Annotated in this window: 36 protein-coding genes and 5 pseudogenes; 16 read left to right on the top strand and 25 right to left on the bottom strand. The window is 46.5% G+C overall.

Features of this window, described 5'->3' with window-relative positions:
- Window positions 1–127 (top strand): annotated as a pseudogene (locus H6F63_RS27615) (ISKra4 family transposase); the annotation flags it as partial.
- Here H6F63_RS27615 and H6F63_RS27620 read toward each other — a convergent pair.
- Window positions 105–281, bottom strand: coding sequence for a hypothetical protein (locus tag H6F63_RS27620; protein WP_190640521.1), 177 nt, complete (start codon window positions 279–281; stop codon window positions 105–107). The pseudogene H6F63_RS27615 and the gene H6F63_RS27620 overlap by 23 nt on opposite strands.
- 407 nt (window positions 282–688) lie before the next feature.
- Here H6F63_RS27620 and H6F63_RS27625 point away from each other — a divergent pair, with 407 nt between their 5' ends.
- On the top strand, window positions 689–928 hold the full coding sequence (locus H6F63_RS27625) for a hypothetical protein (RefSeq protein WP_190640486.1): 240 nt from the start codon (window positions 689–691) through the stop codon (window positions 926–928).
- A gap of 99 nt (window positions 929–1,027) precedes the next feature.
- On the opposite strand, the gene H6F63_RS27630 is transcribed toward H6F63_RS27625, so the two are convergent.
- Both H6F63_RS27630 and H6F63_RS31225 read right to left on the bottom strand, forming a co-directional pair.
- Window positions 1,028–1,660 (bottom strand): Vat family streptogramin A O-acetyltransferase, encoded by a 633-nt coding sequence (locus H6F63_RS27630; protein WP_190640487.1) that lies wholly within the window; start codon window positions 1,658–1,660, stop codon window positions 1,028–1,030.
- A 455-nt stretch (window positions 1,661–2,115) separates the two neighbouring features.
- On the bottom strand, window positions 2,116–2,292 hold the full coding sequence (locus tag H6F63_RS31225) for a GFA family protein (RefSeq protein ID WP_347276843.1): 177 nt from the start codon (window positions 2,290–2,292) through the stop codon (window positions 2,116–2,118).
- A gap of 73 nt (window positions 2,293–2,365) precedes the next feature.
- Between H6F63_RS31225 and H6F63_RS27640 the strand changes: the two are divergent.
- From H6F63_RS27640 to H6F63_RS27650, 3 genes and pseudogenes are all read left to right on the top strand, one after another.
- A pseudogene (locus tag H6F63_RS27640) lies at window positions 2,366–2,848 on the top strand (helicase); the annotation flags it as partial.
- 690 nt (window positions 2,849–3,538) lie between these two features.
- Window positions 3,539–4,474 carry an AraC family transcriptional regulator gene (locus H6F63_RS27645; protein WP_190640488.1) on the top strand — a complete coding sequence of 312 codons (936 nt, stop codon included), beginning with the start codon at window positions 3,539–3,541 and terminating at the stop codon, window positions 4,472–4,474.
- 95 nt (window positions 4,475–4,569) lie between these two features.
- Complete coding sequence (locus H6F63_RS27650; RefSeq protein ID WP_190640489.1) at window positions 4,570–5,343, top strand: dienelactone hydrolase family protein; 774 nt, start codon at window positions 4,570–4,572, stop codon at window positions 5,341–5,343.
- Window positions 5,344–5,581: 238 nt separating this feature from the next.
- Here H6F63_RS27650 and H6F63_RS27655 read toward each other — a convergent pair whose 3' ends face one another.
- From H6F63_RS27655 to H6F63_RS27680, 6 genes are all read right to left on the bottom strand, one after another.
- Window positions 5,582–5,884, bottom strand: coding sequence for a hypothetical protein (locus H6F63_RS27655; RefSeq protein WP_190640490.1), 303 nt, complete (start codon window positions 5,882–5,884; stop codon window positions 5,582–5,584).
- A 257-nt stretch (window positions 5,885–6,141) separates the two neighbouring features.
- Window positions 6,142–7,008: a site-specific integrase gene (locus H6F63_RS27660; RefSeq protein WP_190640491.1), complete on the bottom strand. Its 867-nt coding sequence runs from the start codon at window positions 7,006–7,008 to the stop codon at window positions 6,142–6,144.
- 184 nt (window positions 7,009–7,192) lie between these two features.
- Window positions 7,193–8,044, bottom strand: a complete 852-nt coding sequence (locus H6F63_RS27665; protein WP_190640492.1) for a site-specific integrase — start codon at window positions 8,042–8,044, stop codon at window positions 7,193–7,195.
- A 334-nt stretch (window positions 8,045–8,378) separates the two neighbouring features.
- Window positions 8,379–10,193 (bottom strand): tyrosine-type recombinase/integrase, encoded by a 1,815-nt coding sequence (locus tag H6F63_RS27670; RefSeq protein ID WP_190640493.1) that lies wholly within the window; start codon window positions 10,191–10,193, stop codon window positions 8,379–8,381.
- A gap of 241 nt (window positions 10,194–10,434) precedes the next feature.
- Window positions 10,435–12,540 carry a hypothetical protein gene (locus H6F63_RS27675; RefSeq protein WP_190640494.1) on the bottom strand — a complete coding sequence of 702 codons (2,106 nt, stop codon included), beginning with the start codon at window positions 12,538–12,540 and terminating at the stop codon, window positions 10,435–10,437.
- A 303-nt stretch (window positions 12,541–12,843) separates the two neighbouring features.
- Window positions 12,844–13,053, bottom strand: coding sequence for a ribbon-helix-helix domain-containing protein (locus H6F63_RS27680; protein WP_190414244.1), 210 nt, complete (start codon window positions 13,051–13,053; stop codon window positions 12,844–12,846).
- 334 nt (window positions 13,054–13,387) lie between these two features.
- Here H6F63_RS27680 and H6F63_RS27685 point away from each other — a divergent pair, with 334 nt between their 5' ends.
- From H6F63_RS27685 to H6F63_RS27695, 3 genes are all read left to right on the top strand, one after another.
- Window positions 13,388–14,356 (top strand): tyrosine-type recombinase/integrase, encoded by a 969-nt coding sequence (locus tag H6F63_RS27685; RefSeq protein ID WP_190640495.1) that lies wholly within the window; start codon window positions 13,388–13,390, stop codon window positions 14,354–14,356.
- 83 nt (window positions 14,357–14,439) lie between these two features.
- On the top strand, window positions 14,440–15,216 hold the full coding sequence (locus tag H6F63_RS27690) for an AAA family ATPase (protein ID WP_190640496.1): 777 nt from the start codon (window positions 14,440–14,442) through the stop codon (window positions 15,214–15,216).
- Window positions 15,213–16,133 (top strand): ParB/RepB/Spo0J family partition protein, encoded by a 921-nt coding sequence (locus H6F63_RS27695; RefSeq protein ID WP_190640497.1) that lies wholly within the window; start codon window positions 15,213–15,215, stop codon window positions 16,131–16,133. The genes H6F63_RS27690 and H6F63_RS27695 overlap by 4 nt, the downstream gene beginning before the upstream one ends.
- Before the next feature lie 158 nt (window positions 16,134–16,291).
- Here the strand turns inward: H6F63_RS27695 and H6F63_RS30265 are convergent, their stop codons facing one another.
- The 3 genes and pseudogenes from H6F63_RS30265 to H6F63_RS27710 all read right to left on the bottom strand — a co-directional run bounded on the left by H6F63_RS30265 (window position 16,292) and on the right by H6F63_RS27710 (window position 17,613).
- Window positions 16,292–17,017, bottom strand: coding sequence for a DUF3883 domain-containing protein (locus tag H6F63_RS30265; RefSeq protein ID WP_199298321.1), 726 nt, complete (start codon window positions 17,015–17,017; stop codon window positions 16,292–16,294).
- 48 nt (window positions 17,018–17,065) lie between these two features.
- A pseudogene (locus H6F63_RS27705) lies at window positions 17,066–17,152 on the bottom strand (cytochrome P450); the annotation flags it as partial.
- Between the two features lie 98 nt (window positions 17,153–17,250).
- The gene (locus H6F63_RS27710; protein ID WP_190640499.1) at window positions 17,251–17,613 is read right to left on the bottom strand and encodes a SnoaL-like domain-containing protein; all 363 of its coding nucleotides are present in this window, start codon (window positions 17,611–17,613) and stop codon (window positions 17,251–17,253) included.
- 140 nt (window positions 17,614–17,753) lie between these two features.
- On the opposite strand from H6F63_RS27710, the gene H6F63_RS27715 reads away from it, so the two are divergent.
- A complete protein-coding gene (locus H6F63_RS27715) occupies window positions 17,754–18,635 on the top strand; it encodes a LysR family transcriptional regulator (RefSeq protein ID WP_190640500.1) in 882 nt (293 codons plus the stop codon).
- A gap of 177 nt (window positions 18,636–18,812) precedes the next feature.
- Here H6F63_RS27715 and H6F63_RS27720 read toward each other — a convergent pair whose 3' ends face one another.
- On the bottom strand, window positions 18,813–19,346 hold the full coding sequence (locus tag H6F63_RS27720) for a DUF1349 domain-containing protein (RefSeq protein WP_190640518.1): 534 nt from the start codon (window positions 19,344–19,346) through the stop codon (window positions 18,813–18,815).
- On the bottom strand, window positions 19,346–19,846 hold the full coding sequence (locus tag H6F63_RS27725; RefSeq protein WP_190640519.1) for a MarR family transcriptional regulator: 501 nt from the start codon (window positions 19,844–19,846) through the stop codon (window positions 19,346–19,348). The genes H6F63_RS27720 and H6F63_RS27725 overlap by 1 nt, the downstream gene beginning before the upstream one ends.
- A gap of 107 nt (window positions 19,847–19,953) precedes the next feature.
- On the opposite strand from H6F63_RS27725, the gene H6F63_RS27730 reads away from it, so the two are divergent.
- From H6F63_RS27730 to H6F63_RS27755, 6 genes are all read left to right on the top strand, one after another.
- A complete protein-coding gene (locus H6F63_RS27730; protein WP_190640501.1) occupies window positions 19,954–20,856 on the top strand; it encodes an NAD-dependent epimerase/dehydratase family protein in 903 nt (300 codons plus the stop codon).
- Between the two features lie 36 nt (window positions 20,857–20,892).
- Window positions 20,893–21,288, top strand: coding sequence for a RidA family protein (locus H6F63_RS27735; protein ID WP_190640502.1), 396 nt, complete (start codon window positions 20,893–20,895; stop codon window positions 21,286–21,288).
- A gap of 39 nt (window positions 21,289–21,327) precedes the next feature.
- Window positions 21,328–21,747, top strand: a complete 420-nt coding sequence (locus tag H6F63_RS27740; protein WP_190640503.1) for a VOC family protein — start codon at window positions 21,328–21,330, stop codon at window positions 21,745–21,747.
- 227 nt (window positions 21,748–21,974) lie between these two features.
- Entirely contained in the window at window positions 21,975–22,469 is a 495-nt protein-coding gene (locus H6F63_RS27745; RefSeq protein WP_190640504.1) for a DMT family transporter, read from the top strand.
- 18 nt (window positions 22,470–22,487) lie between these two features.
- Window positions 22,488–22,991, top strand: a complete 504-nt coding sequence (locus H6F63_RS27750; RefSeq protein WP_190640505.1) for a DMT family transporter — start codon at window positions 22,488–22,490, stop codon at window positions 22,989–22,991.
- Window positions 22,988–24,187: an MFS transporter gene (locus H6F63_RS27755; RefSeq protein WP_199298323.1), complete on the top strand. Its 1,200-nt coding sequence runs from the start codon at window positions 22,988–22,990 to the stop codon at window positions 24,185–24,187. The genes H6F63_RS27750 and H6F63_RS27755 overlap by 4 nt, the downstream gene beginning before the upstream one ends.
- Window positions 24,188–24,577: 390 nt before the next feature.
- Here the strand turns inward: H6F63_RS27755 and H6F63_RS27760 are convergent, their stop codons facing one another.
- The 10 genes and pseudogenes from H6F63_RS27760 to H6F63_RS27805 all read right to left on the bottom strand — a co-directional run bounded on the left by H6F63_RS27760 (window position 24,578) and on the right by H6F63_RS27805 (window position 37,155).
- Window positions 24,578–26,152 carry an amidase gene (locus H6F63_RS27760; protein ID WP_190640506.1) on the bottom strand — a complete coding sequence of 525 codons (1,575 nt, stop codon included), beginning with the start codon at window positions 26,150–26,152 and terminating at the stop codon, window positions 24,578–24,580.
- A gap of 91 nt (window positions 26,153–26,243) precedes the next feature.
- The gene (locus H6F63_RS27765) at window positions 26,244–27,140 is read right to left on the bottom strand and encodes an AraC family transcriptional regulator (protein ID WP_190640507.1); all 897 of its coding nucleotides are present in this window, start codon (window positions 27,138–27,140) and stop codon (window positions 26,244–26,246) included.
- A gap of 96 nt (window positions 27,141–27,236) precedes the next feature.
- Window positions 27,237–27,404: a hypothetical protein gene (locus tag H6F63_RS27770; RefSeq protein ID WP_190640508.1), complete on the bottom strand. Its 168-nt coding sequence runs from the start codon at window positions 27,402–27,404 to the stop codon at window positions 27,237–27,239.
- Between the two features lie 23 nt (window positions 27,405–27,427).
- The gene (locus H6F63_RS27775; RefSeq protein WP_190640509.1) at window positions 27,428–27,568 is read right to left on the bottom strand and encodes a hypothetical protein; all 141 of its coding nucleotides are present in this window, start codon (window positions 27,566–27,568) and stop codon (window positions 27,428–27,430) included.
- Between the two features lie 72 nt (window positions 27,569–27,640).
- Window positions 27,641–28,489: an alpha/beta hydrolase gene (locus H6F63_RS27780; RefSeq protein ID WP_190640510.1), complete on the bottom strand. Its 849-nt coding sequence runs from the start codon at window positions 28,487–28,489 to the stop codon at window positions 27,641–27,643.
- A 16-nt stretch (window positions 28,490–28,505) separates the two neighbouring features.
- A complete protein-coding gene (locus tag H6F63_RS27785; RefSeq protein WP_190640511.1) occupies window positions 28,506–28,856 on the bottom strand; it encodes a hypothetical protein in 351 nt (116 codons plus the stop codon).
- A 423-nt stretch (window positions 28,857–29,279) separates the two neighbouring features.
- Window positions 29,280–29,971, bottom strand: a pseudogene (locus tag H6F63_RS27790) (IS1 family transposase).
- Window positions 29,972–29,978: 7 nt separating this feature from the next.
- Window positions 29,979–30,176, bottom strand: coding sequence for a hypothetical protein (locus tag H6F63_RS27795; protein ID WP_190640512.1), 198 nt, complete (start codon window positions 30,174–30,176; stop codon window positions 29,979–29,981).
- 247 nt (window positions 30,177–30,423) lie between these two features.
- Window positions 30,424–32,157 carry a ShlB/FhaC/HecB family hemolysin secretion/activation protein gene (locus tag H6F63_RS27800; protein ID WP_190640513.1) on the bottom strand — a complete coding sequence of 578 codons (1,734 nt, stop codon included), beginning with the start codon at window positions 32,155–32,157 and terminating at the stop codon, window positions 30,424–30,426.
- A gap of 15 nt (window positions 32,158–32,172) precedes the next feature.
- The gene (locus H6F63_RS27805; protein ID WP_190640514.1) at window positions 32,173–37,155 is read right to left on the bottom strand and encodes a filamentous hemagglutinin N-terminal domain-containing protein; all 4,983 of its coding nucleotides are present in this window, start codon (window positions 37,153–37,155) and stop codon (window positions 32,173–32,175) included.
- 246 nt (window positions 37,156–37,401) lie between these two features.
- Here H6F63_RS27805 and H6F63_RS27810 point away from each other — a divergent pair, with 246 nt between their 5' ends.
- On the top strand, window positions 37,402–40,107 hold the full coding sequence (locus tag H6F63_RS27810) for a CHAT domain-containing protein (RefSeq protein ID WP_190640515.1): 2,706 nt from the start codon (window positions 37,402–37,404) through the stop codon (window positions 40,105–40,107).
- Window positions 40,108–40,208: 101 nt separating this feature from the next.
- Here the strand turns inward: H6F63_RS27810 and H6F63_RS29585 are convergent.
- Window positions 40,209–40,477 (bottom strand): annotated as a pseudogene (locus tag H6F63_RS29585) (ISAs1 family transposase); the annotation flags it as partial.

Below are 40,477 nucleotides of genomic sequence, written 5' to 3' on the forward strand. Positions count from 1 at the left end.
TGTAGAGTCGGCAGTAAAACAAATTGATAGAAGGTTAAAAATTTCAGGAGCGCAGTGGTTGATGAAAAATGTTAATCAAATGCTTAAGCTTCGGTGCGCCTACCTTAACGGATCAATATCCGTTTGATGCTCAAAAGCGCAAAACCGGGATGCTCCCCTTTTTCAATTGGCTCAAGCTGTAAAATTATCCCAATCCCTTTATGCTGACGCTGTGAAATTACTTTTATTCCCTTTATATTCAGAAGCTCCGTTAGAAGTTTGATTTCCTTTTTTCTGCTCATAACTGTAAATGTATCTCACCAGCTCTTTTTTTCTGTCTATAGTCAATAATAAATGCGCCCCATGTGTCAATCACCATCGGGCTTTACTCCCTATTACATACAATAAAGTTATCTCTATTTTTCTTTTTCCGCTATGTATTTAGCATACTAAGTACTGAAGAGCCTGACTTTTTAATTGTCGTGGAGACATATTAGTGTCGTTAAAGCAGCAAAGCCAGACTTAGCTGCTTTTGGGCATGGAGCCAGGGCACGCAATCTTTTGGAGTTGATAATAGGTCGCTCGCGCAAACTTTCTCTGTAATCTTGCAGTAGAGCGGCTTTGCGCGAGCGACACGAATTTGTCTCGATGTCATTTAATTTGGCACTATACAGAATTACTGGCGACTCTCGGAATCAGTAAACAGTCTTTGAACAGCCCATTACGGCAACTGGGCCACTTAGGGTTAGTCGAATTTAATATTGAAACCAGCGCTCGCCGGATCAAACGCCTAACCCTTACACCATCAGGTTTATTTTTAGAGAGTCAATTATCCGGCAATCAACGACAACGTTTTGCGCGGGTATTTGAAGTTGTCGGACTAGAAGGGGAGGCTGCATGGCGTAAGGTTATGTATCTACTAGCAGAGGATACATTCGCCGGGGAATAAACTAAGCAGCCTAACGGATCTGTTGAGGGGCGAGCGCAACACTAAAACGAAGCGAAAAACCGTTGCTCGCCGCTCCAACAGAGTTGTTCTACGGCGCTGCTACTCACAATTCATCAGCGCTTCAATGTCTGCCGCTACAATCTTCTCCAAATTGCGTGTAATCTTTTCAATGTCCCAATTCCACCAAGCAATTTCAAGTAATGCTTGGATGACTTCATCACTAAAGCGCTGGCGGATCAACTTGGCTGGATTTCCGCCGACGATTGTATAAGGTGCAACATCACCTACGACTACTGATTTTGCAGCAATGATAGCTCCATCTCCCACCTGTACTCCTGGCATAATGACCGCTTCATAGCCAATCCATACGTCATTACCCACAACCGTATCGCCTTTATAGGGCAGTTCCCCTGGTTGAGGGAATACTTTTTCCCAACCATTTTTGAAACCAAAAAATGGATAGGTCGAAAACCCATCCAACTTGTGATTTGCACCGTTCATGACGAATTTTATGCCCCTCGCTAAAGCACAAAATTTTCCAATGATTAAGCGATCGCCATCAAATGGAAAATGGTACAAGACATTCCGCTCAAAATCTTCGGAATTTTCTGGATCGTCGTAGTATGTGTAATCTCCAATGATGACATTAGGATTTGACACCGTGTTCTGAATGAAGCAAACTTGCGGAAAACCCTGCATTGGATGTTTATTTTTTGGATCTGGTCCGTACAAAGTTGACAGCTCCCAACTCTCAAAAATGCATTATCTCTGCATCTTAGCCAAAAGCTCAAAATCCTTTGTGACAAATCTTTTGGAGCCTCTGTGTTTTCCAATGACTCTGATCTTTTCATGTGTTTTGCCGCTCGCTGGAGGCAGAGCCACATCGGAGCATGCACGGCAAAGCAGGAACGGAACGAGTGCGATCGCCTCTCGCTGTAGGTTGGTTGAGTCTGTCAAGCCCTTGCTTATGAATCAGTCGGTAACGTGAAACCAAACATGACTCGATTGAGCGATCGCATTAAGTTGAAGCATAGAATGCGATCGCTCAATTAGATTTCAAACTGTGAATCTAGCAGTCACACTTCGCTCTCCAAGCGCTGACGGCTGGAGCACCTTGTTAGGCGTTCTTGTTCTACCTATGACTCTGGATACTCGGCGTGAGTTGGAAGCCCTCCGCTAGCACAACCCTACGACGCTCTGGATGCCCAGAAGATGTGATCCATCGGAGTGATAGGCGGTGCTGTATCCAACGAGCCTGCCGGAATAACCATGATCTTGCCGTTGCGCGTTAGAAGCGGGATCGGGCACACACAATGGCTGCAAAACCATTTCCACAGGATTGCGTGCCCTGGCTCCAAGCCCAAAAGCAGCTAAATTTAGCTTTGCTGCTTTAATGACACTAATATGTCTCCACGACAATTAAAAAGTCACTGTACAAAATTACGCGATCGCATCAATGCCTTTGCCACCGTTGTCGGAAACCTGCAACCGATTCTGGCTCAAGTTCCTACGTTTATCGAACAAGCGGCGATGAGTGCCGACCCTGAAGAAGAAGACGTTCTAATGTCAGAATTTGACCAGGTACTCAGCACTCCACCCCTACGTCCGGCTTTAGAAGAGATGGTGGCAATGGACGTGGAGGCTGACTTGGAGGACATCCGCAAGCCAATTTCCCCGGCTCCTGTTACACCAGAGACGATTGAGCAGCTATTTACAACTTCAGCAATTCTCAGGTCTTGTGGTGCATTGTTGGAAAGCAAGAGTAATCGCACTTGGCAACTCACTTACAAAGGGCGGAACTACAGCGTTACTTTTTATCCAGAGGTATTTGATGAAATGCCTTCGCTGCGGTTGATGAGTTTTGGAGAGCCGTTATTTGAGGAGTTGTTGAGTAGGTTCAACTCCTGGGTTGGGTCGTAGCCAGGACTATTGAAGGGAGAGTAGTCAGCACGAGAGGGAATTTTTTAACTGTAAATACTCCATGAGCGCGGTATACCGCGCTCATCAAACTCCCTTGATCTCCCTGTAGTTTGTTGCTCTTTAGACAATGCACGAGTCGTCTTACAACTTGCTTTGGCAACGCGATCGCCCAGAGCTAATAGCCTGGAGTCAGCACGAGAGGAAATTTTTCAAGTGGAAATACTCCATGAGCGCGGTATACCGCGCTCATCAAACTCCCTGTAGTTTGTTAAGTCCTTATCCTATCCTTAGACAATGCAAGAGTCGTAAGACGACTTGCCAACACAAGAGCTGTCTCTAGGATTTCTCTGTCAATCTGATATTGCTCGATAATTAGCCCGTCACTTTCTTCGTAACGGACTTCACTTTAATAACCACGCCTGTTACATTCCTTTAAGTGCAGTCACTGCACATTTACTAATTAGTTGAGCGATCGCTTATAACTTGGATTTTCTCTTGCCACTCTAGTGGGCACCATGCTCCCAGTATGGGTAATTCTGTTGAGGGGGTGACGCTGCTATCAGTTACCAATCAAAGGTAGCCGATTTGACTTGATGACGGTGATAGCAGCGCCGACATAAGCAAAAATCGTTAACCTACGTCAGGAGGGCAAAATAAAAGAGTTTTCAAGCGATCGCAGTGAGGGATGAGATGTCAGTGCAAAAAGTGCCGGTCATTGATTATCGCCAAGCGAATGCAGCCAATTCACTATTGCCCAAACCCTCTATCCTCTCAAGCTCTGGCTGGAGTAACCTGCATCTAGAAGTTTACCAGCAGCCAAAATTTGAAATCGCAGAGCATCAACATACGATGCATGCGATCGCGCTAGCCGCGCACGCTTGTGGGCTTCCTGAATCACCTAAACAACCAGAATTGGATAGCCTGATTGCGTCAGGAGAACGGTGGTTGGATGGAAAGCTGGTGCAGGAAAGGCGGAGAGTGGGAGATATTGCCATAATTCCTGCGGGCATTTTCCATCGCTGTAACTGGGCTACCTCAGTTGAGTTTATGATTTTGGCAATTGAGCCTGCCCTCCTCCAACAGGTCGGCCAAGATTTCGTGAATCCAGATCGCATTGAACTTACGCCCCGATTTATGAATGACGCAGATCCTTTGATTCAAGGAATTTTTTCAAGCTTGAGAGAGGAATTAGAGTCTGGCAAAATCGGTGGTGATTTGCTGATTGATAGCCTCAAAACCACATTAGCGATTCACCTGTTACGGAACTATTGCACCATCCAACCGAAGCTTTCCAGTTATCGGGATGGATTATCTCAATCAACGCTGCAACAGGTAACAGAGTATATTCATGAGCATCTCCATCAGGATTTGAAGCTGGTTGAGTTGTGCGCGATCGCTCAACTTAGCCCCTATCATTTTCTACGTCTGTTCAAGCAACGGACAGGAACCACGCCGCATCAATACATCCTGCAACGTCGAATTGAAAAAGCAAAACATCTGTTAAAACACAGCGAACTGAGCATTGCCGATATTGCAGCGCTAACAGGTTTCTGCGATCAAAGCCATTTGACGAGATGCTTCAAACGCATCGTTGGTATAACACCAAAACAGCTCCTGCAAACCTGACCGCAAGAATTTACTAAAATCGAGCAACTTTCTTCTAGAGTCCTAGATTGCCAACTTTCTAAGCTATTTACAGCAGGTTCTCTTGGAGAAAGAAGATGAAAATTGAACAAACCGAGGTATTAATTTCTACATCGGATGGAGAAATGCCCGCCTGCCTATTTACACCAACAGGATCTGATTACCTGGAAGTAGGCAGTGCTTCGCATTATAAGCCCGCCATCCTGCTGCTGATGGAGGCATTTGGCTTAACCTCACATATCCGAGATGTGGCAGCCCGGATTGCGAACGAAGGTTATGTAGTGCTGGCTCCAGATTTATACTACCGCGAGTTGCCCAACAACAAATTTGGTTATGACAAGGTTGAGCAAGCGATGGCAATGATGTGGCGCTTGGATTTCGGCAAGCCAATGGAGAACGACATTCGAGCCGCATTAGCCTATATAAAGTCACACTCAGAAGTGAACCCCCATCGTGTCGGCGTAACCGGGTTTTGTCTGGGCGGCGGCTTAACCTTTTTTACGGCTTGCAAGTTATCAAACGAAATTGCGGTCGCGGCTCCCTTCTACGGCATGGTTTCCGATGACTGGGTTAATGCAGTCAAAGACATCACGGTGCCTATCTACCTATTTTTCGGCGGTCAAGATCCCTTTATTCCAGGCGAGCGGATTCGGCAAATTGAGTCGCAATTTCAAGAACTTGGTAAAGACTACACCTTGAAGGTTTACCCCAATGCAGGTCATGGTTTTTTCTGCCACGAACGATCTGACTACAACCATCTGGCGGCGGAAGATGCCTGGGGCGAGGTGACTCGATTCTTCCATCAGCATCTACAGGTTTTCTCTTCCCAACCATTGACAGAACTTGTTTGATAGATAGCACTCTAAATTATCTTGGTTAAAGGTGTTTCTGATTCCACAGTTATTCTTGAACTTTTCTTGGCTCATTGCTCTAATAGATGTATGTTCAGAAGCAGCTTCAACCACTGCGTTAAGAAATAACTTTCGATTTTCTTCTGCCTAAAATATAGATGTATGTTCAGGAGCAGTTCCAACCACTACGTTAAGAAATAACTTTCAATTTTCTTCTGTCTAGATTAATGCTGGCTCATTAATCTAGACAGCTCTGTAATACACTAATTAATTCCTCCAATCGTATGACTTTGTGTCCAGAATGTTTATAAACACGGAGTTGTGATAAAGCTAGCTGTTCTTTTTTTGTTTGCTTACTAACATTCATTGACTTCCGGTCAATTACAAGCGTATCCTCAATTCCCTGGTCTAGATTTTCAGCAATTTCCAACAACGTTTCAGCAAACTCTTCCGGCACTCGGATTGTAGTTGTCGGCTTGTTTTTCCAGCGCGAAGGACGACCCCCACCCGCTCTCGCACCACCTCGATCAGAATTACCCATAATTAAAACCTTCAACTTTTGTTACTAAATTGACGAAGTATTAAGCTATGTAGCCGCTGTCACAAAACCCGTTGTTTTTATTCAAAAGCTTTCTTAACTCTGAAATATGCTTTTCTGGATTTGACACAGAATTGTTAAAAAATATTTAAAAATTACTCTAGGATTGAAATCCTTACACCGTAAGCGTTTCAGCCTCGTGTTCCTAGAAATCGCCTTAGAGCTACTCATTGACAATTATCATTACTTGTGATATCGATTCATCCCAAAACATTAATGGCGGCCCGTGTTTGGTCAGGAGAAACTTCTAGGTATTTCTGCAAAGCTCCTAAGTCCTTATGTCCGCTGATTTCTTGCAGCACCCGAAGGATAACTCCTTCGCGGTGCATGATGGTGAGCGATGTCCGCCGACAGCTGTGAGAGGAAGCTCCAGAAATCCCAAGTTTGTCAAAAGTTATCTCAAAAATGTTGATAGCATTTCTGAGGCTAAGACATCCCTGACCTTGTTTTCCTGGAAACAGGAATGGATTGTTGGGTTCGGCGAATAAAAATCCGTAATTTGATGAATCGGTTACTCCTAAAGTGTCATATTTTATCGTTGGCGAAGTATTGGCATCAAGTTGAGATTTGATGAGTTTTGATTCATGAAAATAACTATGGCAATTTTTACAGAGGCGAACTTGTTCTTTATCTCTGTACCACCCTTGCTTACTAAAATGCTTAGAATCGCAAAGAGGACATTGGAACATATTGTTCCAAACCAGTTTTCCTTCTGAATTTAAGTTCTTATGGCTCCACCCGCCAAATAGTTCTCGCAGCCGGAGTAATTCTAAAGAATCTTGGCGATACTGCTGGAGAATTTTTTTAAGATGAGGGTGAGTGGGAATCGTCCGAGTCGCTTGTTGTCCTTTGGTATTGGCTTTACGAATGATAATGTCATCTCGCACTGTTTCCTCATGAAAAGCGTCAACGAAATGCATTTGACGGGCTTCAGAAACTCGACAAGCTGTATAAAAGCAGGTAGCAAATAGAGCTTTATCCCTAGCAAATCTAAACCCTTGCTCAAATAGCTGTTCAATTTCTCTATCGCTGAGGACTTTGGCTCGACCATTTCTGTCAATCAACATGAGTTTATGGCTCCTAAATTCCTAAATAAATTATGATGACAATTTTACATAACTTTCAATGGCAGAATTATCGACTTCAGCACAAATATAGGAATCCTAAATGAGATTAAAACGCCAACCCGTTGTCACCACTTTTCTGCCAGGCTTGGGGGTTCGTAAATCAAATAGGATTGCTATATTCAGGTTAAGGTAAAAGAAACACAGCCTCTTCAACTTCTTCTCTAGAAACTTCTAGATATTTTTGGAGATTGGAGACCCGGCTATGTCCAGAAATATTTTGAGTGACTCTGATGGGCACCCCAGCTTTATGCATCTCTGTTAGTGCTGTCCGTCGCCAACTATGAGTAGAAGCTCCAACTAAATTCACTCGCCTACAACCCTTCATGAAGATGCCAATAGCTGTGTTCAAAGCGAGACACCCTTTTCCTTCTGCGCCAGGAAATAAATAAGGGTTGTTGGGATACATGAAAAGAAAACCGTAACTCATTGAGTTATAAACTCCCAGACGAATTACAGTGTCTCTCAGTTCAGGATAATCCACGAAAGCTGTTTTTATTTGAAAGCGATACAAACAGCTTTTACATTTATACATTTGTTTATCCCGACCCATCCCAGCAGTTGTAATATCGTAGCTGGCACATTTAGGGCAAATAATTCTCTGCTCGTTGTCAAAAACTTGACCACAATACAAGCTCTTGTAATCCCATTGTCCAATAATTGGTTTAATCTTTAGAAGTTTCCTAGAGTCTTGGATGTATTTTTCTAAAGATTGGGCTAGATTTGGATGAGTGGGAATGCAGCGAGTAGCTTGTTGACCTTTAGTAATGCATTTCCTAATGACGATAGTATCTCGAACTTTATCCCCATCAAAGATATCTGTGTACCGAGCTTGTCGCGCTTCTGAAATCCGACAGGCTGTGTAGTAACAGAGTTCATTCAAGGCGCGGTCTCTTTGACAGAGAAAACCTTGATTCAACAAAAGTTGTCTTTCTTGTGGGGTTAAGATTTTGGCCTGACCGTTTCTATTGACTTTCATCGTTCTTATTTCAACTGTAAATTGAATGGAGTTGTGAATTAAGGAGTAAACCTTTAACTACAACGTTCTGAAACACAGCTTTTTGTTCAACACGCACCAGAAAATTAATGACCAGCAATGACGGTAGTCACTCAGGAACGTCTTCCCTAGTCGCGGTAAAATCCTAAAAAGTCTCACTCAAATAGTATAAGACAAAATCCTAAAAACTTACACTAAAATTTTAGATAGAGGAATGACAGATTTTTAAACCGAGAGAGTGAGGTAGTTAGACTTGAGCTAAAAACGTGTCTGTGCAAGAAGTTCCTGCATTCAATCAGGGAATGACTTGCACAGTTTAAGGCTCTGAAAAATCTTCAGGGGAGTCTTCTGGCTCCAACTGTTCAGCAAGCTGAAACTGTTCAATGATGTGTTTAGTGGAGCCGATATTAGTATCAGTCTGTTCTGGGGATGTCAACGCTCCCAGTAACAGGTCAGGCTGATTAATTGGCTTATTGGGCGGCGGTGTCAACGCTCCCAGTAACGGGTCAGGCTGATTAATTGGGTTATTGGGCGGTGGTGTCAACGCTCCCAGTAATGGGTCAGGCTGATTAATTGGACGCTTGGGAGATCGCATCTGTTGAGCAATCTGTGCTGCCGGAGTGTCATACCTCTGGGGAGGTGGCGACCATTGAGGAATTTGTCCCTGGCTGACCCTAGTCGCGTAATCTGGTGTTGAACATCCGATTTGTTCTAAGTAAGCGAAAGCAGTGTGTCGAAAAGCTCGCGGTGTGACTTGCTTGGGAGTACCAAACAACACTGAGGTAGCTTTGTAGATGGCTGTGGAAACCAGCTCAGAAATGTCGCGGGTACTAAGGGGTTGGCCTATGGTTTCGGGTGTGCGATTAGAACCAAGCCGTACAAAGACTAAATTATGATCCGTGGGAATCTTGGAACGCCACTGCTCCCTCCAGGTGTCCAAGTCTTGAGCGAGATGCTTAGGCAATCGAAACTCGCGGGAGGCTAAAGTTTTTCTCCCCCTTTCCGACTTCAGGCCAGATTGAACCCGGTAGCCGTTTTTTTCACGAAATAGCGTGCGCTGCCACTCCAACTGAGAAATTTCTTTTTGGCGAATCGGCAAGTAAACTAGAAGAGCGGTAATCAGGTAACGTTGCCAGGATTTCAAGATTGCCGCTTCTGAGCGTGGCGCTCCTGACTGATCCCGTGGTGCACAGCACTGCCGTAAATACTCGACAATCTGCTCCCCTTCTTCCAAGGTTAGCTCTGCTTTGCCCTGGCTCTGTTGTGAGGACTCGTGTTCGTAATTAGTTCTAAGGGTATGTAAATAATCCTGTAGCGCTTTAACGGCAGAAATTTCTGAGTTGGGCTGCTTCTGGGAGTCCAGCCATTTAGCAACAGATAGAGATGCCTGAACCATATTGAGCGCCCAGCCGTAGCTGTTGCCCTTTTGCTTAAAACCCCAGTCGATGAAAACTTGGAGTTGCTCTAGCGAAGCCACTTGCTCAATTGCGAGCTGTTCGGAAGAGTATCCCTGAATATTGTGCAACCATCCCAAAATGCAGAGAATATTACTTCTATAAGTTTCAAAGGTGTCGAGCGCGATCGCTTTTCCTTTTCTTCCCCGTACTTGAGATTTAGTCCAAAAATCGCCCAGTTGTTCGAGCTGCTGCTCTAGCTTATGGGTAAGCTCTTCCTGTTTGAGGGCATAGGGTTCTGCCTGATGCGGTCTTGCCTTCTGTTGTGTTTTGGACAACATTTGACCGATGTACATCTGAGGTGCATACTCCCCACTCCGACTGCTTGGGGTAGGGTCATCCCAAGCTTGGGTATACATCCAGCTCAAAAATCTCTGCAAAGCTGAGTGGTAGTTGTTGAGGGTTCCACGGGAAACTTTTCGCGCTTTTGAATGCAGATTTGAGCCAGTATCCAGGGTTTCTAGGAGTTGTCTTGCGTTTCCTAAAAACTGTGACAACGGAATTTTTGCCAGACATTCATCTAGATGACTTCGTAGTTCAGCTTCCGCAAACCCATAGTTTGGCAAAATATACCGTCTTAAAGCTGTCTGAAGATTACTGACGAGTCGGGGGTTAGCCTGAGCTGCCTTAGTCTTGGTAAATTGCTCTAATGCTTCACTGACTGTCTTTGGTTGCATGGTTGCTTAATTCCAGCTACTGCCCCAACGGCTTGCATATCGCTTCTGTGTTGAGCTTACCGCCATTATGTGTGGCAGCAGTCAGCTCGCGGCTTTCTGCTCCTCTGGAAAGGGTAGTTACTGCCCTCTTATACTATCTCAGGAGCAATTGGTGAGCCGCTACTGACACAAAGCAATTGGAGCAGCTCCAATTGCTAGTTGGAACAAGAAAGGGATCGTACTTCTTAAAATGTGCCAATCATCAGAGCAGCCGCCACTGTGACTCACCAAATATCGGTACCCATTCCCCAGATTCCAACTTAAAAGCCCAGTACCCCTGCCGTGGGGGATTAGGAATTGAAACCATCACCGCCTCTACCCATTCAATTGTTTGGTCTAAATGCGTACCCGGAATTTGCTGAATCAGGCATTTTTTGCCAATAGGTGCAGCGCCATTTTGTCCAGGGGATATTTGCGATAAATCAGGGTTGTCAAGATTATCGCCAACAGGTATTAAGCAAGGATTTTCACTCATGAGAGAGCAAGATGCGATCGCATCCTCCTCTAAAACAGGTTGCGGCTGCACAACTTCAGTTTGCACAACTTCAGTTTCTAGCACGGGACCGTTAGAGGTTATTACCACGCCTGGGGTTTCTCTAACCCATCTCTCGATATTGACCCGATTCTTCGGTATTCGCCGCCACTCAAGACGCTTCACCTGCACCTGGATAAAGAGCGGTACCTCAGAAGACGGCTCAAGGGCCTTTTCCTCCCCGTACCCCTCTTTGAAGTCAGATACGGCTGCCTCTGGATGCCTTTGAGGGGCATCCGAGGCAGACAGCGCATGTAATACCTTCATATATGGGGGGGGTGTAGGAATTTCTGGCGAATCCAGTGCAGGTAAGGGTTCCGGCTCTTCTATCAGGTTTTCTAATGGCTCTACTAGAGCTATTTCGGCCTCAGTAGAAGTGTTTGAAACTGTCTCTGGTTGGTTTATTTCACACCTTTGGTTGTGGCGTTTTGGATGCCACAAGTCTAAATAGGATTGCTTATATAAAGTTTTGTGGCTAATCGTTACTCCAAACAATTGCTTGGTTGTGGCAATCAGGGCTTTAGCTCTTGCTGTGGCAGCCGTGGGCAGGGTCTTAGTCGCTTCTAGGTGGGATAGGGCGTTTTTTACCCGCTCTTGGGCTTGGGCGCTGCGTTGCTCGTTAATGCGATCGCTCAACGGTACTATGTTGTTGGCTGCTCCGGAGCTGGTGTCTTTATTGAATGTGTCGGAGTATGTACGAGACCGCTTTGGATAGCCGCAATAAGGAACATAGAAGCTTTCTGCTGCATGCGCCCATTCTCTTGCTCTTTTTCCAATTTCATGTTGATGGGAGCAGTATTGCTGATAACCTGGGGCGTTGATTGCGGTCTTTTCAATGTAGTTTATTAGTTGTTGACCGCTGAGGGCTAGCCATACAACACCATAAGTGGCAAAGTCTTTCAAGAGTTCGTTGGTCTGCCCTGGCGCTGTCCAACCTTCGCTAATCCGAGTTTCTAAGTGTTGTTTCCAAACTTCGGCTTTAGACGTTGTGTTGGGGAGGTAGGAGAGTTTTTGACGTTGTAGGGCGGCGGCTAGTGCTTCTCTCAATTGGGACATATCCTGCTTTGTGGCGTGCATAGAAGCTACTTCCAGGAAGCGGGAGATGTCGTTGGTGAGGGGTTGGAGGTCAGTGTCCAGCAGGTAGGAGCCTACTTGGAGGGGCAAGCGATGTCCGTTGTAATTGGTGGGTTTTTCTTTGTTGTAGGGTTTGACGTTGGGGAAGATTTCTAGTTGTCCGGCGCTTAGTTGCAATCCTTGATCTTGGAGGGCGAATTTAATGGCACTGGCTAACGCTAGGGTGGGTACTGGCTCTGATAAGAAGAAGTAAATATGTAACCCGCCGCTACTGCTGGACTGGACGGGTAGGTGGCGACATAGCCCAATTTTCTCGGCTGCTTGAAGGATTAATTGAAATTTCTCTGGGTCATTGTTGGGGTGGTAGTCGCTGCCTCTATCGATATCTATGAGTGCGTAGCGAGTCTCCCTGTCAAATCGCAACCCTAGGATGATGTTCGGGTCTTTGTACATTTCCCAGAGATTGCGGGGTTCGAGGGGGTAGCTGTTCTGTGTTGTCCACTGGGGTTTACTCCCTGGCTCTGGTACGGGAGCTGATAGAAAATTCCACGGGTGATTAAAATATTCGCAAAATCTTGCTCCCACTGGGTCGGCTGGTTTCAACCCTATAGTTTTTCCGGCTGCTGCTGCAACCATAATAGATGCCTCCATCGCTTGTGTGTCGCGTAGAAACGGATAGAGGCGATCTATTTTCGGCTTCAACTTGTTGTAACAAAGTTATAATTCTTGCTACGATAAAGCCAGCGCGGGTTAGCTATAAGCCGCCCAGATGGTGAATTTAACTTTCCCGAGTCTTCCACCTTCTGAGCTAGAAGCCTCTAGCCCGTTCTACAAAATTTAATATTTGTTTTTTTGATTTAAGGGAGTCTAGGATGCTCTCCAATTCAGCAATTTGCTGTTTAAGGAGTGTAACCTTGGCTCCTTTTGCTTTCTTCCCTGCAAATAGTCCTTCTCCTTCTAACTAATTCATTATGGGCAAGCCCGATACGGTACTCAAAAGCTTTTTTAGCTAGTTGACTCCTCCGGCTTTGATACTGGAATAACGCCACGACCGATGCGTTCCATCAGTTCGGAGCGAGAGACATCCCACGCTTTAGCTAACTCATCTAAACCCTCAATGCTAGTGGGAGTCAGGGTGAAATTTACCCGTTTCTTCATCTCATCATAGAAGGCGGGTTCTCCTTTCGTGCGCGGTCTTTTGCCTCCTTTCTTCATAGCGTTCTTCTCAAGTATACATTTGCTTGTCCTCTTCAAGACTTTTGGTAGTAATATCAAGTCAACCTAATCAAGTATATATTTGAGACGGAACCAAGGCGAGTGGCGGCCAACCTCTGCCCTAGCTAACCTCTTTCCACTTGTCAAGTTTAGAGGACAAATTAATAATGACAGAGAACTTACGACAGAAGCAAACGGATAGCTTGTCTACCTATCAGCAAGCCCTAAACGATTCTTGCATCACAGATATGGTAGAAAAACTCAGCGACTGCTCTAATTGCGCCACAAAAAGTGACATAATTACTTGCTAGAATGGCTTTCTGAGCAAGTAATTATGAGTCCCCTCTCTGAAACTGCTTCTTCACCCAATGAGTCAGAATTGGCGCTGACAATACCGCTGCCGCTCACCCGACACCCAGCCTATGTATATCTGACTTCTTTGGGGATGGGGTCAAGACAGACGATGCGGGGGTCTCTGTCGGCGATCGCGTCCTTGCTAACGAATGGTCTTTGCGATGCCATGACGCTTGATTGGTCGAAGCTGCGTTACCAGCACACGGCGGCGGTGCGTGCGGTATTAATGGAAAAGTATCACCCCAGCACTGCTAATAAGATGCTTTCGGCATTGCGGCGGGTGTTGCAGGAAGCTAAAAGATTGGATTTGATGTCAGCGACTGACTATAAATCGGCTTCTGATATTCGCAGCATTCCGGTCACGAAGCAGCTGCGAGGTCGTGCCTTGGTTCTAGAAGAAATTGCGGCTTTGATGAAGGTTTGTCAACACGATGCTACTCCCACTGGGGCGAGAGATGCGGCTTTAGTAGCGATTTTGCGCGGAGGAGGGTTGCGACGGCGGGAGGCTGTAAATCTGGATTTATGTGACTTTTACCCAGATACGGGGGCGATTGAAGTCAAGAATGGTAAGGGGGGGAAAGACCGGACGGTGTACCTATCAAGCGGGGCGATGCGGGTGGTTGAAAATTGGCTAAAAGTTAGAGGAAATGCACCGGGTCCATTGTTGTGTCCGGTTAGCCGGGGGAAGCGGGTCTTGATGCGACGCCTTACTTCGCAAGCGGTGCTGTTTATTTTGCAAAAACGGGGAGAGGAAGCGGGGGTTGCTGATTTCTCGACTCACGATTTTCGGCGCACGTTTATCTCAGACTTACTGGGGGCGGGGGTTGATATTGTAACGGCGCAGCGGCTAGCGGGACATAATGACCCAGTCACGACTTCACGCTATGACAGAAGAGGAGAGGCGGTGAAACGACAGGCAGCCCAGTTGCTGGAGCTTCCCGGCATTTAGTGTGTCCGCTTTTGATGTACCGTTGGCGTTATAGTCTGATTTCTTAGTAACAGTTATCTGAACAACAGAAGCGAGTCAATTAGGTGAGCCGGATCGTTTGTTTGTTCAACCAGGCTGGGGGTGTGGGGAAGTCAACCCTGACGATTAATCTTGGCTACCAGCTGGCACAGTTGAAGCCTTCTAAAGCTAAAGGTAACTACCGGGTGCTTTTAGTTGATATAGACCCTCAAGCTTCGCTCACTAACTTCATGGGTATTGACCCAGCCAGCTGCTCCAAAACCATCTACGATGCAGTGATTGACCGGGAGCCGCTGCCAATTCTCAAGGAAATTCACTCTATGGACTTTGTCCCGGCTTCCCAGAACCTCACTTCGGCTGAACTGGAGTTGGTGGTAGCTGATATGCGAGACCTGCGCCTCAAGTATGCCTTGGAGCCTGTCAGCGAGCATTATGACTTTATCTTAATTGACTGTCCCCCCAGTCTAGGCATCTTGAGCTATATCAGTCTGGTGGCATCTACTCATGTCTTAGTACCAATTCAGACGCAGTACAAAGCATTTTTGGGGACTGAGCTGCTGTTAAATACAGTTTCCCGTGTCCGGTCGCTCCCAAATCGCCACTTGAAAATTGCTGGGTTTATTCCTACCTTATTTGATGCCCGCAATACCCAAGATGAACGGACGCTAAAAGCAATTCAAGAGCAATTATCAGAGGTCGGGGTGGTTTATGACCCAATACCCCGCTCTACTGCTTTTGCAGATGCAGCTGAGGAAAATGTCCCACTAGCACTATTTAACCCTAAGCATCCAGCGGTAGCTGTCCTCAAGAAAATTGCTAAGGGTTTGGAGAAATTGTTATGAATGCGAAGCGTGATAAGCCCTATAGTCGTCGTCTTAAAGGTATAGATGCCTTCATCGGGGAACCAGCAGCTACAACTATGTCTGGACAGCTTGTTCCCATTGAAAAGATTCAATCGCAAGAGCAACCTCGTCGCTACTTTGACCCGCAAAAGTTGGAACAATTGGTGCAGTCGGTCAAAGAGCATGGCATTTTAGAGCCGTTGTTGGTGCGTCCGCTGTCGAGTGGGGAGTATGGCTTGGTCGCGGGAGAGAGACGCTACCGCGCTGCAAGGGCAGTTGGTTTAAGCGAAGTTCCTGTCGTCGTGCGCTCGTTGAGTGATTCTGAAGCCCTGCAACTGGCTTTGATTGAAAACTTGCAGCGAGAAGACCTCAACCCGATCGAACAGACCGAAGGAATTTTACAACTTTTGAGCTTGAAGCTGGGTAGAGCGGTGCCGGAGGTAGTTTCCCTACTTTACCGAATGCAAAATGCAGTGGCGGGAAAAATTACTGATAACGTTATCAGTAATTCCGAGTCGGAGGGAGTGAAGGAGATTTTTGCAGGTTTAGGACTAATGGAGTGGGAATCTTTCACAGCTAATCGCCTTCCCTTGCTGCGATTGCCTGAAGAGATTCTAGAAGCTTTGCGTTCTGGTCGAATCGAGTACACCAAAGCCAAAGCGATCGCTCGGCTCAAGTCGGCGGCAGAACGTCAATCACTGTTAGAAGAGGCGATTGCCCAAAACTTATCTTTGAGTGAAATTCGGAAACGTTTGAAAGCTTTTCAACGCCCGACTGAACGTGGAGAACTCCTAACAAGGATGGAGACAACCTACAAGAAAGCTAAGAAATCAAAGGTGTGGGAGAACCCCAAGAAGCGCAAGAAACTAGAATCTTTGTTGGCAGGGATAGAGACGCTGCTAGTAGAGTCGGATTGAGGAACTTTTTACTTTGACACAGAAGTGCAATTAGCGTAAGCCAGAGCCAGTGAAAGCAGTCTAGTATTGGGGATGTGAGAAGGGTTCTTCGTTTGAATAATTTCTGATTTGGTCAATCTGATACTTTGCCCCAAGTAACAGCAATGTTCAAACTCCCCCTACATCTCTTTTCCCAAATTCCAAAGTTGCTGCCAGCCAAAGTTCATGCTAGTCACGGCAAAACCTGAATGCCGAGGAAAACGGCGATAGATATAACGGACAGTACAGTTGTTATTAGATAACTGTGTTGATTCAGGCACTTCCACCAAAGCCAAGATAAAGTCGTTAGGTTTGTTCAGTGCTGTGATTATTTGGTTTTTGGTGATAGTCACTGTACTTGCACCCCTGACGCGACCCTTAACCACAATAAAATGCAACTCACCCGTATCAGGAATCCGCGATTCAATATCGTAGCCACACCTATTCGCACTCACGTCCCTTGACTCAAATCCTTGTTTCCGTTCAACTGCCATTACTGCTTCAATAGCTAGTTTTTCTACTCGCTCCTTTTCACGAGTGTTGATGACAGTATTGACTTGAGGATTACCTAAGAGACGTTGAAGCAGACCACCGGGGACTATCAACGTGCCTCCGACCACCATTGGCGGTTTTGGTGATAAGTGGCGCTCCTGTTCTAACTCTTCCAGCCGCTTAAAAAGCCGTCCTTTGAGTTCATCTACTCTCCGACGAGCATTGTCATAGTTAAGTCGAGTATTTGGCTTTCCGGCTCGTTCCTCTAGCTTCAGCTTTTCCGCTTGGTTCTCCCAGTAGTTAATTTCTGTAGTTAGTCGCTCTTTAACGGCATTGATTGACTTCGTAATCCGCTCAATTCGCCGTTGCTGCACAGCCTGCAAATGTGGAGGAACCAGGTTTTGGTCGGGTAGCAATTCCTAGTGATAATCCCTCACCAACAGTGATGCAAACAGCTTCATTTCCAACTTGGCGAACTCTTTGCCCAAACATTCTCTCACTCCGCCACCACTTCGGCTACACAGGCGTTTCGCGTCAGTCTTGTCAAGTGATTAACCCGGCAACTAAAGCTCAAATGTTGTCGGGTTATCAAAATCGCTGAGGCAGTTTAGGCAGCGTAATAGAAACGCTCGTGGATCACTCTGCCATCTTTCCATCTCTGTACGGAGACTTGATCATGCGTAACTTTGCCCCATTCAGAATGGGTGTAATCGACAAACCACTCAGAAATAATCACGTCTTCGCCATAAGCAACCGCTTTCAGTTCTGCTGCCCGAAATTCAGTCACTTTAGAAAAGAACTCCAGTTCTCTGTCGCGATTCGCGGCTTTCCCTACAGTGGCAAGTGTTTCATTTTCCTGCATCACTACATCATCGCCATAGTATTTCTCAAACGCTTCCATCGCTTTACCTTGTAAAACCAGGCTCTTGATGTCTTCAAAGTTGGCTTTGAGGTCTGTTGCTGTAATCATAATTTTTGTCCTATTGGTTAGCTCAATGTTGTCAGGTGAGAAACTTGATTTGGCTCACAACATTAATGATGTTTCATTCTTTTTAGTTTGAGAAGACAGCAAAATGGAATATGACTTATTCTTGTTGAGAATCAATCTCTATGTCAGATCTCATCACTTGCATCAAGAGTTTTGTACGAACAGTAGAAATAGGCAGTTTCTCTGCCGTCGCTAGAGAAATGGGTACCACTCAACCGACGATTAGCAAACAGATTGCTGCACTAGAAGACTATCTGGACGTACAATTACTGCTGCGCTCAACGCGCCAAGTGAGTTTAACTGAGGAGGGAACGCGCTTTTATGAGCGTTGCCAACCCGTTCTCGAAGCATTATCTGAGGCAGAGTCTAGTGTGGGCAAACGGCAGAACCCTTCTGGACTATTACAGCTCAATTGCTCGGTTGCATTTGGGCAGATGCAGGTACTCCCCCGCCTGAAACGATTTCTCGATCGCTATCCGGATATTAAGATTGACCTAACGATGTCTGACCACTTTGTCGATTTAGTCGAAGAGGGCATTGATTTAGCGATCAGAATTGGCAAATTTGTTGCTCCCAACTTGATCTCACAACCGCTTGGCACGTTCCGATTTGTCGCAGTCGCATCGGCAACCTATTTGGAGAAGTTTGGTGAGCCACAAGTACCAGCCGACCTTTTGCAGCACAACTGTATTGTTTACACGAAACAGTCCACAGGCAATGAATGGCATTTTCGAGGCACGACGGTAACGGTGAGTGGAAATCTGCAAGTCAATAACTCGATGGCACTTCGTGAAGCTGTGTTGGCAAACATTGGCATTGGCACATCACCAATTTGGGGGTTTAGCGATGAACTCCAAAATCAATCGGTCAAAGTTATCCTGAAAGAATACGAACCTGAGCCAATACCAATTCAGGTCGTTTACCGTCGAGGACGCTTTGAGTCGGCGAAGGTAAAATGCTTTATTGACTTTCTCCGACATGAGTTCAAGGCTGGGCTGTCTTGATCGAGTATCTATCCGACATCAATGTCGCTCTATGTCGTGTATCGGCGAACGCTACTCATCTAAAGCTGCTTTGGGCTTTGTTTGGGCTTGAAATCTGTCTAAGTCCCAATAAAAAGGTTGTATTGCCTCGATTAGTTATTGAGTGTCCTCGATGACGAGGATACCATACCGATAATTCTATCCAGTCAGTTGATAATCCTTAAAAACAACCTCGTATCCATCGCCTTGAGGTGATGCACACATGATTCCCACCTGAAGTTCGGGTACATCGGGGAAATAGGCCATTCTTAGTAAGGTATAACGGGAATGTTCATCTAAGTAAAAGATATAAATAGCTTCTTTGCGTCGTTCTACTCGAAGTTGCAAAAAATCAGGTGGTTCTTGCAAGGGAGTGACTGACCAATCCGAGTAGCCTCTTGTAACCACTGCACTCAGGTTTTGGACTCCATCTACATACTCAATGCCAGTTTTGATCCAATGGGTTTCATCAGCGCGAATCATGATTCCAGCTTGGTCATACAAGTCTTTGTAGTTGCCGTATATCTTCACTTCGACCACAAAATCAGTATTGACTCGCTCGAAATAAAAATGCCCATCATCTCGAATAAATCCATAATGGGTAATGCGCCAAAAGTCCGTTTTGGGTGCAGTTGTGACCACAATTTGGTTGCCAGTCTCCGACCATTGAGCAGGTTCATTGAGCCATTGCATCATTTTTCTATCTCATTGAGTGATACGAGAAACCTTCGTAGCAATTTGATGAATGTCTGAGTTTCGGTCTTGGTGAATTGAGCGAGGAACTGGTTTTCTTTCTCAAACAAAACAGGCATTACAGTATCCGTAAGCTCAATTCCTTTGGGTGTAAGTTGAACACTGACACTGCGACGATCGTCCGGGTCACGAATCCTTTTCACCACGCCGTCTTCCTCTAGGCGATCGATTCGGTTGGTCATGGCTCCAGAAGAGAGCATGAGCAAACTATAGAGTTCGGTGGGTTTGAGTTGATAGGGCAGTCCCTGTCGCCGCAGCGTTGCCAGCACATCGAATGACCAGACATTAAGACCATAATCCGCCAGCACAGTTTCCCGATGCTTCTCCAGCAAACGGGCGATTCGCAGCACGCGCCCTACTACAGCCAATGCTCTTACGTCTAACTGAGGTGACTCTTGTTGCCACTGTTCCAAAATTTCATCAATGCGATCGTGTTTCATCGCTTGATTATATCTTGGCATCAAGAATCTTGACATTTACCTTTATCTTGATTATCTTGATATCAAGATAAATAAGCCCAAATCCATTCACCTTTGAAGGAGCAATCGTGAACGTTCTACTGACCAGCGCAACAGGTTATGTCGGCAGTGCAGTGGCAAAGGCATTGCAAACAGCGGGGCATCAGGTTATCGCTATTGCCCGCTCTGAGGCATCGGCACAACGGTTAGCCGCTTCAGGTATCCAGCCGTATCGAGGTGATTTGACGGATGCAGCGAGATTGGGTCAAGCGGCTCAAATGGCAGATGCCGTGATTCATACGGCTGCAACCAACGATGCAAACATGGCAAGTGTCGATCGCTCTGCTGTTGAAACGATTTTGGCGGCTCTAGAAGGGACTGAGAAACCCTTCGTTTACACCAGTGGGATCTGGGTGATGGGCGATACAGCAGGACAAGTTGCAGATGAAACGTTTCCTTTGAATCCCTCACCGATTGTGGCTTGGCGACCTGTGATTGAAGATTTGGTATTGGCTGCGGCTCAACAGGATGTGCGATCGCTCGTCATTCGTCCAGCTTTAGTCTATGGACAGGGAGGAGGATTGGTAGCCATGCTGATGCAGGCAGGGCGCGATCGCAATTCTGTACCCGTTGTGGGGGATGGACTTAATGCCTGGTCATTGATTCATGTGGAAGATTTGGCAAATCTGTATGTCAAGGCGATGGAACAAGCCCCTGCTGGAACGTTGCTGATTGGAGCAAGCGGTGAGTATTTACCGTTAAAAACGATTACTTTAGCAGTTGCTCGGGCGGCTGGAGTGGGCGATCGCATTCACTCCCTGACCTTAGAAGAAGCGCGTGAAACGTGGGGATTACTGGCTGACGCGATCGCACTCGATCAAAGAGTTTCTGGCGAAAGGGCAAGACAACTACTCAATTGGGTTCCTTCAGCACCCTCTGTTCTGGAAGAACTGAGCAACGGTTCTTACAGACAATCGGCGATCGCAGCTTAAGCCTAAATATTTCTTCTACTTAAAGGAAATTTCAACATGGAACGACGCATTATCAATCCCTGGAACTGGCAAGCCGAGCAGGGATGGTCTTGGGCGATCGAGACGAGTGGGGCGCAGCGAGTTCTTTACTGTGCTGGGCAGGTTTCAATGGATGGTGACGGGAAACTCCTTCATGTCGGAGATATGCGTGCCCAAATTAATCAGGCACTCGACAACCTTGAAATTGTTTTGAGTAAGGCAGGTTATCACCTTTCAGATGTGGTGCGAATTGATTACTACACCACCGATGCCGATCACCTCATGGCAAATTGGGACGCGATCAAAAACCGATTGGTAACCGCCGGATGTCATGCGGGAGGCGTACTCCTGGGCGTATCACGTCTAGCCTTTCCCGAATTGTTGATTGAAATCGAAGCAACTGCGGTTCAGTAATCGCACATCTCACCCATCAACTTTCTAGAGGCACTGAACATGATTGATATTGGGCTGACGCATATCGCCTTGCCGGTTTCAGAGCTTGAAAAAAGTATTGAGTTCTACGCAACTTATGCTCAAATGCAGGTTGTTCATCGTCGCATTGATGCAGAAGCAGGAGTTGCAGTCGCTTGGCTAACGGATCGCACTCGACCGTTTGCAATTGTTCTGATTCAAACTGATTCGGTGCATCCCGTTCTCTCTCCACTTGCACATCTGGGAATTGGCTGCAAAAGTCGTGAAGCAATGGATATGCTTTGTGACAAGGCTCGTCAAGCAGGGGTACTGGTTGAGGAACCAAAAGATTCTGGGTATCCAGTTGGGTATTGGGCGTTCTTGCGAGATCCCGATGGACACACACTGGAACTCTCCTACGGTCAAGAGATTGGTCTGACAGTGGAGCAGGCAAATACCTAGAACGGTTTGTAGTCGCAGCGCGGTCGCCAATCAATGGGTGATTGCCGGATGTCGAGTAGTACGCCTACTGAGAAGCGACCTTGCCATGAACCGCAGAACTCTGATTTAGCCTGGGTGAGTCTGCGTACAACATTGAGCTAAATTATCAAGCTGATCGAAAATTTCAACTAATTCCTGCCCTCTTTCCGTTAATCCACAAGTTACTTGTGGCGGCATTCATATAAGTTATGACTTCTATCCGTTTGAGTCGTTTACAAGCAATCGCTACTCGCTGCCAAGTCTGCTTTTATCTGGTGCTGTCTTTACTGAGTGGTGCATTGTTGCCCATTCAAGCCAGCCTCAATGGTCAATTAGCGCGATCGCTTAACTCCGTTCCCTTGGCGGCAAATATTTCCTATCTAGTTGGCTCACTGGCTTTAATTGCATTACTCTCCACGGGACGATTCTGTCGTCCAGACTGGTCTGCCTTACTCAAAGCGCCTCGCTGGAGCTTGATAGGAGGTGTCTTAGGAGCCTGGTACATTGCCTCCAGTGCTTACTTTATCTCTGTTTTGGGAGCGACTTTAACGCTGGGGTTTGTAGTTTGCGGACAGGCGATCGCAGGCATCATTGTGGATCATTTTGGCTGGCTGGGAGTGACCCGTCGCCGTCTCACCCCTTACCGTCGTTTTGCACTAGGGCTGCTAGTCATTGCTGTTGTTTTCCTTTCGTTTCCCGCGTAACCTCTATCAACAAAATCTATGGCTCTGTTGTTTGCATTAATTGGGGCTGGAGCAGCAGGTAGTTTTTTGGCAATCGGAGCAGCCGCCAATGCTCGACTCAAACAAGTCCTTCATTGTGCGATTGCTGCTGCTGCTATCAATTTTATCGTTGGCTTTAGTGTTCTAGCGCTATTGATTGCTGTGGGTGTTCTTAAATCACCCAATTTTGAACGGTTTGCTGATGTTCCCTGGTGGGCATTTTTAGGTGGATTGTTGGGAGCAATTTTTGTCACGTTAAACACGTTGATCGTTCCTAAATTGGGCTTAACCACATCAACTCTGGCAGTTGTTTGTAGCCAAATGATCGTGTCGCTGGCGATCGATCAATTTGGTTGGTTTGGGATTGTTCCCCATTCCCTGAGTATCTCCAGAGTATTTGCAATTGTGTTGTTGCTGATAGCGATCGCCCTCACTCAACTTGATCGTCATCATTCCTCCTCCCAAATGCCAACTCTTTTGAAAGAGGAGAATTCTAGCCATTGAAACATGAACACAACACCTCACCTATCTGGATTGGGGTAGCAATCTCGTTTTATGCCTTCATCGCCATTGGGATTGCAGAAGCTGGGTTGGGAGTTCTTCTGCCCTCCATCCTGTCTACCTATCAATTAACTCCTGCAACCGTCACCTTTCTCTTTATCAGCCAAATTAGCGGATACATCCTGGCTGCCTTCAGCAGTAGTTTGGTAAGTAGCCGACTGGGATTGGCACGAATGCTATTCATCGCTGCCAGTACGCTCACAACGGCTCTGTTGATTTACGCCCTCTCCCCGTTTTGGTTCATCATGGTTGCTGCCGGAACTTTACTCGGACTGGGAATTGGATTGATTGATGCGGGCATCAATACCTATATCGTTCAAGATTCGCGCAGTGCCAATCTCATTGGATTGCTCCATGCGTTCTATGGCATTGGCGCATTATTAGGTCCAGCAGTAGCAACAACTCTGTTAGCCCTCGGTATGGACTGGCAACAGGTTTATTTTGTGTTGGCAGGAGTCGTCAGTCTATTGATTGCAGGCGTTCTGGCAGTGATAATCTGTCGCTACAGACCAATGACATCAAGGATATCTGCATCAAGTACAACGGCGTTGGGAAATCTGGGGCGATCGCTCAAAACTCCTGCTGTTCTTGTTACTGGACTGCTCCTGTTGGTCTATGTTGGGACAGAAGCATCCGTTGGTAACTGGGCATACAGCGTGCAATCCATCGCTCGAAAAACACCTGAACTCATCGCAGGTTATAGCGTCAGTGCCTACTGGCTGGGATTAACAGTGGGACGCTTTAGCCTGGGCTATTTTTTGCAACGACTCGGTGCCATCCGCACCATCAGTCTGTCACTGACTCTACTCATCATTGGCTTGGTTGCCTGGTGGCTCCTGCCTGACCAGTTGCTCAGCTTACCACTCATCGGCTTTGCTCTGGCTGCAATTTTCCCGGCAACCATCTGGTTAATTCCGCAACGAGTGCCAGATGCCCTGGTTCCTGCTGCTGTCGGCTTTGCCACCAGCACAGCCAGTTTCGGGGTGGCGATCGTGCCAACAGGGTTAGGCTGGTTCGCCAGTTGGGCAGGCTTAGAAGTTATTCCCATGCTGATGTTGCCTCTGGCAATTGTGATGGTGGCTTTGCATCGCTGGCTGGTACAACATCCCGTATTTAAGGATAAGCCGATTGAGCCATAGATTGTTAGGAAAAATATTTGCACTAAGGAGGAATAGTTATGAGCGATTTGTGTAAGTGTCCAGAGTCAAAATCGCCAGATTCGACAGCTAATTGGCTAGCCTCAGATCCATGCCAGATAGATAATTTAATGGGAGCGATGCCTCAGCAGTATTGCTTTCTCTTTAGTAAGATCGGTGTAGTCTCAGCGCATGTACGATACTCAATACATCATGAGTCCACTGTGTAAGGATTAACGTCATCGCAATTTCTTCTAGGGTGTGAATAATACCCACGGCGATCGCAAGAGAAAGCGTTAATCCTCCATAACTAAAGCCGAACCGAGTACACTCTCACCAGCCCCTCGTAACTCTGCACTCAGACATGTGAAAGGGGGAGTGATCGCTCGTATCCTAAACAGGTGGATGAACCGGATAGTCAGGTTGCGGCTGGAAATGTTCTTCTATTGCTGCCATCACCGCTAAAACAATATCCTCACGCCAGTGACGCGCTGCAACTTGTACGCCCACAGGTAACCCAACACTCCCTTGTTCCACTTTGGAAGCTGTTTGCTCACTTAACTGTTTGCTAGGTACGCGATCGCTTTCTTCTCCCGGACGCACCCGCGTAGCGGCTACCACACCTGCGGGCATACCGAGTAAATTGTACGGGATAGTATAAGTCGCATCATTGAGTAGGAAGTAGCCACTACCATGAGTCAGCGCCGCTAGAGCACAAGGTGGACAGAGGATTGCATCGAACTGTGCGCCATCCAAAGCTGCCATAAAAGCGGCACGGTAGCGGCTACGTTCATCAATTCCCCTCCAATATTCGCTGACGGATACTTCGCCCATGTAAGGCGAAAGTTTAGCCATCAACCGTTGACCGAGCCATTCATAAATTGCTGCACTCATTTTGAATAAAGGTTTTGGCAAAGAGACGGTTTGAAGAGTCTGGTTAATTTGTGGATGCCGTTTGCTGTTACCTAACTGCCTTTTAGAGGTTACTCCACCATCTGCACCATACAGTTGGAGGTATAACTGTAAAGCTTTGAGCAAGTCTGGAGGTGTCCACTCTTCTACGATCGCACCACGTTTTTCTAGCGAAAGAGCAGCTTCTCTCACAGCCCGCCGCATTGCCGGGGAAGGAGTAATGATATCGTTGTCAGTGAAAAAAGCGATTCGCAAATTTTCCAGCTTGACATCAGACGGTTCGCGCCAAGGTACGGGTGGAATACTGGGGTCAAACGCTTCCTGTCCGGGTGCCGCCAGAACCTTCATCGCCAGGTTCAAGTCAGCGACAGTCCGTGCCATTGGGCCGGGTTGTGCCAGTATCGCTTCTTGACCGGGTAACAGTGGCACATGACCCACCATCGATAACCTACTTGATGTCGGTTTGAGGCTGCAAATCCCACAGGCATGGGCAGGCATCCGGACACTCCCACCAATATCACTCCCCAAGCCAAGGCACGAACCCAAAGCCGCGATAATCGCCGCCTCACCGCCACTGCTTCCCCCTGGAGAACGTTCCAGATTCCAGGGATTCAATGTGCGACCGTAGATAGGATTATCCGATTCATTCAGTGCGAGTAACTGGGCAACATTGGTTTTGCCTAAAATAATCGCTCCTGCCTCTTGCAGTCTTTTGACGAGTGGTGCATCCTGCTTTGGCGTTTGACTGAGAGCAGAAATTCCCATGTTGGAGACAGTCCCCGCTACATCAAATGACTCTTTGATGGTGATGGGTACTCCGTGTAATAGTCCGAGTGTTTCTCCCCTAGAGCGAGCTTCATCAGCAGCTTTAGCTTGCGATCGCGCTTGCTCAAATAGAGGGATAATTACGGCATTTAAGCGAGGATTAACCTCTTGAATGCGTTGAATGTGCGCCTCAACAACTTCACTGGCAGAAAGTTCGACCGCCGCAATTTTTTGAGCAATTTCTGTTGCACTACTGCCAACAATAGCGGAAGGAATTTTAACGATATCCATTTGCCGCTCACCTTGTAACTCTACATTACTCAGAATTACCTTTCTACTAAAGAGCGTCTTGTAGATTCGTCCAATTTTTTGTACGTTCTTGTCATCTTTGGCGGATATGTCTGGGAGTCACCCCTAGCAGACGTTTCAAGTGACGGTTGAGATGGCTCTGGTTGGCAAAACCAACGCTGTAGGCTACCTCTGCAATGCTGAGTTCTCCTTTTAGCAGTAATTCTTTAGCACGTTCGACTCGACGGCGAATCACATATTGATGCGGAGTCAAGCCAGTTGATTGTTTAAACAAGCGCGTAAAATAATGAGGACTCATCTGAACGATCGCGGCCAGTTCTGCTAAACCTAAATCTCGATCGACATGGTCGTTAATATAGTCAATTACTTGCCGTAACTGGCGACTAGAAAGACCCCCACTATATTCGCGTAAGATGGGTTGCTGTGCCGAGTAGTTTTGTAATAGGTGAACCGCTAGAGCATTTGCCATCGTCTCAGCGTAGAGACGGCTCCCTTGAGGATTGTTTTCTAACACTCCCTTAAGTGCCAGTCCAATTTGCAGAACTAGCCCGTCAGATGTGGCAAACTGAGGCAAGAGTTCAATGTTAGAAGGTTCAGCCGATTCGTCAACAGCACGAGCGAAAATATCAGGAGCAATAGCGATAACGATAAAGTCATGTTCTGCATTCCAACAAGAACGATGACTAACTTGGGCAGGAGTAATGACTATATCCCCTTCAACGACTTGCTCATGCCGAATTTTTCCGTCTAGGGTTCGCCGTGCCTGAATCGGAGCCTCGGTTTTTGGGAAGATGAGAAGACTATGCCAAAAGAGACTGGAAACTTCAGGAGATTCATAGGCAGGTGTGCGGAAATGTCCCAGGAAAATGCCATTCCAATCCGCATGAAGACTTGTGATAATTGGCGATCGCTCTAAGATTTGGATGAGATCGTTTTCGTTGGCGATCGCTCTTGGTTTGGCTTGTAACATGGGGTATCCTCGTCCTCACATCAAAAGTGTATCAAGACTTCACCCGTAGTGGTTCTAGAGGGATCTGAGGTGGGCTAGCCAGCACCAGCCCATCGACTAAATTAGGATGACGCAGGGCAACAGCCTGAGCAACCGTACCCCCATTGACAAGCCGACGAAGTAAGCATGTTTAACCCCCAGCACCTGACAGACTGTAGCGGCATCATCTGCCATCAATGACAGGGAATGGGGACTGATTAGCGGACTCGACACTCCTACCCGCATTGGTCAAAGGCAATGCAGCGGAACTAACTGGACAATGCCCGCAGTTGAGGTTCCCAGTGCTGCCATCGGCTAGCATTTCCATGCAGAAAGACAATTGCCTGACCGCTTCCAGCCTCATATACACTCAGGTGCGCGTCACCTATGTCAACTACTCTGGCTTTCATCTAGTTCCCCCTTGCTCGTATCTCACTAACGTTCTAAATACTTGGCCAAATTTAAAACTCCTTGGAACGAAGTTAGTTATTGAAAAGCCACTCAAGCAACTCTTGATCGAATAGCTCTGGTTCTTCAAACTGAGGCGCATGACCGCTCTTCTCAAATATGCGGATAGTCAGATTACTGAATTTGTCTCTTACTCCTTCCCACATATACGGTGGTGGAACGAGGTAATCATAGCGACCAAGAGCAAGGAGTACAGGGGAAAGCAGCTTATCTAAGTTTTCAGTAATATCTATGTCTCGAAAAACCTCGCCCCATACATAATCAAACATAGCCATGTTTACTTCTACGCCTTCCCAAAGTTTTGTCGCGTCATAGTTGTAGTCAAACCAATATTTGGGTCCCATAAGAAGGCAATATGTAATAAAGGCTTTCTCCGGTTGAGCTTCTATTGCTTCAGGCAACCTAGCCAAGTTTTCAGCAAGAGCTGCTTTACGCTCAGGACAAACAGAGTCATTCAGATATCGTTGGGCAGCTTCATGCCCTTCATGCGATAAACAAGGCGCTTCACACATCATTACCACATGAGACACATTGCCAGGATATTTCTTGGCATACTCCAGTGCCATAAAGGCATGACCTGAATGACCAATAACAATAATCTTGTCAAATCCTAACTCTTTCCTAACCAGTTCAATATCATCAACCAGTGAGTCTAACTGGAACAAAGAGGTGTCTTTTGAATCATAAGGAGGTGAGAAACCTCGATGAGCGACAAAGGCCAACTTTAGACTGTTACGAAGATTCTTAGAAAACGTTCTTGAGTAATACAGTGAACTGCCAACCACGATGGTAGGAGTCCCGTTACCCTCAACAATATAGTTGAGCTTAAAACCGCTTGAATACACATAGCCTGTTAGAGACATATTCTTACCTCAGCTTTTATCCCGGAACAGCAGGCACCTCTCGGAGCAAGTCGGGTTCGTTGTGTACAAATGTAATTTGCAATGTCCCTGCTAGCTCCTTGTGCTTCAGTGTCGATTCGTTAGCAGGCATGAGTTGCTCTAGGCTCTCTTGGCTCAAATGCAAACCTGTCTGGAGCACAGAGGCAGCGAGTCTGTCCAAGTTGGTGCTTGGCACCTCAAAGTTGATACAGATTAAGATGTTCGAGAAAAGGTGGAAGTCAGTAATCCAGGCTCCTGCTTTGTTAATCGCCTCACTCACACGAGCAGTCATCCCAATCCGTTCTGCTTTGGTGAACCCATCCAAGCGTAGAAACTGTCGCTCAAACATAGGCTAACCTCTCAAATGAATCAGCTCTACTATAGAGGAGTGACAAGAGAGCTGTCTTCATCCTGCAAGTTCACCTATTTGGGTGATATAAGACAACACTCATTGCGACGTATGGCACTCAATTTATCCAAACTTCCTCTAACTTTTGACCGATAAAAAAGCTGGAAAAGCGCTAAATATATCAGGTTGAAGCTTCAAGGTACTTGCCCAACGTAATAAATATTTGTTAGCAATATTTATTACGGCTATTTAGGCTAAGTTCCTAACTATTTGATAGGAATTTATTTAGCCCAAAAAACAAAAAGGGCGGCTCAATACAGAGCCGCCCTTTTTGGGATTGGATATTTAATTAGTGCTGCTATAGAGCATAACCTTTAGCCGATTAAAGTGTCAAGGGCTGGCGTTGCACAACTAAGGGATGATTTAGACTGGCAAGGGTACAACTCCATCTTTGAAATAATGCAGTAGCAATTTAATTGATAGCCTCAGCATTTCTTCGGTTTTAGAATAGCAAAGAGTCCGCCGATAAAGACGTGCTCGCATAGTGCCTTGATCTGCTATTTTATCCTTCAACCCGTGTTATATAAGTCTTACTAATCAAATGGTCAGCATCATCAAAAAAACAGGGATAAACGCAATAGCCATCTGTGACATATAAAAAACATTGCCAACCTTTTAATATTTTCCACTCATGCTTAAAGGTCTCAGTGCTTCTGTCTCCTAAAACCCTTTTCAAGGATACCTGCTACTCCCTTGTTTACTGCTGGACTAGAGCCATATTTTGTTTTTTTTACCGATAGAAGTCTGAAGTTCATCAACTTGAGCAATTTCGGGTATTTCCAAGTATTCAGGGGCATCTGGTAAAGAAGCAGCCGCAAGTCTCACCCAATTGATAACGGTGTTGTGATTAACTCCAGTTAGCCGCTCAATGGTACGAAAACCGTTACCATTAACATACATCAACAGGCATTGTTGCTTAATTGCATCAGAATAACCAATGGCCGAGTAGGACTCAACTTGCTTGGCGGCGGCAATCGCAGCAAATGTAATGCGTGTTTACTACGCCGATGACCATTGTTACTGATGTGGGTAGATTCACAACTTGGGCAATTCATCTCTCTGTTATGCAACGCCCCAGTTACAGCACATTCTCTCGGCAGCAGCGATTAATGTAGTGAGGATGGTGGCTTGGCTACAAGGCATATCCCATGCCAAGACACGAACATCCAGATTTGCAGCACTTGCTACTACTTGAAGTCTTCCTTGGTTGTTAACCCGAATAACCTCTACATCTCTACTTGCTCTTTCCAAGTAATACATGGATAATTTCCCTTTCCCATGTATTACTTGGATAAGGATTGTCTGTGAGTGAAGTCAATGCTTGTTTTATTCCTCTGCGCTGCTCACCGGAGGCAGTCAATTGTGAAGTTCGCCAACAGTATCCATTGCTACTCACGGGCGGGATTACACTTTTATGCAATCATTCTTGAGCGCTTATAAATTGCCATTGCAGAGAACTGCAATTTGTACAAAAAACCTTCTAGTTCTTAGAGAGAGTTGGAGCCTTTCAAAACGGCTGATAGCGTACTGAAAAGTAGAGACCGTTTTCTTGTAGCGAGTTTCCCCTTTCGCCAACTGAAATTAAGGGGATGCCGTAGTCTAGGCGCAACGATAAATCGGGGGTAATCAGCCAGCGCAAACCCAGCCCTAAACTAGCAATTGTCGCTGGGTCGGGGTCAATTTCTCGATTATTCCAGGCTGTACCGATTTCAAAAAAAGGCGCTAACTGTAGTATTCTGGGGTCTGATGTGAGGGGAAAGCGAACTTCAACTGAACCCAGGATGCCATTGTCGGCAACGAGTTGGTTTTCTCGGTAGCCGCGAACGGTATCGACTCCACCGAGACTGATGCGTTCTAAAGATAGCAAAGAATCTGGGGTGAGCTGGGCATCAATTCGCGCTACTAGCAGATTTCTGGGTGATAACTGCTGCACCCACTGAAATTGTCCTAACCAGGAAAAGAATCGCCCGTCAGTACCTGTGTTGTTAATGGTTGCATCAAAGGCATCTATCCCTAGACTAAACTGAGACCGGGCGGCTAAGACTCGTCGAGTGCCACGATTAACCCAATCTTGAGAAAACCGAATCACCGTCACTTTGGATTCGCCATCTTCCGGACCTTCTGTGAAGGAAAAGGGAATGTTGTCAAGTATATAGGTTTGGCTGCGGCGCAAATCTAAACCTAAGCTTAATGCAAATTCACTGGTTGGTGTTCTTGTGATTGGCTGACGAAAATTGAGGGAATAGGTTTGAGTCTCGCTTCTGATACCGACATCCTCGAAATCTTCTTCAATAATGCTGCTATCACCATTGTTATAGCGGAAGCTCAGGGTACCGTTACGAGCATTCACGGGGATGGTATAGTTGATGTCGTAGAGGTCGAGTCCTTCAGTACGACCGTATTGGGCGGCTAAGCGATCGCCAAATCCCAAGACATTATCATGGCTGACTTCTACGCTGCCTTGGATAGAACCAATGCTGGGAGATTGGTTGTTGTCTACGCCGAACGCAGCGTGAAAGGCGGGTGCTTCTTTGAGAGAGACTCGTAAGATATTGCTACCTGGTGTGCTGCCTGCTACTAACTCGGCGTTCACTCGTTCGATGAGCGGATCGAGTTGCAACAGTTGCAAGGCTTCTTCCAAGCGTTGCTGGTTTAAGGGGGTAGAGGTGGCACGTTCAAGGCGCGATCGCACGTATCCTTCTCGCAATCGTCTTAACCCACCGATTTCAATCTGCTCGACTTCACCCTCTACCACTTGAATTTGGACTATGCCACTGCTGAGGTTTTGATTGTTGGGAAGGAAGGCTCCAGAGGTGACGTAGCCGTTTTTAATGTAGAGTTGAATAATGGCAGAGCGCAGTTCCAGCAAATCTTCAAGCGTGACTTCGCGGTTCTCGTAGAGCTGGGTTAAGGCGGCGATTTCGTCCTGTAAGACGGTGTTTCCCAGGACTTCTATTTTTTTGATGAAGAGGCGATCACCCGATAGGGGAGTGACTTCAGGTGACTCTTGAGTTGGGGGAGTTTGCAGTTCGGGTAGTGGTGGTAATGTAGGCGTTTCACCAGGGAAGGGACGGGGTGATTCAGAGGGTTTGGGAATGGTTTGCTCAACGGCATCTGGTGCGGTTGGGGGAATGGTGACACCTGGTGGCGGTGTGGACTGAGCGACTGCACTGAGGGTAAGGCAAGCTGAGGTTGTAATGCTTGAACCTGAAATGGCAACCCACCTTGGGATTAGGTACATATTTATGTTATTGAATTAAGGACACTCCCGACTCATAACGAGTTTCCCGTTTGGTAGTCGATACACCCCTTGGGGTTCCACAATGGGGTCGCCTTTTTGCCAAGGACGATTTTGGTTGGTCGTTAAGGGTATGCTGTCACTGGGTAAAGTTTCTATGTCTACTGTGGGAAAGGTGGACATTTGGGCATCTCCGGGTCGCTGCGGTAAGCCACCAGTACCTGTGATGGTGAAGCTTCCCTTGGTTGGTTGATTGCGGCGGACAATGCAGCTATTTGCCAGGAGGCTGTCAGTGTTAATTTGATTATCGGGTAACTCGGTGAGGCTATTTTGGATGAAGCTGACATCGGGTGTGGTGATGACTCCACTGACAGCGCCACTGGCATTGATATCGACTTGGTTATTGTTCTCAAGGGTATCAGGGTCAGTGCCTTTAGGTGCGGGAGAATAAGCAAAACCGAAGAATACTCTAGTATTGAGGGTAATGTCTCCGCCTCTGCCATCACGGGCAAAAGCCAGGATATCGCTGTCGTCGAAAGCGAGGATGGAGTCAGCTTCTAGGTAAATGTTGCCGCCGCCGCCTGCACCAAGGTTTACATTGGTGGTGATGTCACTGTCGCCCCACAAGCGAATCTTGTCGGCTGTGACGGTTATACCTCCCCCAGAAGATCGCTCGGAGGAAGTTGCGATTGTACTATTGGTGGCTGTTAGGTTTGGGGTGTTAATCGTTACGTTACCAGCAGGAGCAGCACCTGTAGATTGGGCAAGCAAACTTGCCTGATTTAGGTCTAGAGATTGTGTGGCGTTTACTGTGATGTTGCCGCCTTCTCCGTCAGGATTAGGGGATGAGGTAGAAGCGGACACCTGTGTTCCATCCTGAATTGTTAGCCGTTGAGTCTCAATTGTCAGGTTTCCCCCTACTCCAGTGCTGCTTGTCTCGACTGAGAGTTGACCATTGCCGTTGATTGTAACTGCCTGCGGTGCTGTTACAAGTAGGTTCCCTCCCCGACCACTGCCAGAAGTAGAAGCGGAGATTTTTGCGTCATCTTGGAGATTTACTGTCAAACTCTGCCCGTTGTTAGAAGGTTGCAACGTCAATGCTCCAGCGTCGGCAGCTCCTTGTGTTTCTGCCAATAAGCCACTGCCTGTACCTGAGAGGTTCACTTGGTTAGCATTGACGCTGATACTGCCACTTGGTTCTGAAGTCGTGGCAGTTGCGGTAGCAGTAGCAGAGACTGTGGCTCCATTGTCAATCTTTAAAGTGTCAGTGGTAATTGTTACGTCTCCAGCTTGGCCAGCCCCAGTTGTCTCCACTGAGAGCTTACCATCGCCGTTGATTGTAACTGCTTGCGGTGCCGTTACAATTAAGTTTCCTCCCTGACCACTGCCAGAGGTAGAAGCGGAGATTTGAGCATCATCTTGAAGATTTACCGTCAAACTCTGCCCATTGTTAGAAGGTTGTAATCTCAATGATCCAGCCGATGCGGCTCCTTCTGTCTGGGCAAATATACCACTGTTGTTGCCTTGTAGGTTGATTTGAGAGGTATTCAGTTCAATATTGCCACTCCGTGCTGTGCTGGTAGCCGCCGCCGTCGCCGTGGCAGAGACATTGCCGCCATCGGTTACAGTTAATAATGGAGTATTAATCGTTATATTCCCTGCCATACCAGCGCCTTCAGTCCGGGCAAATAAACCACTGGGAAGTGTTCCGTTGACTACGCTCGTTGCTACATTAGGTGTTTCGAGGGAAACTTGGAACGTGTAAGCACCCCGCGGACTACCTTTAGGGTTGACATAGTAGATACCAGGTTCGCTAAAAACATACCTTAAAACATTAACATCAACATCAGATCCTAAACGAGGATTAAGCGTTAGTAGCTCTCCACTGCCATTGTAGATACGGATAATGGGCCTGGTATCATAGGACGCATTAAAACGGAAAATTCCTCGAGTGCCTGGTGCTGTTACTTCAAAGGAGTAAAAGTCCTTATTGTCCAACGGAAGCTGCGTACCTGCAATGAATACATAGGGGTTTTGGACGGAACGTTCGACGTTAGAATTGACATCATCAGGACTGTTGAGGAAGAACTGAGTCAGTGGCTGGGCTAGAGTGATCGAGTTATTTGGCTCGACTTCAGCTAAGGGAGGGGGATTACCGACTAAGACATTCTTAGGAGGGATAAAGTTAGGGTCAGTTCCCGATATAAAAACGCCTTCGATTGTACTGACAGTGATGTCACCTGCCTTACCACTGCTAGAGGTACTCGTTACCAGTTGGGAGCCACCTGTTAAAGACAATGATCGCGCTCTAATTTCAATGTCACCCCCATCGCCTTGAGCTCTCGAATTCACAGCAGTACTGATATTACTGCGGTTGGTAAGGGAGATGACACCTCCAGCCTCTAACTTGACATGTCCCCCATTGCCTTGACCAGAAGTGAAGCTAAAAATAGCACTATCATTTGCTATGGAAACGGAGTCATCCACCTGAAGCGAGACGTTTCCTGCATTTCCTTGGCCGAAGGTGGCGGTATCGATGAAAGAGGCATTAGAAAGAGAAACTGCTCCTGCATCAATGGTGATATCACCCCCTCTGCCAATTCCTTCTGGCTCCAAAGAGGTAAATAGGCGGCTACCATCGAGTGCAACCAAGCCATCAGTCAAGATGAAGATGCTTCCTGCATTTCCCTGACCTCTAGCGCTAGTATTGAGTTCAACATCGGATAAGGTGACTGACGGTGCTGTAATTTGGATGTTACCGCTACTACCATTAGAGGCAGAGCTGTCAATTCCACTAGCTCGAAACAAATAGTCACTAGGATTCTCAAACACAAAGTTGGCGTTAGGACTGCTGAGTGCGACATTGCCACCATTAACGCCCGTAGTGTCAATCAGAGATTGTCCATAAGGACCTTCCTGGAGGACGATTCTACCATTCGTAGAATTGATGCTAACGGCTCCCCCGTTGCCCTCAAGAGAGTAGGTGTTTAGATTGCCTGTGGTGACATTACCACTTGCCGTCAGTGTGATCGCTCCTCCATTACCCGCGTAGGAGTTAGAGTAGAAATCATTTGCGGTGATGTTGCCACCTGCTCTCAATGTGATCGCGCCTCCATTGCCACCATCAGAAATGGAAATGGCTGAGCTGTTAACTTGGAGGGTAATATTGCCATCTGCTGTAACAGCGATCGCTCCCCCATTGCCCTCAAAAGAACCGGAGAATAGACCAAAGGTGGTAAAGTTACCGCCTGCCGTAATAGTGATCGCTCCCCCATTGCCCTCAAGAGAGCTGGAATCTAGATATCTTGTGGAGATAATATTGCTACCTGCCGTAATGGCAATCGCTCCCCCATTGCCCTCAAAAGAACCGGAGAATAGATTGAAGGTGGTAAAGTTACCGCCTGCCGTAACAGCGATCGCTCCCCCGTTGCCCTTACTAGAATTGGAGTTTAGAAACTCTGTAGAGATATTGCCACCTGCTGTCAGTGCGATCGCTCCCCCATCGCCAAAACTTGAAGAGGTGTTGACTGTACCGTCGATTGTAATACCCCCACGAGAGTTTATAGCAACTGAGGGATTTCTCGCGCCTCCAGTGGTAAAAATTGCTCCCGATGCTTGTGTCGGCTGAGTATCTGTAACTTGAATATCCCCACTAAATGAGACGTTGGGCTGATACTGATTTGTTAACAAGACTCTTCCTGTCAAAGGAACTGAGGTGTTATCAGCCGAAGTAAATAAGATTGTGCCGATTTTGATATCTGCACTCGATGGGTTATTAGGAGGGAAATTTACAGGCTGAAAGAAAGTGCCAGTGCCAGTTTGAAATGGACTACCAATGAAAGCTTGGTTTACTCCAGCGCGAATGTCCAGAGTAGGTTCATTTTTGCCATCAATAGAGATAGTGGTTCCATCAGCTAGATTTACTGTCTCTACTAATCCGTTTTCTGGATCTGCACCTTGAATCCAGACATAGCCGGGAATCTCTACCTTACCTCCCGCCAAAATGTGCAGGGAAGCTCCTTGATAGGCATTGATAAATACATCTCCGCTAGCTCGAATAATTGGGTCATGGGGGCTAAACAAATTCCCTAAACTGCCATCTAGCTGTTCTATCCGAAAATTACCCTCACTCCAGTAGTGGGCATCACCTCCCACTGTGTTACTACTTCGCAAAACCATATCCCCACCAGAAAAAAAGCCACTTTCTGGACGAGTTAATGCAAAAATATCTACCCTGTGATTCCCCTGCACCAGCAGATTTCCCCCAGCAGAGGCGATGAAAGGAATCGCCGCACTATCGCGCACTTTCACAGTATCCTGTGCTTCTAACGTCAAATCTCCCCCAGAGAGTAACTGTCCCTGTAAGTCCAGATTGCCAGCCAATAGGGTAAGATTTTTCCCAGTTGCTAAATTCCCTTGGTTAATAATCGAAGTCGGTTGATTGGCAACTGCATTAAAAAACAGCGCTCCCGGACTCACAGAAAGTAAACTACTCGTTTGCGGTTGTGCTGCACTGAAATAACCGCTATCTCCCAACTGTATGCCCTCAGCTGTTGTCGCCACAAATGACCCCTGGATATCCAAACTGGCATTTGGGCCAAATACAATCCCGTTAGGATTGAGCAAAAACAAATTCGCCCCACCCAAAACCCCCAGCCTGCCGAAAATATTAGAGGCATTGCTGCCCGTGACGCGAGTTAAGATGTTCTCAATTCCAGTGGGATTGGTAAAATAAGCCCCCCTGCCTTCCCCCACATTAAAGTCCCCAAAACTGTGGAAGAGGTTAGCGCCACGAGTTGCGCCACCATCTATACGGTCACTAGGAATACCCTGTATATTGACATTGGGTGTAACGACAGAACCTTCAGCCCCCAGCGTATTATCAGGCGCTATCTGAGCTAAAACACTCCCCCCTACTGCGGCGAAGAGTGTCCCTACTATTGCAACGCTACCAACAAGCTTCAACTGCCAACCCCGACTGAGCAAGCTAAACTTCGTCACGGCTAAAGCCTCCAAAGATAACTCAAGGTATGCAACCCAACTGAACCTATGCCGTGCCTGCCCACATTCCACTCCAGCCACAGACTCTCTTAGTCATCTCATGGGTGGAACTAAGGCTCATTTATGCAGAAATCAGGCTAATGTCAACTAAAGATTACCAAAATTAATAAAGCCGCCTGCAACTTCAGCTACAAATAAACTTAAAACTTCCGCTAAAATTCTCCTGGCAACCTACCCTATCCTCCTATGCCAAACCGACATCGCCAATTCCGTGTCCGTCGCGTTTTGGTAGTTTTATTCCTGAGCAGCCTCACATTTTGTCTGTGGCTGAATCATTTTCCATTTACCACTTTGCAGGCAACATGGGGAGAAGTAGCAACCGCACAGTCTCCCAATACGACACAATTCGTACAGCAAGGAATTGAACAATATCGCGCAGGAGACGTGCAAGGAGCGATCGCATCTTGGCAAACTGCCTTAACTGCCTATCAAACCACCAACAACCCCGCTAAGGGGGCAATTGTTCAAGAAAAACTAGCAATAGCTTACCGACAAATCGGTCAATTCGAGCAAGCGATCGACCATTGGAAACAAGCGATCGCAAACTATCGCAAACTCAGAGATATCGCCAAGGTAGGACAGTTGCTCACAGAACTTGCTCAAACCTACAGCCGTTTGGGGCAGAATAAAGATGCGATCGCACTTTTATGCGGTGCCTCTGAGACTAATGAGGATTGCCTTGAAAGCGAAGGAAGTGCTTTGCAAATCGCCCGAAAATTTAGTGATCGCGAGGGAGAAGCGGCGGCTTTAGGAAGCTTGGGAGAAGCGTATCGTCTCAGAGGAAAGTTTGACAAAGCCATTGAAACTCTCTTAGCTAGCTTAAACATTGTCCAGGGTATTAATCTCTCAGGTTATCGCTCCTCAGTACTGAATAGTCTGGCTAATGCTTACTTCAGTAAAGCTCAACTTAACGAGCAGCGTGCTAAGTCCGCTAATTTTAGAAGTGCAGAGATTAAGGCTGCTGACTTCATCAAAGAAGCGGCTTCCGATTACAAAAAAGCTTTGAATTATTTTAACAACAGTCTCGAAGTGACCCGTACTCAAAACGACTCATCGGGTCAAATGCGAACACTCCTCAATTTAATTCAACTTTATTCCCGCCCCAAAGATTCAAACTTACCTGATAGTGCTAAGGAGGCAGAGCAAAAAGTGCAAGAGGCTCTAGTCTTACTTGAGATGCTACCAAATTCTCAAAATAAAGTATATGCATCAATTGATTTAGCCGAACTCAAACAACCTGTTGCTTCTAGCAATTTCACTTTGTTTCAGGCTCAATGTTCACAGCGCCAACTCAATGATTCACAATCTGAAGAACTCCTTCAAAAAGCTGTTTCTATTGCTCAAAATATTAAAGATTCTCGTTCCGAATCATTTGCTCTAGGTAAACTTGGCCATCTCTACGAGTGCCGCAAGGACTACGATAAAGCTTTAGATTTCACCAAGCAAGCACGCTTGGCAGCCGACCAAAACTTACGTGCTAAAGATAGTCTTTATTTGTGGGAGTGGCAGGCGGGACGGATTTTCAAGGCACAAGCGAAAGAGTCTGAGGCAACTAGTGCTTACGAACGTGCAATTATGACCTTAGGAGATATCCGAGGCAGCCTGCTACTTGCAGAGCGAGACTTGCAATTTAGCTTTCGGGATAGCATTAGTCCTCTCTACCGGGAGTTTGCTCGGTTAAAGCTAGAACGTGCTGAATCACTAGCCATTGCCCGCCAAGAGTACCAAAAAGAACTCGATTCTGCACTTGATGCCATTGATTCTTTGAAACTAGCAGAATTGCAAAATTACTTCGGTAATGATTGTGTCTTTACCGTTTTTGATAAAGAACGAGTTGATGATTTAGAAACAGAAGACACTGCCGTTTTTAGTTCTATCATCCTAGAAGACCGAACGGCAATTATAGTAAGTTTTCCGAATCCTGAAAAGAAGCTTAAGCCAAATGCTGGAAGAAGATTGAAGAAGCTGGCATGGATAAACAATAATAAAACACTTAGAGAAGAAATCAAAAAATTCCGTTTAGATATACAAAAATTTTATGATCCCACTGACCCTTATTTGACGCCAGCACAGAATCTATTTAACTCGATTATTCGCCCTTTCACTTCCGATTTAGACGCAGCACAAATCAAAACTCTCGTCTTCATCCAAGACGGACTCTTACGCAGTGTTCCGATGGCGGCACTCCATGATGGTCAGGACTTTCTAGTTCAGAAATACGCCATTGCTACAACTCCTGGTCTACGCTTGACATCTCCTAAACCCCTAAATTTTCAAGGTCTGCGGGCACTAGCTTTGGGGTTAACCGAAGCAGCTACCGTTGATGGTGAAGAATTTAAGGCTTTGGCAAATGTCTACGATGAAGTCGAGCGAGTCACAAAGCTATTTCCAGGTAGCAAGAAACTCTTGAACAAACAATTCACTCCTCAGAGCTTAGAGCAAGAACTTAAACAAGCAGTTTACCCGATTATTCACATTGCCACTCACGGTCAATTTGGCACTATTCCAGAAGATAGCTTTTTAGTTACGGGTAATAATGAGAAAATTACAATTATTCAGCTAGAGAGTGACATCCGCCGCTTTAGTGGAGGTTCGGAACCAGTAGAGTTGCTCGCGCTCACGGCTTGTCAAACGGGTATAGGAGATGACCGTGCTACCTTGGGTATGGCTGGCATCACCGTGCAAGCAGGTGTCAGAAGTGCTTTGGCTTCCCTTTGGTATGTTGAAGATGCTTTTACACAAGAACTAGTCACTAAGTTTTACGATAACTTGCGATCACAAATGAGCAAAGCAGAAGCCCTCAAAGAAGCGCAGAAGGCGCTGATTAATAAAAACAAGAATATTCACCCCGCTCAATGGGCACCCTTTATCCTCATCGGTAACTGGCTATAGGGCGAGTTCAGAAGGCAGAAAGAAGCTCCCACGTTTTCTCTTCTCCCCTTGTGCCCTTTGCCTCCTGCCCCGGAGCTTTTTTTGTAAGGTTGGTTACAGGGCTATTTCATTTTAAATAGGTGCTTGAGTGTGTTCAGGCTGAAACCAGCAAGACGTTGGGCTTGAGCCATGTTCTCAAAGCGATTGTCACGATATAAATTGAGCGCAAAGTTGCGTGCCAGTGCCCAAATTTGAATCAAGGGTGAGGTACGAATGCGCGAAGCATCTTCACCCTGAGTCACATCCCGAACATAATGCACCTTGTTTTCAACTTCCCAATAGCCTCGAATCCGCTTTGCAAAAGCTTGTGCGTTATCGATAAACGAGGCAA

This window comes from Trichocoleus sp. FACHB-40, from assembly GCF_014695915.1.
GTDB classification, from domain to species: domain Bacteria; phylum Cyanobacteriota; class Cyanobacteriia; order Cyanobacteriales; family FACHB-T130; genus Funiculus; species Funiculus sociatus.

What these genes read in the sequence shown, in the direction of transcription:
- H6F63_RS27620 (WP_190640521.1), bottom strand. Translation starts at nt 281, where the DNA reads ATGAGCAGAAAAAAGGAAATCAAACTTCTAACGGAGCTTCTGAATATA.
- H6F63_RS27645 (WP_190640488.1), top strand. Translation starts at nt 3,539, where the DNA reads ATGTCAGTGCAAAAAGTGCCGGTCATTGATTATCGCCAAGCGAATGCA.
- H6F63_RS27650 (WP_190640489.1), top strand. Translation starts at nt 4,570, where the DNA reads ATGAAAATTGAACAAACCGAGGTATTAATTTCTACATCGGATGGAGAA.
- H6F63_RS27655 (WP_190640490.1), bottom strand. Translation starts at nt 5,884, where the DNA reads ATGGGTAATTCTGATCGAGGTGGTGCGAGAGCGGGTGGGGGTCGTCCT.
- H6F63_RS27660 (WP_190640491.1), bottom strand. Translation starts at nt 7,008, where the DNA reads ATGTTGATTGACAGAAATGGTCGAGCCAAAGTCCTCAGCGATAGAGAA.
- H6F63_RS27665 (WP_190640492.1), bottom strand. Translation starts at nt 8,044, where the DNA reads ATGAAAGTCAATAGAAACGGTCAGGCCAAAATCTTAACCCCACAAGAA.
- H6F63_RS27670 (WP_190640493.1), bottom strand. Translation starts at nt 10,193, where the DNA reads ATGCAACCAAAGACAGTCAGTGAAGCATTAGAGCAATTTACCAAGACT.
- H6F63_RS27680 (WP_190414244.1), bottom strand. Translation starts at nt 13,053, where the DNA reads ATGAAGAAAGGAGGCAAAAGACCGCGCACGAAAGGAGAACCCGCCTTC.
- H6F63_RS27685 (WP_190640495.1), top strand. Translation starts at nt 13,388, where the DNA reads ATGAGTCCCCTCTCTGAAACTGCTTCTTCACCCAATGAGTCAGAATTG.
- H6F63_RS27695 (WP_190640497.1), top strand. Translation starts at nt 15,213, where the DNA reads ATGAATGCGAAGCGTGATAAGCCCTATAGTCGTCGTCTTAAAGGTATA.
- H6F63_RS27710 (WP_190640499.1), bottom strand. Translation starts at nt 17,613, where the DNA reads ATGATTACAGCAACAGACCTCAAAGCCAACTTTGAAGACATCAAGAGC.
- H6F63_RS27715 (WP_190640500.1), top strand. Translation starts at nt 17,754, where the DNA reads ATGTCAGATCTCATCACTTGCATCAAGAGTTTTGTACGAACAGTAGAA.
- H6F63_RS27720 (WP_190640518.1), bottom strand. Translation starts at nt 19,346, where the DNA reads ATGCAATGGCTCAATGAACCTGCTCAATGGTCGGAGACTGGCAACCAA.
- H6F63_RS27725 (WP_190640519.1), bottom strand. Translation starts at nt 19,846, where the DNA reads ATGAAACACGATCGCATTGATGAAATTTTGGAACAGTGGCAACAAGAG.
- H6F63_RS27735 (WP_190640502.1), top strand. Translation starts at nt 20,893, where the DNA reads ATGGAACGACGCATTATCAATCCCTGGAACTGGCAAGCCGAGCAGGGA.
- H6F63_RS27740 (WP_190640503.1), top strand. Translation starts at nt 21,328, where the DNA reads ATGATTGATATTGGGCTGACGCATATCGCCTTGCCGGTTTCAGAGCTT.
- H6F63_RS27745 (WP_190640504.1), top strand. Translation starts at nt 21,975, where the DNA reads ATGACTTCTATCCGTTTGAGTCGTTTACAAGCAATCGCTACTCGCTGC.
- H6F63_RS27750 (WP_190640505.1), top strand. Translation starts at nt 22,488, where the DNA reads ATGGCTCTGTTGTTTGCATTAATTGGGGCTGGAGCAGCAGGTAGTTTT.
- H6F63_RS27760 (WP_190640506.1), bottom strand. Translation starts at nt 26,152, where the DNA reads ATGGATATCGTTAAAATTCCTTCCGCTATTGTTGGCAGTAGTGCAACA.
- H6F63_RS27765 (WP_190640507.1), bottom strand. Translation starts at nt 27,140, where the DNA reads ATGTTACAAGCCAAACCAAGAGCGATCGCCAACGAAAACGATCTCATC.
- H6F63_RS27770 (WP_190640508.1), bottom strand. Translation starts at nt 27,404, where the DNA reads ATGCGGGTAGGAGTGTCGAGTCCGCTAATCAGTCCCCATTCCCTGTCA.
- H6F63_RS27775 (WP_190640509.1), bottom strand. Translation starts at nt 27,568, where the DNA reads ATGAAAGCCAGAGTAGTTGACATAGGTGACGCGCACCTGAGTGTATAT.
- H6F63_RS27780 (WP_190640510.1), bottom strand. Translation starts at nt 28,489, where the DNA reads ATGTCTCTAACAGGCTATGTGTATTCAAGCGGTTTTAAGCTCAACTAT.
- H6F63_RS27785 (WP_190640511.1), bottom strand. Translation starts at nt 28,856, where the DNA reads ATGTTTGAGCGACAGTTTCTACGCTTGGATGGGTTCACCAAAGCAGAA.
- H6F63_RS27795 (WP_190640512.1), bottom strand. Translation starts at nt 30,176, where the DNA reads ATGTATTACTTGGAAAGAGCAAGTAGAGATGTAGAGGTTATTCGGGTT.
- H6F63_RS27800 (WP_190640513.1), bottom strand. Translation starts at nt 32,157, where the DNA reads ATGTACCTAATCCCAAGGTGGGTTGCCATTTCAGGTTCAAGCATTACA.
- H6F63_RS27810 (WP_190640515.1), top strand. Translation starts at nt 37,402, where the DNA reads ATGCCAAACCGACATCGCCAATTCCGTGTCCGTCGCGTTTTGGTAGTT.